Annotated in this window: 48 protein-coding genes and 1 pseudogene (2 of these 49 running past the window's edge); 22 read left to right on the top strand and 27 right to left on the bottom strand. The window is 72.3% G+C overall.

The window, feature by feature from the left end:
- The 3 genes from ACWEN6_RS10835 to ACWEN6_RS10825 all read left to right on the top strand — a co-directional run.
- On the top strand, positions 1-144 hold the 3' portion of the coding sequence (locus ACWEN6_RS10835) for a TetR/AcrR family transcriptional regulator (protein ID WP_452570006.1). 465 nt of this gene lie to the left of the window's left edge; 144 of the gene's 609 nt are visible here — the last part of the coding sequence; its start codon lies off the left edge, out of view; it ends in the stop codon at positions 142-144.
- 312 nt (positions 145-456) lie between these two features.
- Positions 457-906, top strand: coding sequence for an RlpA-like double-psi beta-barrel domain-containing protein (locus tag ACWEN6_RS10830; RefSeq protein ID WP_354835714.1), 450 nt, complete (start codon positions 457-459; stop codon positions 904-906).
- Between the two features lie 10 nt (positions 907-916).
- Positions 917-1,513: a cell wall protein gene (locus ACWEN6_RS10825; RefSeq protein ID WP_354835717.1), complete on the top strand. Its 597-nt coding sequence runs from the start codon at positions 917-919 to the stop codon at positions 1,511-1,513.
- A gap of 18 nt (positions 1,514-1,531) precedes the next feature.
- Here ACWEN6_RS10825 and ACWEN6_RS10820 read toward each other — a convergent pair.
- A pseudogene (locus ACWEN6_RS10820) lies at positions 1,532-1,630 on the bottom strand (helix-turn-helix domain-containing protein); the annotation flags it as partial.
- A gap of 149 nt (positions 1,631-1,779) precedes the next feature.
- Here ACWEN6_RS10820 and ACWEN6_RS10815 point away from each other — a divergent pair.
- Both ACWEN6_RS10815 and ACWEN6_RS10810 read left to right on the top strand, forming a co-directional pair.
- Positions 1,780-2,556, top strand: coding sequence for a MauE/DoxX family redox-associated membrane protein (locus tag ACWEN6_RS10815; RefSeq protein ID WP_452570005.1), 777 nt, complete (start codon positions 1,780-1,782; stop codon positions 2,554-2,556).
- 125 nt (positions 2,557-2,681) lie between these two features.
- On the top strand, positions 2,682-3,116 hold the full coding sequence (locus ACWEN6_RS10810; RefSeq protein WP_452570004.1) for a DnaJ family domain-containing protein: 435 nt from the start codon (positions 2,682-2,684) through the stop codon (positions 3,114-3,116).
- 114 nt (positions 3,117-3,230) lie between these two features.
- On the opposite strand, the gene ACWEN6_RS10805 is transcribed toward ACWEN6_RS10810, so the two are convergent.
- The 13 genes from ACWEN6_RS10805 to ACWEN6_RS10745 all read right to left on the bottom strand — a co-directional run bounded on the left by ACWEN6_RS10805 (position 3,231) and on the right by ACWEN6_RS10745 (position 22,574).
- Positions 3,231-5,387, bottom strand: coding sequence for an alpha-galactosidase (locus tag ACWEN6_RS10805; protein WP_452570003.1), 2,157 nt, complete (start codon positions 5,385-5,387; stop codon positions 3,231-3,233).
- 212 nt (positions 5,388-5,599) lie between these two features.
- Positions 5,600-6,550, bottom strand: coding sequence for a sugar kinase (locus ACWEN6_RS10800; RefSeq protein ID WP_452570002.1), 951 nt, complete (start codon positions 6,548-6,550; stop codon positions 5,600-5,602).
- A complete protein-coding gene (locus ACWEN6_RS10795) occupies positions 6,543-7,181 on the bottom strand; it encodes a bifunctional 4-hydroxy-2-oxoglutarate aldolase/2-dehydro-3-deoxy-phosphogluconate aldolase (RefSeq protein ID WP_452570001.1) in 639 nt (212 codons plus the stop codon). The genes ACWEN6_RS10800 and ACWEN6_RS10795 overlap by 8 nt, the downstream gene beginning before the upstream one ends.
- 379 nt (positions 7,182-7,560) lie before the next feature.
- Positions 7,561-9,606: a beta-galactosidase gene (locus ACWEN6_RS10790; RefSeq protein ID WP_452570000.1), complete on the bottom strand. Its 2,046-nt coding sequence runs from the start codon at positions 9,604-9,606 to the stop codon at positions 7,561-7,563.
- Positions 9,607-9,677: 71 nt separating this feature from the next.
- The gene (locus tag ACWEN6_RS10785) at positions 9,678-10,649 is read right to left on the bottom strand and encodes an acetylxylan esterase (protein WP_452569999.1); all 972 of its coding nucleotides are present in this window, start codon (positions 10,647-10,649) and stop codon (positions 9,678-9,680) included.
- A gap of 43 nt (positions 10,650-10,692) precedes the next feature.
- On the bottom strand, positions 10,693-11,838 hold the full coding sequence (gene dgoD, locus ACWEN6_RS10780; RefSeq protein ID WP_452569998.1) for a galactonate dehydratase: 1,146 nt from the start codon (positions 11,836-11,838) through the stop codon (positions 10,693-10,695).
- A complete protein-coding gene (locus ACWEN6_RS10775) occupies positions 11,835-13,100 on the bottom strand; it encodes an enolase C-terminal domain-like protein (RefSeq protein ID WP_452569997.1) in 1,266 nt (421 codons plus the stop codon). The genes dgoD and ACWEN6_RS10775 overlap by 4 nt, the downstream gene beginning before the upstream one ends.
- 48 nt (positions 13,101-13,148) lie before the next feature.
- Positions 13,149-15,371: an FAD-dependent oxidoreductase gene (locus ACWEN6_RS10770; RefSeq protein ID WP_452569996.1), complete on the bottom strand. Its 2,223-nt coding sequence runs from the start codon at positions 15,369-15,371 to the stop codon at positions 13,149-13,151.
- Between the two features lie 21 nt (positions 15,372-15,392).
- Positions 15,393-16,193 (bottom strand): carbohydrate ABC transporter permease, encoded by an 801-nt coding sequence (locus ACWEN6_RS10765; protein ID WP_452569995.1) that lies wholly within the window; start codon positions 16,191-16,193, stop codon positions 15,393-15,395.
- A gap of 35 nt (positions 16,194-16,228) precedes the next feature.
- Complete coding sequence (locus tag ACWEN6_RS10760) at positions 16,229-17,179, bottom strand: carbohydrate ABC transporter permease (RefSeq protein ID WP_452569994.1); 951 nt, start codon at positions 17,177-17,179, stop codon at positions 16,229-16,231.
- 6 nt (positions 17,180-17,185) lie between these two features.
- Positions 17,186-18,517, bottom strand: coding sequence for an ABC transporter substrate-binding protein (locus tag ACWEN6_RS10755; RefSeq protein WP_452569993.1), 1,332 nt, complete (start codon positions 18,515-18,517; stop codon positions 17,186-17,188).
- Positions 18,514-19,413: an NAD-dependent epimerase/dehydratase family protein gene (locus tag ACWEN6_RS10750; RefSeq protein ID WP_452569992.1), complete on the bottom strand. Its 900-nt coding sequence runs from the start codon at positions 19,411-19,413 to the stop codon at positions 18,514-18,516. Before ACWEN6_RS10750 ends, ACWEN6_RS10755 begins: the two co-directional genes overlap by 4 nt.
- Entirely contained in the window at positions 19,410-22,574 is a 3,165-nt protein-coding gene (locus ACWEN6_RS10745; RefSeq protein ID WP_452569991.1) for a sugar-binding protein, read from the bottom strand. The genes ACWEN6_RS10750 and ACWEN6_RS10745 overlap by 4 nt, the downstream gene beginning before the upstream one ends.
- Positions 22,575-22,953: 379 nt before the next feature.
- Between ACWEN6_RS10745 and ACWEN6_RS10740 the strand changes: the two genes are divergently transcribed.
- Positions 22,954-23,655, top strand: a complete 702-nt coding sequence (locus ACWEN6_RS10740) for an IclR family transcriptional regulator (protein WP_452569990.1) — start codon at positions 22,954-22,956, stop codon at positions 23,653-23,655.
- Between the two features lie 438 nt (positions 23,656-24,093).
- Here the strand turns inward: ACWEN6_RS10740 and ACWEN6_RS10735 are convergent, their stop codons facing one another.
- The 6 genes from ACWEN6_RS10735 to ACWEN6_RS10710 form a co-directional block, all read right to left on the bottom strand.
- On the bottom strand, positions 24,094-24,687 hold the full coding sequence (locus ACWEN6_RS10735; RefSeq protein WP_354835724.1) for a flavin reductase family protein: 594 nt from the start codon (positions 24,685-24,687) through the stop codon (positions 24,094-24,096).
- Positions 24,684-25,205, bottom strand: a complete 522-nt coding sequence (locus tag ACWEN6_RS10730) for an NADPH-dependent FMN reductase (protein WP_452569989.1) — start codon at positions 25,203-25,205, stop codon at positions 24,684-24,686. Before ACWEN6_RS10730 ends, ACWEN6_RS10735 begins: the two co-directional genes overlap by 4 nt.
- Complete coding sequence (locus ACWEN6_RS10725) at positions 25,202-26,551, bottom strand: LLM class flavin-dependent oxidoreductase (protein WP_452569988.1); 1,350 nt, start codon at positions 26,549-26,551, stop codon at positions 25,202-25,204. Before ACWEN6_RS10725 ends, ACWEN6_RS10730 begins: the two co-directional genes overlap by 4 nt.
- On the bottom strand, positions 26,548-27,297 hold the full coding sequence (locus ACWEN6_RS10720) for an ABC transporter permease (protein ID WP_452569987.1): 750 nt from the start codon (positions 27,295-27,297) through the stop codon (positions 26,548-26,550). Before ACWEN6_RS10720 ends, ACWEN6_RS10725 begins: the two co-directional genes overlap by 4 nt.
- 133 nt (positions 27,298-27,430) lie before the next feature.
- Positions 27,431-28,294, bottom strand: a complete 864-nt coding sequence (locus ACWEN6_RS10715) for an ABC transporter ATP-binding protein (RefSeq protein ID WP_452569986.1) — start codon at positions 28,292-28,294, stop codon at positions 27,431-27,433.
- Positions 28,291-29,310 carry an ABC transporter substrate-binding protein gene (locus ACWEN6_RS10710; protein ID WP_452569985.1) on the bottom strand — a complete coding sequence of 340 codons (1,020 nt, stop codon included), beginning with the start codon at positions 29,308-29,310 and terminating at the stop codon, positions 28,291-28,293. Before ACWEN6_RS10710 ends, ACWEN6_RS10715 begins: the two co-directional genes overlap by 4 nt.
- A 430-nt stretch (positions 29,311-29,740) precedes the next feature.
- Here ACWEN6_RS10710 and ACWEN6_RS10705 point away from each other — a divergent pair, with 430 nt between their 5' ends.
- The 5 genes from ACWEN6_RS10705 to ACWEN6_RS10685 all read left to right on the top strand — a co-directional run bounded on the left by ACWEN6_RS10705 (position 29,741) and on the right by ACWEN6_RS10685 (position 35,570).
- Entirely contained in the window at positions 29,741-31,132 is a 1,392-nt protein-coding gene (locus ACWEN6_RS10705; RefSeq protein WP_452569984.1) for a selenium-binding family protein, read from the top strand.
- Positions 31,129-31,809: a hypothetical protein gene (locus tag ACWEN6_RS10700; RefSeq protein ID WP_452569983.1), complete on the top strand. Its 681-nt coding sequence runs from the start codon at positions 31,129-31,131 to the stop codon at positions 31,807-31,809. The genes ACWEN6_RS10705 and ACWEN6_RS10700 overlap by 4 nt, the downstream gene beginning before the upstream one ends.
- A 135-nt stretch (positions 31,810-31,944) precedes the next feature.
- Entirely contained in the window at positions 31,945-32,901 is a 957-nt protein-coding gene (locus ACWEN6_RS10695; RefSeq protein WP_452569982.1) for a TauD/TfdA dioxygenase family protein, read from the top strand.
- A gap of 159 nt (positions 32,902-33,060) precedes the next feature.
- A complete protein-coding gene (locus ACWEN6_RS10690; RefSeq protein ID WP_354835743.1) occupies positions 33,061-34,392 on the top strand; it encodes an NtaA/DmoA family FMN-dependent monooxygenase in 1,332 nt (443 codons plus the stop codon).
- Entirely contained in the window at positions 34,389-35,570 is a 1,182-nt protein-coding gene (locus tag ACWEN6_RS10685; protein ID WP_452569981.1) for an LLM class flavin-dependent oxidoreductase, read from the top strand. The genes ACWEN6_RS10690 and ACWEN6_RS10685 overlap by 4 nt, the downstream gene beginning before the upstream one ends.
- A 178-nt stretch (positions 35,571-35,748) precedes the next feature.
- On the opposite strand, the gene ACWEN6_RS10680 is transcribed toward ACWEN6_RS10685, so the two are convergent.
- Together ACWEN6_RS10680 and ACWEN6_RS10675 are read right to left on the bottom strand one after the other, a co-directional pair.
- Positions 35,749-36,471, bottom strand: a complete 723-nt coding sequence (locus ACWEN6_RS10680) for an NUDIX hydrolase (RefSeq protein ID WP_452570100.1) — start codon at positions 36,469-36,471, stop codon at positions 35,749-35,751.
- Between the two features lie 62 nt (positions 36,472-36,533).
- Complete coding sequence (locus ACWEN6_RS10675; protein ID WP_452569980.1) at positions 36,534-37,247, bottom strand: UdgX family uracil-DNA binding protein; 714 nt, start codon at positions 37,245-37,247, stop codon at positions 36,534-36,536.
- Positions 37,248-37,376: 129 nt separating this feature from the next.
- Between ACWEN6_RS10675 and ACWEN6_RS10670 the strand changes: the two genes are divergently transcribed.
- Both ACWEN6_RS10670 and ACWEN6_RS10665 read left to right on the top strand, forming a co-directional pair.
- On the top strand, positions 37,377-38,354 hold the full coding sequence (locus ACWEN6_RS10670) for a lytic murein transglycosylase (protein ID WP_452569979.1): 978 nt from the start codon (positions 37,377-37,379) through the stop codon (positions 38,352-38,354).
- Positions 38,355-38,753: 399 nt separating this feature from the next.
- Positions 38,754-40,166, top strand: coding sequence for a dihydrolipoyl dehydrogenase family protein (locus tag ACWEN6_RS10665; protein ID WP_452569978.1), 1,413 nt, complete (start codon positions 38,754-38,756; stop codon positions 40,164-40,166).
- Between the two features lie 98 nt (positions 40,167-40,264).
- Here the strand turns inward: ACWEN6_RS10665 and ACWEN6_RS10660 are convergent, their stop codons facing one another.
- Positions 40,265-41,815, bottom strand: a complete 1,551-nt coding sequence (locus tag ACWEN6_RS10660) for a M28 family metallopeptidase (RefSeq protein WP_452569977.1) — start codon at positions 41,813-41,815, stop codon at positions 40,265-40,267.
- A gap of 274 nt (positions 41,816-42,089) precedes the next feature.
- Between ACWEN6_RS10660 and ACWEN6_RS10655 the strand changes: the two genes are divergently transcribed.
- From ACWEN6_RS10655 to ACWEN6_RS10625, 7 genes are all read left to right on the top strand, one after another.
- Positions 42,090-42,767 carry a radical SAM protein gene (locus ACWEN6_RS10655; protein ID WP_452569976.1) on the top strand — a complete coding sequence of 226 codons (678 nt, stop codon included), beginning with the start codon at positions 42,090-42,092 and terminating at the stop codon, positions 42,765-42,767.
- A 71-nt stretch (positions 42,768-42,838) separates the two neighbouring features.
- Entirely contained in the window at positions 42,839-44,296 is a 1,458-nt protein-coding gene (locus ACWEN6_RS10650; RefSeq protein ID WP_452569975.1) for a sensor histidine kinase, read from the top strand.
- A gap of 113 nt (positions 44,297-44,409) precedes the next feature.
- On the top strand, positions 44,410-44,829 hold the full coding sequence (locus ACWEN6_RS10645; protein WP_452569974.1) for an ester cyclase: 420 nt from the start codon (positions 44,410-44,412) through the stop codon (positions 44,827-44,829).
- Positions 44,830-44,980: 151 nt separating this feature from the next.
- Positions 44,981-46,921, top strand: a complete 1,941-nt coding sequence (locus tag ACWEN6_RS10640) for a protein kinase domain-containing protein (RefSeq protein ID WP_452569973.1) — start codon at positions 44,981-44,983, stop codon at positions 46,919-46,921.
- A gap of 383 nt (positions 46,922-47,304) precedes the next feature.
- Positions 47,305-48,060, top strand: a complete 756-nt coding sequence (locus tag ACWEN6_RS10635; protein WP_452569972.1) for an SDR family NAD(P)-dependent oxidoreductase — start codon at positions 47,305-47,307, stop codon at positions 48,058-48,060.
- Positions 48,061-48,200: 140 nt separating this feature from the next.
- Positions 48,201-48,410, top strand: a complete 210-nt coding sequence (locus ACWEN6_RS10630) for a hypothetical protein (RefSeq protein ID WP_452569971.1) — start codon at positions 48,201-48,203, stop codon at positions 48,408-48,410.
- 30 nt (positions 48,411-48,440) lie between these two features.
- Positions 48,441-49,076: an ABC transporter substrate-binding protein gene (locus tag ACWEN6_RS10625; protein ID WP_452570099.1), complete on the top strand. Its 636-nt coding sequence runs from the start codon at positions 48,441-48,443 to the stop codon at positions 49,074-49,076.
- Positions 49,077-49,296: 220 nt separating this feature from the next.
- Here ACWEN6_RS10625 and ACWEN6_RS10620 read toward each other — a convergent pair whose 3' ends face one another.
- The 4 genes from ACWEN6_RS10620 to ACWEN6_RS10605 all read right to left on the bottom strand — a co-directional run bounded on the left by ACWEN6_RS10620 (position 49,297) and on the right by ACWEN6_RS10605 (position 53,036).
- Positions 49,297-49,734: a hypothetical protein gene (locus ACWEN6_RS10620; RefSeq protein WP_452569970.1), complete on the bottom strand. Its 438-nt coding sequence runs from the start codon at positions 49,732-49,734 to the stop codon at positions 49,297-49,299.
- A gap of 246 nt (positions 49,735-49,980) precedes the next feature.
- Positions 49,981-50,640 (bottom strand): DUF2461 domain-containing protein, encoded by a 660-nt coding sequence (locus ACWEN6_RS10615; protein ID WP_452569969.1) that lies wholly within the window; start codon positions 50,638-50,640, stop codon positions 49,981-49,983.
- A 79-nt stretch (positions 50,641-50,719) separates the two neighbouring features.
- Positions 50,720-51,895 (bottom strand): lactate 2-monooxygenase, encoded by a 1,176-nt coding sequence (locus ACWEN6_RS10610; RefSeq protein WP_452569968.1) that lies wholly within the window; start codon positions 51,893-51,895, stop codon positions 50,720-50,722.
- Positions 51,896-52,067: 172 nt separating this feature from the next.
- On the bottom strand, positions 52,068-53,036 hold the full coding sequence (locus tag ACWEN6_RS10605) for a helix-turn-helix transcriptional regulator (RefSeq protein WP_452569967.1): 969 nt from the start codon (positions 53,034-53,036) through the stop codon (positions 52,068-52,070).
- A 176-nt stretch (positions 53,037-53,212) separates the two neighbouring features.
- Between ACWEN6_RS10605 and ACWEN6_RS10600 the strand changes: the two genes are divergently transcribed.
- The gene (locus ACWEN6_RS10600; protein ID WP_452569966.1) at positions 53,213-56,662 is read left to right on the top strand and encodes a S8 family serine peptidase; all 3,450 of its coding nucleotides are present in this window, start codon (positions 53,213-53,215) and stop codon (positions 56,660-56,662) included.
- Between the two features lie 577 nt (positions 56,663-57,239).
- Positions 57,240-57,671, top strand: the 5' end (the start) of a protein-coding gene (locus tag ACWEN6_RS10595; protein ID WP_452569965.1) for an NAD-dependent epimerase/dehydratase family protein. 588 nt of this gene lie beyond the right edge of the window; 432 of the gene's 1,020 nt are visible here — the first part of the coding sequence; it begins with the start codon at positions 57,240-57,242; its stop codon lies beyond the right edge, outside the window.

Here is a 57,671-nt window from a genome sequence, read left to right as displayed (position 1 = left end):
GCCCAGCTGATGTTCGGCGCGCTGTGCGAGGCCGGCATGCTCCTCGCCCGCACGGGCGACCCGGAACGTGCCCTGCCCGTCGTCGCCGGCGAGGCCGCCCGCCTCCTCACCTCCCTGGCCCGCGACCCCGCCCCCGGCGGCTGACCACCTCCGCCCCTCCACCGTCCCGCTCGACACCCCGACCCGGTCACACCCGCCCCGGTCGCCGTCCACCCTGCCCGCCGGCCGCCGCGCGCCCCGGCCGTTCGCCCTGGTCGCCGCCCGTTCCGGCCACCGGGCCGCCCCATCCGCGCCCGAGCCGGGACGCCGCGCGCGGTTCCATAGCTTTCGAGTGATCGAAAGTTGGTCGTTGACGGAGATTTATTACCTGTTATTCATGGGATTTGTCAGGAAGTTTCCACCCAGCCGTACCGCCTGACACGGGGGATCCGCATCCCAACCCCTAGGAGGACGCGCATGGCGCGCAGCCAGTCCGCCGACCCACCCCGTGACCTGCTCGGCCCCGTCCAGGGCGAGGTGTCCTGGTTCTGCTGCGGCTCGGCCTGGGGGCCGTGCAGCAGCGCCGGGCACGGCGCCTGTGGCACCTGCAACTCCGGCAGCATGCAACACGCCTGGCCCAACACCTCAGACGCCTGCCTGTCGATCACCCGGCCGGACAGCTGCGGCGTCAGCCTGTCCCGCCGGACCTGCGGTTTCACGCACCGGACGACGGCGCTGTGCACCGGCACCAGCGTCGTCACCTCGATCGCCGACTGCGGCCCGCAGACGGACCTGTTCTGCGGCGAGCGCAGTTGCTGCGGCGCGACCTGCGCCAGCAACCGGCTGCTCGACCTCACCCCGGCCGCCTTCAGCAAGATCGCCAGCCTCTCGGCGGGCCTGCGGCCGGCCGAGATCTCGGTTCCCTAGGAGTCCGCCGATGACCAGCAGAAGGCAACTGCTCAAGTCCGCCGTGCTCGGCGGCGGCGCCGGAGTGCTCGCCGCGACCGCGATGGGCTCGCTCGGCCCGGAGGCCGCCTTCGGCGCCGCCGCGCCCGACATCGTGCCCGGCGCGCCCGACCCGAACTTCGCCGAGGGCCGCATCCGCTCGGTCAAGGACAACACCCTGTTCGTGCTGGGCTCGAACATGGTGTTCCACCGCATCCGCGTCGTCGACGGGACCAGCCTATGGAAGCTCGGGCCGGTCGCCTTCGACCAGGCCCGTCCCGGCGACGGCCTGTACGCGCGGGGCGTGCGCATGCCCGACGGCGTGCTCGCCGCGGAGTCGGTGTGGCTGAACATCGTCAACATCAAGGGCCACGTCCGCAACATCACCAGCGAGCGGCTGCACCTGGACCACAACGGGCAGGAGATCGTCTGCCACCAGGTGCCGGGCAAGTCGGTCGCCGTCTACTCCGACGCCCCGCCGTCGGCCGATCTCTCGCTGCTGCGTGTCGGCCAGCACGTCCAGGTGCTGGGCGCCTGGCGTCCCGACACCAACCAGGTCGACATCGCCACCGTCTTCTCCCCCCACTAGGAGCGCCTGTTCGACCAAGACCAGGCGCACGCACCCGAACGTCCGTGCGAGCTGTTCGGCCTGCTCGGGGGTCGGGTAGAAGCGGTACTTGTAGGCCCGCTTCACGATCTGCACCACGCCGCACACCCTACCGCGCGACCAGCTAATAATCGTGCGTTTGTTCGATACGGCAGTTCACCTGACGGCGAACCGCCTACCCCTGCCCTGCTCCGCAGGGGTCCGATTCCTCCCCCGCCTGAACGCGGGGGTCTCCTCGGAGGTCTTCGATGAACGGGATCGCCGCGCTGCAGCCGTACGTGATCGGCCCGCTCCTCGCCTGGGCGGCCGTGCTGAAGCTCTTCGGCCGCCGGACGCGGGCGCAGGCCGGGCGCACCGCCCTGGCACGCCTGGTCGGCGCGGCGCGTGCGGTCCCGGCACTGCGCCTGGTCGGGGTGCTGGAGCTGGCGACGGCGGCGGCGCTGCTGCTGCCGCCGGCCATGCCCGCGGAGGGCGCGGCCGCCGCGGCGATGTCGGCCGGGTTCCTCGCCTATCTCGCCTACGCGCGCCGCGCCGCCCCGACGTCGTCCTGCGGGTGTCTCGGCGCGCACTCCGCGCCGGTCGACCTGCGCGGATTCGCCCGCGCGGGCCTGCTGCTGGCCGCGAGCGTCGCGGCGGTCTGGGCCGGCCCGCACCCGGTCGACGCGCCTCTGGCCGCCCTCGGCGTCGCCGAGGCCGCCGCGCTGCTGGCGCTGTCGCCGGAGCTGGACCACGCCTGGCTGATGCCGCTGCGCCGGCTCTTGGTGCGGCTGCGCAGGCCGCTCGCCGTCCCCTCACCTGCGGAGGTGCCGCTGGAGGTCACCCTGCGCCTGCTCTACCGCAGTCCCGCGTACTGCTCGGCCTCGGCGCGGCTGAGCTCGGACGTGCGGGAGACCTGGGACGAGGAGGGCCTGCGCTTCGTGGTGTACGCCGCCCGCGGGCGCACAGCGGTCTTCGCGGTCCCCCTGGGCGGGCAGGACCCGGCCGCCGTCCGCGTCGCCCTCATCGACGAGCCCGCGGTCGCCTGAGGTGCGCCGCGCTCGGACACGCCTCCACGTCGCCTCCCCCGCGCACCCACCGCGGCGCCCGGCCCCGGCGCTGATTATCGTGACAGGGAAGCGCAAGCCGGCCGGAGGACGTGGGGGGCGAGCCTGTGACGGAGCGCACGCCGCGGGGAGTTCCGTTCGAGACGTGGGTCGACCGCCAGATCCGTGAGGCCTCCGAACGCGGCCTGTTCGACGACCTGCCGGGCGCGGGCAAGCCCCTGCCCGGCCAGGGCGAGCCGCAGGACGAGATGTGGTGGATCAAGCGCAAGCTGGAGGAGGAGAACCTCAGGTTCCCGCTGCCCGGTTCGCTCGCCTTGCGCCGGGAGGCCGAGGACGCCCTGGCCGCCGCCGCGCGGGCCCGCTCGGAGGCCGAGGTGCGCGAGATCATCGCCGGCATCAACGCGAAGATCCTCGACGGCACGAGAAAGGCACTGTCCGGCCCGCTCGTCGATGGGAGTGGTCGACTACGCGCGGGTGACCGTCCAGGTCTGCGACGAACTGCCGGCACATCTGCGAGCACCGGTCCAGTGACGCGGCGGTGATCACGACCATGCCGTCGCGCACCGGGACACCCAGGACGCGGATCTTGCGGGGGACGCCTGTCTCGATCTGCTCGGCGGTGAATCGTCCGAGGCCGTGCGCGATCGCGTTACGGACTAGACGGAGCTGAGGTGCAGCACAAGCGCCTGCACCGGCCACAGGGTCGGCAGCTGCAGCCCCACCTCGGTCAGCACCCGGCCCGATACGACGACCGGCGGCTTGCTCATCCACGCCGGGGTGACCCAGCCCCATTCGGCCGGGCCGATCTCGTCCCGCAGGCGCAGCGTGTATCGACGCTCGGGGTCCAGGCCGTCCAGACGCAGCCGCTCGGTCAGGGCCTCCTCGATCGAGGCGACGGTGACGATGGTGAACACAGCCTCCTCGCGGTTCGCGGCGATCACCCCACGCACGCGCAGCGCCGCGTCGAGCACGTCCGGGTGCACCACGGTGCCGGTGTGCAGCAGGTGGCGCAACTCCTTGTAGAGGCCGGCGAACGCGGTGACGGCGTCGAGCTCCTCCTCGGTGCAGCGCGTGATGTCCCACTCGAAGCCGGCCGAGCCCTGAAGCGCGGTGGCCATACGGTAGGACAACGCCGTGCGGCGACCGGACGAATGTGACGGTGAGGGACCGACATGGGCGCCTACGAGTTCGGGTGGCAGGACGAGCTCCGTCCAGCGCTGAATGTCCTGCCGCTCGACCGGGTCGTTGGAGTCCGACGCCCACACCCGGTCGGCGAACTCCAGGATGCCGAGGTCGGTGCGGGCCCCGCCGGAGGAGCACGACTCGACTTCCAGGCCTGGATGGTCGGTCTTGAGGCGCTCGATCAGCCGATACACCGCGAGGGTCTGCGCGTGCGTGCCCGGCAGGTGTTCGTGCACCGGTTCGACGAGATCCCGATTGTGGTCCCATTTGATGAAGTCGATGCCCAACGTCCGGACGAGCGTGGACATTCGGGCGCGCACATGTTCCCAGGCTTCGGGGAGGGCGAGGTTGAGAACGTACTGGGAACGGAAGGACACGTCGGCGGGCGACGGGACCGATCGGGGATCGGCCAGCAGCCAGTGCGGGGCGGTGCGGGCCAGGTCGGAGTCCAGGTTGACCATCTCCGGTTCGAACCACAACCCGAACTGCATACCGAGCGAGTGGACAAGGTTCGCGAGCGGTTCGAGGCCATCGGGCCACACGTCCGGGTCGGCCACCCAGTCGCCGAGCCCCGCGGTGTCGTCCCGGCGGCCGCGGAACCAGCCGTCGTCGAGGACGAACCGTTCCACGCCCACGGTGGCGGCGTGCCGGGCGAGCTGCTCCAGGCGCAGCGGTTCGTGTTGGAAGTAGACCGCCTCCCACGTGTTGAGCACGAGTGGCCGGACCGTGCGGGGATGGTGGGGCCGGGCGCGCATCCAGGTGTGGAAGCGGTCGGCGATCCCGTCGAGCCCGGCCGGCGACCACGCGAAGTACGCCGTCGGGCTGCGGTAGGACTGCCCGGGCTCCAGGCGCACCTCGCACGGGCGCAGCAGCTCACCGGCGCCGAGCAGGGTGACATGTTCGGTGACCCGGTCGAGACGATGGCGGACGTCGGCGCTCCACCCGAGGTGGACCGCCCAGACCTCGCCGTCCCGGTTGCGTGGTTGCCCGTCCGACGCGAGCGTCACCCAGGGGCCGTCGTGCCCGCCGCGGCCGCGGCGGGACTCGCGTGTGGTCGTTCCCCGCGGCATCGGCATGGTCAGCGGCGACTTCTCCCGTGTCCAGCGGCCCGCGAAGGTGGTGACGTGGCCGGCGGTCTTCGGCACCGGCAGGGTGGCTTCCAGCCAGGCCAGATCGACGGGGGTGGCGCCCTGGTTGGTCAGCTCGTGGTGCAGCAGCACCAGCCCGCCCGCGCCGATCTCCAGGCAGGATCGCAGGTGGAGGCCGGTCTCAGCGTCGCTCGCCACGGTGTACATCGACCGCGGGCCCTGTTGCTGCACCCGCGAGGTCCACCGTGGGAACAGCAGCCGGCCGTCACGGCTGGCGAGCAGGCCCGGGCGGCCGGACCAGCCGTCACCCTCGAGAGGCACGAGCGGCAGGCGCCAGGCGGCGTCCAGCGTCCCGGGCGGCGTCTGCCGGCTGGTGGCCAGGTCCACGGCCTTGAGGTCCGCGGCGTCCAGGACGCCGAGGTCGGCGCCCCAGTGCAGGACCGCGGGCAGGCCGGTCACGGGGTGGGCGACCACGACGGCGACGCCGTCGTGGCGCAGGACGGTCCAGCCGGCGTACTGCGGCGAGGGTTGGTCGGGCGGCATGTCTCTCCAGCTCGTGTGGTCGTGTCGGAGGTGGCGGGTCGTGTTGCCCGGGTCCGGACGTGGATTCGGCCAGGGACCGGGGCGACCCGGCGCGGGACAGGGAGCGCACCGCCCATGACGGCGGCGTCGTCGGCAGCGGCGACGGCGCACAGCCGAAGATGCCGAACGTCCTCGAGGTCGGTCTGCGGTTGCGGGACCAGTTCGCACCAGCATCACCGCACCACATCCGCGCCGGTGAGCAGGCCGAGCTCCGCGCGCGTCGGCAGACCCTCCCAGTCACCCGTGGTGGACACCGCGAACGCCCCGCAGATAGCGCCGCGGGCCAACCTGCCCGCCGGGGGCAGCTCGTCCAGCAGGCCCGACAGGTAGCCCGCGACGAATGCGTCGCCCGCCCCGACGACGTCCACGGCCGTCACCGCTAGGGCCGGCACCCGCGCGATGTCGCCGCCGGCCAGCACGAGGGCGCCCGCCGCCCCGAGCTTCAGCACGACCTCCTCAGGGCCGAGCTCCGCCAGGCCGCGGGCCAGCTGGACCGCGTCCACCGGCCCCGGCCGATCGAGCACGAGAGCGGCCTCCTCGGCCCCGGCGAACACGGTCGCGGACCCCGCGACCAGTCGACGCAGCACCGGCCGGGCCTCGACCTCGGACCACAGGCGACCCCGGTAGTTGACGTCGAAGGTGATCCGGGTGCGGGCCTGGCCGGCCGCCGCCACCATGGCCTCGACCGCGGCGCGTGGTTGTTCCCCGAGCGCCGGGGTGATTCCGGTCAGGTGCAGCACGCGCGCCGCCGGCAGCGCGTCGGCGGGAACGTCGTGCGGCCCCACCGCCGCCCCGGCACCGCCCGTGCGGTAATAGGCCACAGTCGCCCGGTCCGCGGTACGCCGATGACGGACCAGCAGACCGGTGGGCCGGTCCGCGTCGCGACCGACCGCGTCGACACCAACGCCTTCGGCGCGCAGCGCGGCCAGGATCATGTCACCGAAGGCGTCCGAGCCCAGACGCCCGATCCACCGCGCCGAGTGGCCGAGCCGCCGGACCCCGATCGCGACCGTCGACTCCGCCCCGGCGAACGACAACTGCGCCGCGGCGCCGGGCCGCGGCGGGCCGACGGCCGTGGCGCGCACGACCGCCATGGTCTCGCCCAGCGTGACCAGATCAGGCATCGGCCGGCTCCGGGCGCAGCGTCCGGACCAGAGTCTCGACTCGGCCGGCGAGCGCGGCGAGGTCACCACCGTCGACCGCGTCGCCGACGAGCGGCCCGCCCATACCGACCGCCCGGGCCCCCGCCCGCAGATAGCCGACGCCCTCGGCGACGGAAATGCCCCCGGTCGGCACGAGCGGGATGTCCGGCAGCGGCGCACGCACCGCCCGCAGATAGCCGACGCCGCCGACCGTCCCGATCGGAAAGACCTTCACCAGCGCCGCGCCGGCCCGGGCGGCGGCGAGGATCTCCGTCGGGCTCAGTGCGCCGCACACGACCGGAACACCGGCGTCGACGCCGGCCGCGATCACATCGGGCACCACAGCCGGCGTGACCAGGTACCGGGCGCCGGCATCCACGGCCGCTCGGGCCTGCGCGGCATGCAGCACGGTGCCGGCCCCGACGACGAGCCCCGGCGTCGTGGCGGCACCCTCGATGGCGCGCAGCCCGCCCGGCGTCGTCAGGGCCACCTCGACCGCCGTGACCCCGGCCCCGGCCAGGACATCGAGCACCGCCGGGACGTAGCGGACCGACCGCGCGCGGACGATCGCGATCGCCGGACACCGGGCCAGCGCATCGGCGAGCGCGCTCACGACGCCACCGTGCGCGGTACCGACACGAACGCGACCGACCGCATCTGAAGCGGCCCGCCCTCTGGATGCTCCACCGGGCAAGCCTGCGGCCAGAGGTACTGGGGCGCGTCCTTGGCCGGCTGCAGCAGGTGCGGGCGCAGCGACTGGGCCGTCGCGGAGACGAGCGTGGCGCGGCCGACCGGTTGGCTTAGCGGCCGGCGGAAGCAGGCGCCGGACGGCACGGTGACCGGCGCCGCCGGAACGACGAACTCCCGGTCGGTAGCCGTCCACAGCGGAGCCGACCCGTACCGCGATATCCGGAGCCTCGGATCGTCGCTGCGAATTCGGGCGGCACGGTTCGGTCCAGGCAGCGCCGTAGCGGGCGCCGAGGGCCAAGTGATCATGACTTACCGGCCGAGTCCAGGACCGCGGCGCGACGCAGGACCGCTACGGCGCGCGGTGCCAGGATGGCGGTCCCGGTCCCGGCGCCGAGCCGTTCTCCGCCGACGGCGGAGATGTCGAGGGGCTGCCCAGTACGGTTGATCAGGAACCAGTACGGTCCGCGTACGGCCAGTTCGACGCGACCGCGCAGGCCCGGCGGGAGTTCGCTGTGGATGCCGGCTCGTTCCGCCAGGTCGGCCAGGACGACGGTGAGCCCGGCGGGCCGCAGGCGGGTGGAGACGTAGGCGGCGGATCCGGACCCGACGGCCCGGCGGGTGATGGCCGGGCGGCCGGTCTGGCCGCCATTGCTGTACCGGGCCAGGACCTCGGTCGCGGAATCCGTGAGGTCGATGCGGTCGGTCCACAGGGTGCCCACCGTGCCGTTGTCGAGCTCGACGCTCTGCTCGTCGGGCAGAGGGGCGAACTCTTCGATCCGGATGCCGAGCAGATCGCGCAGGGCTCCCGGGTAGCCGTCGAGCCAGACATGGTCGTGCTCGTCGACGATGCCGGAGAAGTAGGTGGTGACGAGGTGGCCGCCGCCGGCGACGTGGCCGCGTAGCCGGTCGGCGAGCGCGCCGGGCACGACATGCAGGATCGGGGCGACGAGCAGACCGTAGCGATGCAGCGGCGCGTCGACGGGGACCACGTCGGCGCGGATACCGAGTTCGAGAAAGGCGGTGTACCAGTCGAGGGCCTCCTGCCGGTAGCGGAGCCGGTCGCTGGGGTGTGCGTCGTGTTCGGCCGTCCACCAGGACTCCCAGTCGAAGACGATGGCCGCGCCGGCCGGCCGGCGCGTCGTGCCGGCCACCTCGGCGAGATCGCGCAGCGTGGCGCCGAGATCGGTGACGGCGCGGAAGATGGCGCTGTCGACGCCCGCGTGGGGCAGCATCGCCGAGTGGTACTTCTCGGCGCCCGCCGCGGACTGGCGCCACTGAAAGAAGCAGACCGCGTCGGCGCCGTGCGCGACGTGCGTGAGCGAGTCGCGGGCCATCTCGCCAGGCGCTTTGGCGACGTTGATCGGCTGCCAGTTGAGCGCGCTGGTGGAGTGCTCCATGAGATACCACGGCCGCCCGCCGGCCAGATTCGCGGTGAGGTTGGCGGAGAACGACAGTTCGTCGTGCGCCTGCGGGCCCGGCGTCGTGTAGTGGTCGTTGGCGATGAAGTCGACCTCGGCGGCCCAGTCGGCGTAGTTGATGGCCTTGGACCAGCCCATGACCATGAAGTTGGTGGTGACGGGAATGTCCGGGGTCACTTCGTACAGCACTGATCGTTCCGCGCGCAGGTGGTCCTTGAGCGCATCGGAGGAGAACCGCTTGAAGTCCAGTTGCTGCGTCGGGTTGGGGTGCGTGGTCGCCAGCCGTGGTGGCAGGATCTGCGCCCAGTCGCTGTACTGCTGTGACCAGAACGTGGTCGCCCAGGCCCGGTTGAGAGCCTCCAGGGTGCCGTATCGGTGGCGCAGCCAGTGCCGGAACGCGGTCGCGGCGTCGTCGGAGTAGTCGTAGGCGTTGTCGCCGCCCAGTTCGTTGTTGACATGCCAGGCGGTCAGCGCCGGGTGGTCGCGGTACCTTTCGGCGAGTGCGCGGGTCAGGCGGAGCGCATGCGATCGGAAGATCGGCGAAGTCGGCCGCCAGTGCTGCCGGGCACCGGGCCAGATGGTGCGGCCGTCCCGGTCGACCGGCAGGATCTCCGGGTGCATCGTGGTCAGCCAGGGCGGCGGGGATGCCGTCGCCGTGGCCAGGTCGACGGCGATGCCGTGCGCGTGCAGCAGGTCCATGACCTCGTCGAGCCACGCGAAGTCCCACACGTCCGCCTGCGGCTGGATCCGGGCCCAGGAGAAGATCGCCAAGGAGACGATGTTCACGCCGGCCACCTGCATGGCCCGAACGTCCGCGTCCCAGATGTGGCGTGGCCACTGCTCGGGGTTGTAGTCGCAGCCGAACGCGAGACGGCTCCGGGACGGATCCGACGGCCAGCGCAGCCATCGGTGAATGTGGTGCGGCTGCATGCCGGCTCCTCCTTCGCGGTGCTGGTGATGGTGACGTGAGCCCGGCCGCCACCGGGTCGGCTGCGCCCCGCTCATCCGCTGAGCGGCTTGGCGGCGAACCTCAGCTTTTCGGCCTCATGGAAAGCCTGGCCCCCTTCGTGGCCGTTGAACGGGTAGACACGGATCTGCTTCGGTCCGGCGTAGTGGTTGTACGAGGCGTACACGGTTGAGGGCGGGCAGGTCTGGTCCATCAGCCCGACGGAGTAGAGAGCTGAGGCGTCGGCCCGTTTGGCGTGATTGACCGTGTCGAAGTACGAGAGGGTTCGCAGCACCTGATCCTTTTTGTCGCGGTGGACCTTGAGATAGCCGGTGATCTCGGCGTACGGCGAGGCGTCGGTGATGGTCAGGGCACGGGGAAAGTCGGCCAGGAACGGAACGTCGGGCATGGCGGCCACGAGACCTGATGCGAGGCCGGCCGCGGCGGTGGCGATCCCGCCGCCTTGGCTGGTCCCGGTGACGGCCACCCTGCTCGGGTCCGCCGCGGGCAGTTGCCGTACGGCGTCGATGGCACGGACCGCGTCGGTGAAGACCCGGCGGTAGTAGTAGGTTTCCGGGCTGGCGATACCTCGGGTGGTGAAGCCCGCGGACGCGGGGTCGCCGGCGGGGTCAGGATCGGGTGTGTCCCCCTTGGGGCCCTTGGCGCCCTGGCCTCGAGTGTCCATGATGAAGTGGGCGTAGCCGGCCATGGCCCACAGAGGTCTCTCGTGCGGCAGGCCGCGGCCTCCGCCGTATCCGAGGTACTCCACCACGGCGGGCAGTGGACCGGTGCGGGTGACGGGCAGGTGCAGCCATGCCTTGACCGGATTGCCGGCGTAGCCGGCGAAGGTGACGTCGAAGGTGTCGATCAGCGCGAGCCCGTTGTCGGCCGGTGTGACGGTGAGGTTCAGCTGATGGGCGCGCGCCTCCTGGAGCGTCGCGGTCCAGAAGCCGTCGAAGTCCTCCGGCTCCGCGACGGCGGGCCGGTAGCTGCGCAGAAGGTCTTCGGGCAGGTCGAACAGTGCCATGTCATCTCCACGGTGGCTGGTTGGTCGGGAGCGGGATGGGTCGTCACCACTCGGTGAACGCGCCGTCCGGGCCGCGCCAGATGGGGGATCGGAACCGGTGGCCTCGTGCCGCCGCTTCGCGCACCGCCTTCTCGTCGACGTCGATGCCGAGGCCGGGTGCGTCGAGTCGCTCGACGTGCCCGTCGCGCAACCGTAGGACGTCGGTGTCGACGAGATAGTTCAGGCCGTCCTGGCCGTGGTGGTGGTGGAGGCCAAGAGCCTGTTCCTGGATGAGAAAGTTGGGTGTGGCCAGGTCGATCTGCAGGCATGCGGCCAGTGCGATGGGGCCGAGCGGGCAATGCGGGGCCAGGACCGCGTCGTACATCTCGGCGACCGCGGCGATGCGCCGGACCTCGGAGATGCCTCCGGCGTGCGAGAGGTCAGGTTGAACGACGGCCACACCGGCGTCCAGGACGTCCCGGAACTCGCGCCGGGTGTAGAGCCGCTCGCCGGTGGCGATCGGCAATGAGGTCGCCGTGACGATCCGGGCGATGTCGCTGGAGTACTCCGGTCGCAGCGGTTCCTCGACGAACAGGGGCACGTACGGTTCCAGCAGTGGCAGGAGGCGACGGCTGGCGGGGATCGAGGCCCGGCCGTGCAGGTCGATCGCCACGTCGTTGTCCGGGCCGATCGCATCGCGGACCTTGGCCAGCAGATCGACGACGGAGCTCAGGCCCGCAGGGGTGTCCAGGAACGCCATCGGGCCCGGCGGTGCGATCTTGACGGCTGTGTATCCGGCTGCGATCGCCGTCGCGGCGGCTTCGGCGACTTGTTCGGCCGTCTCGCCGTACGCCCATCCGTACATCCGGACGCGGTCGCGTACCGGCCCGCCGAGCAGTTCGTGGACCGGCGCCCCGCGGACCTTCCCGGCGATGTCCCACAGTGCCTGGTCGATGCCGGCGACGGCGCTGGACAGTACGGGGCCCCCGCGGTAGAAGCCACCGCGGGTGAGGACCTGCCAGTGGTCCTCGATGCGCATCGGGTCGGTCCCGATGAGCAGGTCGGACAGCTCACCGATCGCGGCCTGGACGGTCTCGGCGCGGCCTTCCACGACCGGTTCGCCCCAGCCGACGACACCGTCGTCGGTGGTGATCTTCAGAAAGAGCCAGCGGGGCGCTACGAGGAAGGTTTCGACGCGGTCGATCTTCACGGGGCCACGATCCCGCCGTCGAGTTGCCGCACCTGGGCCGACCACCGTTCGTGGAGGTGCTCCACCGGCGGGTACTTGGCCGCCTCCCGCTCGTCGAGGTCGATGCCCCACCCCGGCGCGTCCGATGGGAAGAGGTAACCGTTGTGGGGGGTGAGCGTGCCCGGGAAGACCTCCTGGGCGGCCGATGAGTACTCGTGACCCTCCTGGATGACGAACGCCGCGCTGGTCACGTCGAGCGCGACGTTCGCCGCCGCGCCGACCGGGGACACGTCGGCCGGTGAGTGCCAGGCGGTGCCCACACCGTGCAGTTCGCACAGGGCGACGAGCTTGCGCGCCGGGCTCAGGCCACCGACCGAGGAGATGTGCAGACGCAGCAGATCGACGCCGCCACCGGTCACCAGCCGGGCCGCGTCGGCCACCGACGCCACCTGTTCACCGGCGGCGATGGGCATGGGGGCGGCCGCGCGGACCTCGCTCAGCCGGTCGTAGAACTCGGGGGCGATCGGATCCTCCAGGAAGAACAACCGGTACTCCTCGAGCCGGCGGACCAGTCCGACGGCCTGCTTGACGGTCAGCCGGGAATGGACGTCGTGCATCAGGTGCGGCTCGGGCCCGAGGACCGCGCGGGCCTGCGCGAACAGCTCCGGAGTATCGCGCAGGTAGCGAAGCACGTCCCACCCGCCGGGATGCGGGCTTCCGGGGTACTCGCCGGGCGTGGCCGGAGCACCGTAGGTTCCGGCTCCGGGGCTGCCGACCTGCAGCCGGACGTGCCGGTATCCCCGGGCGAGCAGGACCTCGGCCTCGCGCAGGGTGGCCTCGACGGTGGCCCCGCCGGCGTGCAGGTAGGTGTCGGCCGCCGCGCGGACCCGCCCGCCGAGCAACTCGTAGACGGGCATGCCGGCCCGTTTGCCGGCGATGTCCCACAGCGCCTGGTCGACGCCGGACAGGGCGTTGTTGGTGACCGGGCCGCTGCGCCAGTACGACGAGAAATGGATCATACGGAAGATGTCCTCGATGTCGGCCGGGTGACGGCCGACGAGCAGCGGCGCGACATGACGGTCGACGGTGGCCGCGACCGCGTGGAACCGCTGGGTGAACGTCGCGCATCCGAGCCCGTACAGGCCGGGGTCATTGGTGTCGACCCGGACGACGACGAGCGGTACGCCCTCCGGGGCGGTGACGATCGACCGGACGCCGGTGATGCGCAGCCGGTCACGGCCGGGCCAGGGCGCCTGCGTCTCCGGCATGGGATTGAGGGGCAAGGACGGGATCTCCTGTTCGAGGATCGTTGCTCGGTGGACGTCAGAGGGTCAGGCGTACGCGCGCACGGCGATCAGCTGGGCCGAACCGGTGCCGTTGGTGGCGGTGACGACGACCCTGATCCGGTCGGTCACGATCGGGGCCGCGAGACTGTGCGTGCGGCGCCGCTGCCGGTTGCCGGCCACCGATACGAGCGGTTGCCAGCCGGCTCCGGCGGCGTGGGCCTCGATCCGGTAGTCGCGCACGAGCGTCGGCATGAGCGTGAACGGCATCCGGTGATGGGGCAGATTGATCAGGTCCTCGTTGACGTCGTCGTTCGCGATGATCTCGATCCGGCTCACCGTCACCGGCTCCGCCCAGGCCAGCTGCAACCACGGCTCGCCGTCGGTGGCGAGGGGCCGCGACACCCACAGGTGCGGTCCGGCGAAGGCGCGCAGGTACCCGTCGACCACCTTGTCGGCCGAGTAGGCCGCGGTCGGACCGGTGCGCAGGCAGAAGGTCCGGCGGCGCAGGGCGGCGCTCTTCCACTCGAGCACCGGTTGCCGCTCCGTCAGGCCCGTCGCCGGCGGCACGTGGGACAGGGAGAGCACGCCGGGGACGGCCGTGTCCGCGACGTGCAGGGTCAAGGCGCGGTTGGCCCGCACCCGCAGGAAGGCGTTGCGCGCGGTGGGCGGCGTCCACTCCAGCGGAAGGCGGACCCATTGCCGGGCGCCCGCCGCGACCGGAACCTCCGCGGTGTCGATCAGCGTGCCCGGGACGTAGTTCTGTCCGAGGCCGGGATCGTGGAGTTCCACCACGAGCGTCGTGGTCTCGGCCGCGTCGGCGAGGAGTTCCAGCCCCGTCAAGGCAGGATCGACCGGCAGCACGATGCCGGCGTCGGCGGTCAGCGGCCACGGTTCACCCGGTTCGGTCACATCGATCCCGTCCAGCGTCGAGGACGCCGTCACCAGCGCCGCGCGGGCCTGATCGTCGGGGTCGGCGGCGGCCATGCCGATGAGGGACGCGTCGGAGCGCAGCAGGGTCTGCTGCAGGTGACCCACGTCGAGTTCGCGAGGGGCCACCTTCCGGTCCAGGCACAGGACGGCGGCGGTTCCCGCCACCTGGCCCAGCGTCGCGCAGGTGGCCATCACCCGGGTCGACCCGAACGCGATGTGGCTCGCCGAGATGTTACGTCCGGCGAACAGCAGGTTCGTGGTGTTCACCGAGTACAGGCAGCGGTAGGGGATGTGGTACACGCCGTCCGGGTGCAGATGCTTGGAGGCGGCCTCGGTCGCGTACATGCCCTGCGGGGGATGCATGTCGATGGACCACCCGCCGAAGGCGATCCGGTCGGGGAACTCCGTCTGGCCCATGATGTCGTTCTGGGTCAGCACGTAGTCGCCGATGAATCTCCGGTACTCCCGCTTGCCGGGGACGGCGCCGACCCATTCCAGGGTCATCGTGTCCGCGTCGAACCGGCCCGAGTTCTTGATGTGGTCCCAGATGCCGTAGATGACCGACCACAGTTCGTCCCGGATGACGTCGTTGTCGTGGACGGTGTCCAACTCCCCGCCGTACTCGATCCACCAGTACGCGGTGCCGTTGTCGCCGGCCCGGATGAGGCGCTGCTGCGGGATGCTCGTCCGCGTGATGTCCTTGGCGAACGACGGTGCCACATAGGTGACCGGCTCGCCGGCGTCCTTGGTGTAGAAGAGCAGGGTGCTGCCGAGGGTGATGTCGTCGGCCTCGGCGGGCGCCCAGGGCTCGCCGTACTCGCTGCGGGACTCACGGCCGATGCGGTACTCGGACCCGGCCAGGTGTCCGATCAGGCCGTCGCCGGTGCAGTCGAGAAAGATCGGCGACGAGAAGTGGATGAGCCGTTCCGAGCCCATCATCCACCCGGTGACGGTGTGGATCCGCCGCGCCTCGGGCGGCCCTTCCGCGTCGACGTCACGGACGTCGGTGTTGAGGTACAGGGAGATGTTCGGTTCCGCCCGGACGGCGTCGAGCACGACGGTGTCCCACAGGTACGGGTTGCCCTGCGGGTTGCGGTACTGGTTCTCCACGAACAGCTCACCCATGATCCCGCCTTCGCGGGCGTAGTGGTTGTCGCCGTGGCTCGTGGCACCGACCACCCAGACCCGGACCTCGCTGCTGGAGTTGCCGCCCAGCACCGGCCGGTTGTTGATCAGCGCGACCGTCCGGCCGAGGCGGGCCGCGGCGATGGCGGCGCACACACCGGCCAGACCACCGCCGACCACCGTGATGTCGTGCCCGGCGTGTTCAACACGCATTGCTGTGAGCCTCCGTCGGTGTCACTTGAGCCCGGTGCGGCTGAGCGCGGACAGGAACTGGCGCTGGAACACCAGGAACACGATGATCATCGGCACGACCGACGAGGTGGCGGCGGCCATGGACAGGCCACCGGCGAGGCCGCCGTCGCCGTCGACGAACCGGGTCAGGCCGACGGGAAGCGTGTAGTTGTCGTCGGTGGACAGCATGATCAGAGGTGTCTCGTAGCTGTTCCACGACCACACGAAGCCGAGAATCGCCAGTGCCGCGAGGACGGGCCGCGCCATCGGCAGGTAGATACGCCAGTAGATCGACCACTCGCCGGCGCCGTCGATGCGGGCGGCCTCGGCGAGCTCCCCGGGGACGGTGGAGAAGTGCTGGCGCATCAGGAAGGTGCCGAAGACGGTGAACATGCTCGGCAGGATCAGCGCCCACAAGGTGTCGTACAGGCCGACGGCCTGGAAGAACATGAACCGGGGCACGAGCAGCAACTGGGTCGGCACGATCGAGGTCGCGATGTAGAGCAGGAAGAGGCGGTCGCGGCCTTTGAACCGCATGCGGGCGAAGGCGTACCCGGCGAGTGAGGACGTGAACAGCTCGCCGGTGACGGCGACGGTCGCCACGATCACCGAGTTCCCGAAATAGCGCAGCAGGGGCGGGTCGCCGGCCCAGACGTCGACGTAGTTGAGCCACTGCACCGGGTCGGGAATCCACTTCACCGGAAGCGTGAACACGTCGATGTTGCGTTTGAGCGAGGCCGAGATCATCCACAGCAGCGGGAGGGCGAAAAGCGCCGCGGCCACCCACATGACACCGCTCAGCATCCAGGTGCGCGGGCTCCGGGAACTTTGACCGTGGGTCATGTGTAGAGCCCCCGTCCCTTCTGGAACCGCCACAGCAGCAGCGTCAGCAGCAGCACCGCGGCGAACGTGACGACGCCGATCGCCGCGGCGTAGCCGAACTTGTAGGCCTGAAATCCGGACTGGTACATGTAGTAGGCCAGCACGGTGGTGGACTCTCCCGGGCCGCCGCCGGTCAGGAAGGCGATCAACCCGAACCCCTGCGACGTGCTGATGAACGAAGTGATCGCCAGGAAGGTGGTGGTCGGCATGAGGCTCGGCCACGTGATGGCGCGGAACCGGCGCCACGTGCCGGCGCCGTCGATCATCGCCGCCTCGTGCAGGTCCTGGGGCAGTTCCTGCAGGGCGGCCAGGTAGATCACCCCTTGGTAGCCCATGCCGGCCCACACCTGGATGAGCACGAGCGCCGGCAGAGCCCAGCCCTCGGACACCAGCCAGGTCGGCGGCTCGGACAGCCCCAGGAACCGCAGGGCCTGGTTGAGCAGCCCGGCGCTGGGGTTGAGCACGAGCAACCAGACCATGCCGATGGCGACCGTGTTGACCATGCTGGGGACGAAGAACACGACCCGCAGCGCGGCCCGGCCGGCCAGCGGCCGGTTGAGGGCCAGGCCGAGCAGCAGGCCGAAGGCGATCGACAACGGAACGCCGAGGCCGGCGAAGAACACCGTCCGGCCCAGGGCGTTCCAGAACTTGGAGTCGGCGAACAGTTCGGCGAAGTTGTCCAGGCCCACCCACTCGATCCCGCCCAGGCCGGACAGCACGTTCCAGCGGGTGAACGCGATGCCCAGCCCGGCCAGCATCGGCCCCAGGGTGAAGGCGATCAGCCCGAGAAGATTGGGGGTGATGAACAGCCACGGCAACCAGGAACGGACCCCGGCGGGCAGGCGCCTCTTCTCCCGTGCGGCGGGCGGTACTACCGGTGACCGGGCCGGGCCGGCCAGAGTCTGCATGTGTCTCTAACCCGCCTTTTTGATCGCTGCGTCGCACTGTTCCTTGGCGGTCCGGGCCCACTGGTCCAGGCTGATGCTTCCGAGCAGGACCCGCTGGTTGAGCCCGTTCATGATCGTGGAGATCTCCGCGTGCGCCGTTTGGATGGTGTCCACGGGGATCCGCGCGTTCGTGGTCAGCAGGTTGGTCACCAGCGACTGCTGGTCGAACAGCTTCGCCGCGTCAGGTCCGCCCAGATCGGCGGCCAGTACGGCGGTGTCGCCGCCGGGCAGCGACGGGAGCCTGCCGCCGGGCACCATGCGTTCCGCGCCTTCGCCCAGCCAGAACTGCAGGAGCGTGAAGGCGGCGTCCTGGTGGGTGGACTTCTTGGTGATGGCCAGGTTGTCGCCGTAACCACCGGTGTTCCAGAACGGCACGCCCTTCTGCGGCGCCGGCAACGGCAGCAGGATGGTCTGGAAATCGTGCGGATACTCCTTGGTGTCCTTGATGTAGCGCAGGACGAACGGCTGGGAGATCCACATGCCCACCCTCCCCGTGAGGAACGGGGTCTGGGCGAACGCGTCCCACTTCTGCGCGACGATCTCGGTCATCGGCACGGCGGACTTCTCGGCCATCATGTCCAGCCGGAGCTGGAAGTTCTCGCGGAACGCCGGGTGGTCGAAGTTGGACTCACGGCCGCCGGCCTTGTAGGTGAAGTCCGGGCCGATCGTCTGGCGGGCTAGGTCCGGCGGGGTGAGACACCCGTACACGTCTTTGCTTGACAGCTCTTTCGCGATCGCGCGGAAGTCGGCGGCCGTCCAGTCCGCCGGGACGGTGATGCCGGCCTTGTCGAGCATGCTCTTGTTCGCCAGCACCGTCTCCACGCTGCGGCTGGCCGGGACGGAGTACGCCTTACCGTCGAAGAAGTTGTTGCTGGCCGGTTCCGCGCCGGGGGCGAAGACCTTCAGCGTCGGGTCACCGGCGATCCGGTCGGTGAGGTCGGTGAGCAGACCCGCCTCGACGCGTTTGGCCAGGGCCGAGCGCGCGTACGACACGACCACGTCGATCTCGAGACCGCCTTGCAGCGCGGTGTCGAGCTTGAGGTTGCCCTGATCGTCGTTGACGTAACGGGTGTAGTTGACCTTGATGTTCGGGTACTTCGCGGTGAACGCGGCGAACAGGGCGTCGGGTCCGCTCTCCGGTGGGACTCCGCCCCACACGTTGAGGGTCACCGGGCCCGTACCCGTGCCTGTGCCGGTGCCGGCGGGCTTGTCGTCTTTACCGCAGGCCGCGAGCAGGGCGGCGGAACCCAGTCCGGCCGCGCCCGCGAGCAGGCGCCGACGGCTGATCGTATGTGTCATGGCGTCACTTCCTGATGTGGGGGTGGTGGTGCCTGTCCGGGGAGGGACAGCGGGAAGAGGTGCTCAGGGGTGAAGCCGAGCAGCCGCATGGCCCGGCTGGTGTCGATGGCGACGCTCCGGCCGGTCCAGCGCGTCCGCCGGGGCACCCCTGGCAGGTGTTCGTCCAGCAGCGTCTCCGTGTCGGTGGCGCTGAGGGTGTCCGGGGCGGCGACGAACACCGGGTGGAATCCCGTCACGGGGGCGGTGAGGGCCAGCAGGCCGGCGCGGGCGGCGTCGCGGGTGTCCAAATACGCCCACAGCTCCTTGGCTCCCCACTCCGGGTGTTCGGCGTAGTAGCGGGCGTAGGTGTCGAACTGATCGCCGGGACCACCGAGCAGCGGCAGGCGCAGTGCGACGACGGTCATCCCGTGCCGGCGGGCCATCATGGCGCCGATCGCCTCGTCGGTCTGCTTCGACAACGCGTACGGGTCGGCCACCTGCAGCGGCATGTCCTCGTCGATGGGCAGGTAGGCCGGTGCCTGCGGGTAGGGCGACCAGGGCAGGCCGGTCACCGACAGGCTGCTGGCGATCACGGCCCGCGTGACACCCTGCTGGGCCGCCTCCTCCAGCACGGTGAACGTCGCCCGGGTGTTGGTGGTGAACACCTCGTGCGGTGTGCCGAGAGTGGGCGCGGGGATCGCCGCGCAGTGGAAGACGGCGTCGACCCCCGCGAGGGCGTCACGTACCACGGTCGGGTCCCCGGCGGATCCGGTCACCATCCGGCCCGCCCGGGTGTCGCCCGGGTCGTGCAGGTCGAGGCCGGTGGTGGGGATGAGCCGGTCGGCGCACAGGGTCAGGGCCGCCCGTCCCAGCCGGCCGGCCGCACCGGTGACCAGGATCCGCCGGGGCCCGCTCACGGTGCCATCACCTGCACCGGCCGCATCTCCGCGGTGTTCTTGGCCAGGACGATGCCGCCGCCCCACTGGATCCAGCCGGCCCGGCCGATGCCGTCGTCGTCATCGTTGACCACGAAGGACAGGGCGACCGGTGCGGTGGGCGGACCGGTGAGCCCGAGCGCGGACCAGGGCACCGACACGCGGTAGGAGGTGGTGGTCCCGTTCCGGACGATCGCCGCCGTCGCGCCGGGCGTTGCCCCGGCCGCTCCACCCGCCGGTGGCGTGAAGGTGTACACGGCCGGACCGGTGCCCAGCAGCGCCGCGCCGATCTCGACGCGGGAGGTCGACCGCCCCGGAAGGTCGGGGCTTATCGCCAGCTGGATGGAGTCGCCGTCCCACATGCTGCCGGCCGTCTTCGTCTGGGCGTGGGCGTTGTCGGTCACGTCGGCCGTCAGCCACAACGCGTCATCGGTGCGGGTGAGCTTGACGGTGCCCGACAGGTCAGACACGCCGCCGTAGGGAAGCCGCCGGTAGTCGACCGCGCCGTCGGCCGCCAGATTCACGGGTACGACGGCGTTCTGCCCGTCGGCCTCGATCGGGTTGAAGCCGACCGGCCCACTGGCTCGGAACGCGCCCAACTGTGCCGTGTCGACGCGCACCGACATGTCGTAGGACTTCCACGGGACGATCCCCGTGACCGGGATGTCGACCGAGGCGACGGAGTTCGGCGGGACCGGGGCGACGCCGGTCGCCGTGCCGCTCCGCGTCCCCACCGCCCAAGCGATCTGGGAGACGTTCAGGGGCGTCGCCGATTTGTTGTTGGTGATCTTCACCCGCAGCGAACCACCGACCGGCCCGACCGACGTCACGATCGGATCGACGGTCGCCACCACCGGATCGGTGATCATCGCGTCGTCGCGCAGCAGGATCGACGCCGATCCCCCGGAACCGGCCCGCACAAGCACCGTTCGCGGGCCCTTCACCGTGCTGCCGGGGACGGTGATGGTCTTCGTTCCCGTCTGCCCGGCCGCCGCGTTCACCGCGTAGGTCTTGTCCTGGATCTGGAAGTTGGTCCACGTGCCTCCCCCACCGTGGGTCCGGTCCACCTTCAGCGTCACCGGGATGTCGTCGCCGACCGCGACCGTGTCCGGAACCGAGACGGAGTACACCACCGGGTCGGTCACCGCGACGGCCGTCGGCTTGCCCCGGGTGAAGACCGGGTGCTCGGTCAGGTCCAGCGTCACCTTGCCCTGCAGGGGTTCCAGGGTGTTGGACCGGCCGTAGGCGTTGGTGACCGTGAGGGGGGTGGTGGTGCTCAGCTCGACCTGGGTCGGCTTGGTCGCCCACATCACCCGGACCGGCACCTTGCCGGTTCCCCCGGTGAATTCGTACGAGTAGACGCCCGACCCCAGGTTGTCGGCGGCATGGAAGTCCAGGCCGGCCAACTGGCGGATCATCACCGACTGCGCGACCAATGCCGGTTTCGGGGTGTAGGCGGTCATTCCCAGGTACCCGGGCCGGCGCATCACGCCGAAGTTGTACTCCTGGTTCGACGCGGTCGTGCCGTCGTTGAGGAAGTCGTACCAGTAGTAGCGGCTCGCCCCGTTGGCCACGGCCAGGCCGGCCGCCCGGACGAGGTAGTCGCCCTGCTGCAGTTCGGTGACGCCGCCGCCGGTGTGGGTCGGAAATCCGTTCTCGGTGATGTCGATCGGCATGTCGCGACCGTTGTTGTAGCGGCGGATCAGATCCCTGAACGTCGGGATCAGGGTCACGCCGCGGATCTCCGGCGGGGACGGGAAACCGTAGAGGTGCGCGCTGAAGCGATCCATGTACTTCAGGCCGCCGATCTGGAACAGCTCTTCCCACCACGCGGGTCCGCCGCCGGCCGGCGCGACGACCTCGGCCTGCGGGTGGTCGGCCTTCACCTTGGCGTAGGTCGCCTTCAACAGGGGCAGGTAGCACTGCGGGGTACGACCGCACAGGCCGTTGTTGAAACCGCCGTCGAACTCGTTGTACACCTCGACCTTGTTGGTACCGGAGAGGTTGAGTATCGCTGAGGCGTAGGCGGCGAAGGCGGCGTGGCCCTCGGGTGTGCTCGGCGTCTTCCCGCCGTCGTAGAGCGGATTGGCGAACGCCGCGACCAGAAGAGGCTCCATGCCGTTGGCGGCCAACCCGTTGAGGAACGGGGCGCCGTAGCTGGGCATGGTGTAGGTGCCGGCGGTCTTCTCCACATGCTGCCAGGACAGGGCGTCGCGGACGTGGGTGTAGCCGACCTTCGCCATCGTGGGGATGAGACCGGGCGGGTCGCTCTGGGAGAAGTGGGTTCCGACTCCCCATGGCGCCCCGGGCCGCCGGGCGTCGGCGGGAAGCGCGTCCAGCAGTGCCACCGGCGTGTACCGGGTGACCGGGAGTCCACCCACCTCGGCCGTGACGCCGAGGGTGTAGTAGCCCGGCTTGACCGCGGCGAGGTCGACCGTCGCCGTGCCGCCGGACACCGCGGCCGTGCCGCTGGCCGCCGGCACGCCCTGTTCGTCGGCGGCCGTCCAGCTCACGCTGGCCGCGCTGGAGGTCACCGGGATCGTCCGCGGCTCGGAGCCGCTGAAGACCAGGTTGCTCGCGGTCACCCGGACCGCCTCCGCGCTGGCGAAACTCACCGACACGTCGGCCACGCACAGATCGGTGGCGGACCGTCCGAGCTTGCTGTCCCAGGAGGCGATGCGGAAGTCCGCGCCGGACGGCATGTCACCCTTGAACTCGGCGTCGGCCAGCTGGAAGACATAGGACCGCCAGACGTTCCCGCCCGTCAGCGGCACGGCATCGCCGGCTTTGAACCCACTCGTGGCGTCGTACTGGATCGTGAAGTGCCCGGGGCCGGCGTCGAAGTAGCCGACCTTGACGAAGGCGTACCCGGTGGTGGCCGGCTGCCGAGCGGCGTCGACCCGGAAGTAGAGGAAGTCATTGGTGATCGGCGTCTGCGTGGTGGTCCAGCAGGAGCGGCCGCCCCGCTCGGTGGCCGCCGTGGAGATCTGGCCGGAGGCGTCGCCGGGATTACCGGCCATGCCGTCCCACTGCGGGGTCGCCGAGAGCACCGCGGAGGCCGCGGGCGTGTCGGCTAACGCTGGACGCGCGACGGCGATCAGGGGCAGGCCGATGAGAACGGCCAGTCCCATCGCGACGCGCATCCACCGCCTAGGGGAGTGCGCGTTCGAGAGTCGTATCAAGGTCATCACCTCTCGGATCAGCCACGGTCCGCTCGTCGGCGCAACGTCGTCCTGTGACTCGGATGCGTGGCGAGCCCGATCGGCTCGCCACGGTTCGCAGCGTGTGGCGCCCTTCCGTCCATGGCGGCAGCCCGCCGGACCCACCCCGTGGTGAGGGAAACCGACCCGGGCAGCAGTCATCGTGCCTGCTGGAGCAGGGTCAACTGCGGCTTCAGGCGGCATCGTTGGTCAAGTGCGGCGAGCGTAATGGTGCAGTAATAGCACCGTCAAGATGCTTCGCCGAAACCCCCGCGAAACGATCTCGTAGCAAACTCGGCCGTAGTGATGCTATAAATGCAACATGCTGCCGTCTCAGCCGAACAAGTCACTCCTGGATGGACTCGACTGCCTGCAGTTACTGGCCAGTTCCACCGAGGCCCTCGGCTCACGCGAAGTCGCAAGACGGCTCGGGCTGGAACCTTCCCGCGCGAACCGGCTGCTCAAGACCCTCGCGCACGTCCGCCTGATCGAACAGGACGAGCGGCGCCGCTATCGTCCCGGCCCGGGAATCCATGCCCTGGCCGCCCAGAGCCTCTTCGGGTCCGGTCTGATCCGCCGCGCGATCGGGCCGCTCGGCGCTCTGCACGTCCACGGTCACACCGTGGCCATGGGCGTGCTCTGGCGCGACCATATGTCGTACCTGTACCACGCCGACCCGGGCATGGACACCAGCACGGCCCTCGGCCGGATCGGCCTGTTCCCGGTCACCCGATCCGGGCTCGGGATGGCCCTGCTGGCCTGCCAGGACGACGAGCACGTCCGCGCCATGTGGGCCACCAGCGCGAACGAGACCCCGGTCGAACAGGTCCTCGCCGATCTCGCGGAGATCCGTGAAGCCGGTTTCGCCCTGCGCGCCGGCAAAACCGAACGCACCGTCGCCGTCACCGTCGGCTCGGCACCGTACGCCGCGGTCGGCATGTCCGGCCGCTTCCCCGACGCGCACATACCTGAACTCGTCAGCGCACTCCGGCACGCGGCAGAAATGATAGAGAAGAACGGCTGAGGCGGACCGGGCCGGACCGTCGCGTGGCCCCGTACGCCGATCGGCGGTCTCCGGAGTCACCACCGCGCGAACAGGAGGAGATGTCGGCCGCCGAGGCCATCAGGAGGGCGTTGCCGCGCGGGCATCCGCGGGGTCGGCGATGGTGGTGTGGAACAGAGGTCCCCACGCTCTCCGGTGACCGACGCCCCGCCGGACGGCTCAGAATACGGCGCCGACTCGCATGAGAACCCACACGCCGCTGACAAGATTTCCCTGACCTACGGCGTGTCGTCGACGCCTGCGCCGGGCGTCCTGCCACTGCAGGGCCACGCGGACTGATCGTCCGCCGGGCCGGCCGCCTCGCCTGTGACGGGCGGCGGGGCGGCCGGCGGCGAGCCGCCCGCCGGCCCGGGGGCGTGAGCCGGGCCGGCGGGGGCCGGTCTGCGGGAAGGCGGGCGGTCAGGGGTGGGTGGTGAAGCGGCCGAAGCGGCCCTGGTGGTAGAGCAGCGGGTGGCCGGGATGGTAGACCCCGGCCTCGGCGACCAGCCCGACGACCAGCACGTGGTCGCCCACGGTGAAGGTGTCGTAGGGCAGGCACACCAGGTGCGCCGAGACGTCCTGCAGCAACGGCGCGCCCAGCGGCCCGGGCCGCCAGCGCGTCGGCTCGGCGAAGCGGTCGACGCCCTTGCGGGCGAACCGCGCCGCCAGCTCCGCCTGGTCGCCGGTCAGGATGTTGACGGCGAAGTGGTCGGCCGAGCGCAGCCACGGCCAGGTGGTGGACTCCTGAGCGACGTAGAACGACACCAGCGGCGGGTCCAGGCTCACCGAGGAGAAGGAGGTGGCGGTCAGCCCGACCGGCACGCCCTCGCTCTGCGCGGTGATCACCACGACCCCCGCGGCGTGCACGGCGAGCGCCTGCCGGAACGTCTCCTCGTCCACCGACCCCGGCGCCGTGCCATCGGGGCGCGCGGACGCCGGGCCGGTGGGCGGCGTGCCGTCGTCCCGCCTGGGGAGGCGGAACGGCGGGCGCTGAGCGGGCACCGTCTCCGTCATATCTCCGCCCTCTCCCGCGACGTCGCGGCCACCTGGGGCGCGACCCGGTCGGCCCACCCGGCGAGCGCCGCCTCCAGGTCGGGGATCTGCGACTCCAGCAGGGCCAGACCGGGGGTCGGCACCTGCGCGCCGAGCTCGGCCAGCACCGGGCGCAGGTGCAGCTCGACGGCCAGCGCGTGCCGGGGGTCGCCCATGACGAGCAGGGGCAGCGCCACCGTCCGGGACAGGGCGCCCGGGGGGAGGCGGTCGAGGAACACCTTCAGCAGGCCGGTGTAGGTGGCCTTGTAGGTGGGGCTGGCCACCACCAGCACCCCGGCTCCGGCCACCGCCTCCAGCGCCGCCTCCACCTGGGGCGAGGGGCCGGTGAGCAGCAGCGGCGCGAGCTCGGACAGGTCCACGACGCGCGGGGGGCCGTCGTGCCCGGTCCGCCGTCCGACCGCCTCGGCCGCCGCGACCGCCGCCGTCAGCGTCCTGGACCCGGGGCGGGGGTTGCCGACCAGCGCGACCGGGGCGCTCATGACGCCACCGCCACGCCGAGGCGCTCGCCGGCGTCGCCGGCCGCGTGGCGGGAGGCGGGCCGTGCCAGGCCGTAGTTGCCGCGCAGGGTGCGGCCGTCGTAGGCGGTGCGGAACAGCCCTCTGGCCTGCAATTCCGGCACGACGTGGTCGACGAAGCGCTCCAGGCCGTCCGGCAGGATCGGCGGCATGATGTTGAACCCGTCGGCAGCGCCGTTCTCGAACCACGTCTGGATCTGGTCGGCGATCTGCTCCGGGGTGCCGGTCACCACGCGGTGCCCGCGCCCGCCCGCGAGGCGGCCGAGGAGCTGCCGCACGGTCAGCTCGTCGCGCCGGGCGATGTCGATGACGAGCTTGCGACGGCTCTGCGCCCCCTCGGTCTCGAGCGGGACCTCCGGCAGCGGCCGGTCCAGCGCCTCCTCGGGCAGGTCGATGCCGACCAGGTGCGCGAGCTGCGCCAGCCCGTAGGCGGGGATGATCAGCTCCTCCAGCTCGCGCTCCAGCCGCCGCGCCTCCTGCTCGGTGGAGCCGATGATCGGCGAGATGCCGGGAAGGACGAGCACGTCCTCGGGGCGCCTGCCGTGCCCGGTGACGCGCGCCTTGAGGTCGGCGTAGAACTCCTGGCCGTCGGCGAGGGTCTGCTGGGCGGTGAAGACCGCCTCGGCGAAGCGGGCGGCGAACTCCTTGCCGTCCTCGGAGGACCCGGCCTGGACCAGCAGGGGGTGGCCCTGCGGCGAGCGGGAGGTGTTCAGCGGGCCGCCGACCCGGAAGTGGACGCCCTGGTGGTCCAGCGCGTGGATCTTCCCGGTGTCGGCGTAGGTGCCGCTGTGCCGGTCGCCCACGACCGCGTCGTCCTCCCAGCTGTCCCACAGCTTGGTGACGACCTCCAGGAACTCGGTGGCCCTGGCGTAGCGGTCGGCGTGCGCGGGCCGTTCGATGCCGAAGTTGCGGGCCTCGGCCTCGCTCGCGGAGGTGACGATGTTCCATCCGGCCCGGCCGCCGCTGATGTGGTCCAGCGAGGCGAACTTGCGCGCGACGTGGAACGGCTCGTTGTAGGTGGTGGACACCGTCGCGATCAGCCCGATGTGGTCGGTCACCGCCGCCAGGGCCGCCAGCAGGGTGAGCGGCTCCAGGCCGCCGAGCGCGTTGTGCCGGACGTTCCCCTGGAGGGCCAGGCCGTCGGCGAGGAACACCGAGTCGAGCAGGCCGCGCTCGGCGATGCGGGCGAGCCGCTGGTAGTGGCGGACGTCGGTGAGGCGGGCGGGCTCGGTACGCGGGTGGCGCCAGGCCGCTTCGTGGTGGCCCACGCCCATGAGGAAGGCGTTGAGGTGGAGCGTGCGGGCGGTCATGCGGAGGTCCTCCAGGTCGAGAAGCGGCGCTCCACGGTCAGCAGGAGCAAATTGAACAGCACGCCGAGCACCGAGATCGTGATGATTCCCGCGTACATGTCGGGGATGCGGAAGCTGAACTGGGCGTCCTGGACGAGGTAGCCGAGCCCGGCCTTGGCGCCGACCATCTCGGCGAACAGCAGCACGAGGATGGAGTAGGCCCCGGCCAGGCGGACGCCGGTGAAGACGGCCGGCACGGCGGCCGGCAGGATGACCTTGCGGAACAGGCGCAGCGGGCCGAGCCCCATGGATCGGGCCGACTTGATCAGCAGCGGTTCCACGGTGCGGACGCCGCCGATGGTGTTGAGCAGGATCGGCCAGGCGCAGGCGTACAGGATGAAGGTGATCTTGGAGGTCTCGCCCAGGCCCAGGATCAGGATGAACACCGGCAGCAGGGCCACCGGCGAGGTGTTGCGGAACAGCTCCAGCACCGGGGTGAGGAAGTCGGCGACCGGGCGGTACCAGCCGATGGCCAGCCCCAGCGGGATGGCCAGCACGATGGCCAGGCCGAACCCCGACACCGAGCGGATCAGCGACGCCTGGAAGTGCTCCAGCAGCTGCCCGCCGGCCAGCAGGTCGTACCAGGCGGCCAGGACCTCCGACAGCGGGGGCACGAAGACCCGGTCCACCACGCCCGTGCGGGGCAGCAGCTCCCAGGTCGCGGCGAGCAGCACCAGGGCCAGCGACCGCCGCGCCAGCAACGCCACCCGCCCGCCGCCGGCCCGCCGCTTCCGAGCAGGCGCGGCGGGGGCCGTTTTTTGGGGTGTCACTCGCGGGGTGGCGCCAGCGGCCGGGTTCTGGGACGCCGCCCGCGGGGTGGCGCCGGGGGCGGCGAGGGTGTCAGCCAATGGTCCGCTCCTGCTCCTGAGCCGCCGCGACCTCGTCGCGCAGCAGGGTCCAGATCTCGTGGCGGTACTCGCCGAACCGCGGGTCGGCGCGCAGGTCGCCCTCGCGCGAGCCGAACGCCACGTCGATGATCTTCTTGATCCGGCCGGGCCGGGAGGTCATCACCGCGACCCGCCGCCCCAGGTACACCGCCTCGTCGATGCCGTGGGTGATGAAGACGATGGTCTTCCCGGTCTTCTCCCAGATGTGCAGCAGCTCCTCCTGCAGCGACTCGCGGGTCTGGGCGTCCAGGGCGGCGAACGGCTCGTCCATCAGCAGCACGTCGGGGTCGAAGGCCAGGCTGCGCGCGATGGCGACGCGCTGGCGCATGCCGCCCGACAGCTCGTGCGGGTAGCGCTGCGCGAACCCGGCGAGCCCGACGAGGTCGAGGTAGTGGCGGGCCCGTTCGCGCCGTTCCCTGCGCGGCACGTCCTTGGCCTCCAGCCCGAACTCGACGTTGGCGAGGGCGGTGCGCCAGGGGAACAGGGCGTACTGCTGGAAGACGATGCCGCGGTCCAGGCCTGGCCCGGTCACCGCGCGGCCGTCGATGACGACCTGTCCGGTGGTGGGCGCGGTGAGACCGGCGATCAGGTCGAGCAGCGTCGACTTGCCGCAGCCGCTCGGCCCGACCAGGGTGAGGAACTCACCCTCGCGCACGTCCAGGTCGATGGCCTCGATCGCGGTGAACGGCTGGTCCGATCCTCTGATCTCGAAGGTCTTGCCGACACCCCGAATCTCGATCTTCGTCCGGGTGCTGTCCTCCGTGGCGGGGGCGGTCACGGCGTCCGTCACGGCGACGGAACGGCCGGCCGCGCTCATGAGGCGCTCCCGCTCGCGAAGGGGTTGTACTGGTTGGTGTAGAGGTCGGCCGCCTTGACCTGGCCCGGTTTGATCTCGCCCTCGCGTTGCAGCCAGTCGATCCAGGTCTGGAACTCCTTGGCGTCGATGACGCCGCCCTTGTTGGCGACGCCGCTGCTCTTCCAGAACGCGACGCCGCCGGCGTCCTCGTTCCTGCCCCGGGCCGCGATGATCTTCTTGTACTCGGCGATCACCTCCTCGCGGGAGTGGGTCTGGGTCCACTCCACGGCCTTGGCGAAGGCGGCGACGAACTTGCGGGTGGTGTTCGGGTTGCGCTGGATGAACCGCTCGGTGAGCACGACGCTGCCCGCGGTGAACGGGCCGAACAGGTCGATGTCCTTGAACAGCGGGCGGATGCCGCCGCGTTCCAGGGCCTTGTCACGCAGGATGCCCGACAGCGCGGCCACGTCGATCTGCCCCTGGCGCAGCGCCTGCTCGGTGTTGACCGGCGGGACGACCACCAGTTCGACCTTGGCGATCTCCTGCGGGGTGAGGCCGCCTCGCTTGAGGTACTCCTTGACCACGGCCTCCAGATGGGCGCCGAGGGTGTTGACGCCGATCTTCTTGCCGATCAGGTCGCGGGGGCCCTTGATGGGCGAGCCGCCGGCGACGTAGTAGCCGACGTAGCTGTCCTTGTCGCTGCCGTAGTAGCCGACGACCGCCTTGATCGGGGCCTTGGCGGCGGCGAGCTTGACGATGGCGCCGTCGAACGCGCCGCCGAAGTCGGTCTGGCCGGTGGCCGCGGCCTGGATGTCCTGCGGGCCGGAGATGGTGTTGCCGATCCACTTGAGCTTGATGGGGGCGAGGTAGCCGAGCTCCTCGGCCAGCTCGGGGAAGCTGACGGCCCCGACGCCGCCCTGGTAGCGCAGCTCGGTGAGCTCCAGGCCGCCCGGCGTGGAGGCGCCGGAGGCCGAGCCGCACGCGGCCAGGGTCGTGGCGAGGAGAACGGGGAGAAGGGCGTGTCTGCGTCTGATCACGGAAGGCCTCATGGAGGAAGGGCATGCTCGCGCGAGGCCGCGCCGCGGGCGGGGCATGCCGGAAGGGACGGTCGTTCGGAGGTGACACGGGTGGTGGAAGGCGTGGACACCGTCGGCCACGCGGAGGCGCGAGGTGGGATCGCGGCGGCACCTTGGCCGCACGCCCCCCTCGCCGGTGTGGGCGGGTGTGAAGGATGCCCGCGATGCGCGATCAGCGACACTGCGCGCTGGCGAGGTGGCCGAAGTCGACGTGCGAGCGCCGTGTGAGGTAAAGCCCTTGGCCCATAGATCGAACCTACGACGGCGGGGCCGACCAAGTCAATATTTCCTACCGGATATACATAGAAATGCCCTGTCACCAGCGCTGACGACACGCCGTAACCGGTAGATTACCTATTGACTCCATAGGCAATGCCGGAATCATGGGGGCATGGCACTCTGGACTCCTGACCCGACCTTCTACCCGTCGCCGAGAGACGCCGCGACCGCGCCGGCGGAACGGCTCGCCTACGTGGCCGCGTTCGACCGGCGGGCCGAAAGGCCCGACGCCATGGCCGTCGTGGACACCGACCCCGCCTCGCCCGGCTACGGCAAGGTCGTCGGCTGGACCGACCTGCCCAACACCGGCGACGAGCTGCACCACTTCGGGTGGAACGCCTGCAGCAGCGCGCTGTGCCCGTACGCGCCGCACCCGCACGTCGAGCGCCGCTACCTGGTCGTGCCGGGCCTGCGCTCCTCGCGCATCTACATCCTGGACACCAAGGACCGGATCAGCCCCGAGATCGTCAAGGTGATCGAGCCCGAGGAGCTGGCCAGGCGCGCCGGGTACTCCCGCCCGCACACCGTCCACTGCGGGCCCGAGGGACTGTACGTCTCCGCGCTCGGCGGGGCGGACGGCCAGGAGGGCCCGGGCGGCATCGCGGTCCTGGACCACCTGTCGTTCGAGGTGCTCGGCCGGTGGGAGCGCGACCGCGGGCCGCAGTACCTGGCCTACGACTTCTGGTGGCACATCAACCACGACGTGCTGGTCACCTCCGAGTGGGGCACCCCGTCGATGATCGAGAACGGCGTCGTGGGCGAGCTGCTCCTCGGCCGCCAGTACGGCCACAAGCTGCACTTCTGGGACCTGCGCAAGCGCCGCCACGTGCAGGAGGTGGACCTCGGCGACCAGTACCAGATGGCGCTCGAACTGCGCCCCGCGCACGACCCGACGCGGACCTACGGGTTCGCCGGCGTCGTGATCAGCGTCGAGGACCTGTCGGCGTCGGTGTGGACGTGGTTCAAGGAGGACGGCCGCTGGCAGGCGCGCAAGGTGATCGACATCCCGGCCGAGCCCGCCGACCCCGAGGACCTGCCCGACCTGCTCAAGCCGTTCGGCGCCGTGCCGCCGCTGATCACCGACATCGACCTGTCGGTGGACGACCGGCGCCTGTACGTCTCCTGCTGGGGCACCGGGGAGATCAAGCAGTACGACGTGAGCGACCCCTTCAAGCCGGTCGAGATCGGCTCCCTGCGCATCGGCGGCATCGCCCGAACCCAGGCGCACCCGGCCGCGCCGGACGTCCCTCTGCGGGGCGGCCCGCAGATGGTCGAGGTGAGCCGGGACGGCCGGCGCGTCTACCTCACCAACTCCCTGTACGGCGCGTGGGACGACCAGTTCTACCCTGAAGGGGTGGGCGCCTGGATGGCCAAGATCGACGCGGGGACGTTCGCCTTCGACGAGCGCTTCTTCCCGCACGGCGGCGACTTCCGCGGCCTCCGTCCCCACCAGGTGCGGCTCCAGGGCGGCGACGCCTCCTCCGACTCCTACTGCTACCCGTGACCATCACCGCGGCGCTCCTGCTCGGCGCCTTCCACGGCCTGAACCCGGCGATGGGATGGCTGTTCGCGGTGGCCCGCGGCCTGCAGGAGCACAGCAGGGGCAGGCTCGCGTGGTCGCTGCCGGCGATCGCGGCCGGCCACCTCGCCTCGGTGGCGCTGGTCGCGCTGGCCGTCGCCGTCACCGGCTCGCTGGTGACGGCGACGGCGCTGTCGATCGCCGGGGGCGCCGCCCTGGTCGTCTTCGGCCTGTGGCGGCTGCTGTCCAACCGGCACTTCCGCTGGGTGGGCATGCGGCTGTCGCTGCCGCAGCTCGCCGCGTGGTCGTTCCTGATGTCCTCCGCGCACGGCGCGGGGCTGATGCTCGTCCCGCTGTTCACCCGCGTCCAGACCGGCCAGGACGCCCACAGCGGCATGCCCGGCATGTCCGGCATGAACGGCGTCAACGGCATGGACGGCATGACGGGCGGGTACGCCGGGCATCTCGCGCACGCGCTGGCCGGCGACCTCGGCGTGGCGGCGCTGCACACGCTTGCCATGTTCACGGTCGCCGGCGTGGTGGCGCTGGTGGTGTACGAGGTGGCCGGGCTGACGGTGCTGCGCCGCGCCTGGTTCAACGTCGACCGCATGTGGGCGGCGGCGCTCGTCGGCGCGGGGCTGCTGACGCTGGCCCAGGCCTGAGGGGCCATATTCCATGTATTCCCTATTGACTTATAGGGGAAAATGACACAAGGTCGATGTACCCGGCCCCGCACCTCACCGCGCCGGTCCGCGACCCCGGGCCCGCGCCACCAGAGCTCATGGAGGCCCAAGCTCATGCCATCGACCACCACCCTGGACGTCCGCCGCGTCGCCGGGCACATCGGCGCCGAGATCCGGGGCATCGACATCTCCCGGCCGCTCGACCCCTCGACGGTGGCGGAGATCCGCCAGGCCCTCCTCGCGCACAAGGTCGTGTTCTTCCGCGGGCAGACCCTCGACCACGCGGCGCAGATCTCCTTCGCCCGGCAGTTCGGCGACCTCACCCACGCCCACCCGCACGAGGACGCGCCGCCGGAGGAGTTCCCGCAGATCCTCACCATCGACCCGCGCCGGTACGAGGAGCGGTACGGCAAGCAGTACCGCGAGCTGTACCGCACGCGGCAGTACTCCTACTACTCCGGCTGGCACACCGACGTCACCGCCGCCGTCAACCCGCCGGCCGCCTCGATCCTGCGGGGCGAGACCGTCCCGGCCTTCGGCGGCGACACCCAGTGGACCAACCTGGTCGCCGCCTACGAGGGCCTGTCGGAGCCGCTGCGCCGGCTCGCCGACGGGCTGCGCGCCGAGCACCGCTTCCTGGCCGGTCAGCAGGCCGCCGCGGAGGACGGCAGGCTCCTCAAGCGGATCAACGACAACCTGCTGGTCTCCGTGCACCCCGTGGTCCGCGTTCACCCCGAGACCGGGGAACGGGCCCTGTTCGTCAACCCCGGCTTCACCGACCGCATCGTCGGCCTGTCCTCCCACGAGAGCCGCCGCGTGCTGGAACTGCTGTACGAGCAGATCACCCGCCCGGAGTACACCGTCCGCTTCCGGTGGGAGCACGGCAGCGTCGCCTTCTGGGACAACCGCGCCACCGCCCACCTCGCCCCCGCAGACCTGGACCACCTCGACGTCGAGCGCACCCTGCACCGCGTCACCCTGATCGGCGACCGGCCGGTCGGGCCGGACGGGTTCGTCTCCGAGATCGTCGCCGGCCGCGAGTTCACCGCCGAGGCGCTCGTCGTCGCCTGACCGCCCTCCCCCACCCGGCGAAGGCGGACCGCGCTGTCGCCCCGGCGGGGGCGGACCGTCCCGTCCGCCCCGGCGGGGCGGACGGGGCCCCCGCCGTCACATGCGTGCGGCCCCCGCCTGGGCGCCGTCCCCGCCCCGGACTCCTCGTCAGGAAGGCCCATGACCAAGCAGATCCACCTCGCCGCCCACTTCCCCGGTGTCAACAACACCACCGTGTGGTCCGACCCCCGCTCCGGCAGCCAGATCGACTTCGACTCCTTCCGCCACCTCGCCCGGACGGCCGAGCGCGGCAAGTTCGACTTCTTCTTCCTCGCCGAAGGGCTGCGGCTGCGGGAGATGAAGGGCCGCATCCACGACCTGGACGTGGTGGGGCGGCCCGAGTCGCTGACCGTCCTCGCGGCGCTGTCGGCGGTCACGACGCACCTCGGGCTGGCCGCCACGGTCAACTCCACCTTCAACGAGCCGTACGAGGTGGCGCGGCGGCTGGCGTCGCTGGACCACCTGAGCGGCGGCCGGGCCGCGTGGAACGTCGTGACGAGCTGGGACGCCTTCACCGGCGAGAACTTCCGGCGCGGCGGCTTCCTGGCCGAGGGCGACCGGTACACCCGGGCCGCCGAGTTCCTGCGGACGGCGCGCGAGCTGTGGGACTCCTGGGCGCCGGACGCGGTGGTCGCCGACCCGGCCTCCGGACGGTTCCTGCGGCCGGGCGGCGTCACCCCGTTCCGGCACCGGGACCGCCACTTCGACATCACGGGCCTGTTCAACGTGCCCCGCCCCCCGCAGGGCCACCCGGTGATCATCCAGGCCGGCGACTCGGAGGAAGGTCGCGAGTTCGCCGCCTCCGACGCCGACGTGATCTTCAGCAGGCACTCCCGGCTGGAGGAGGGCCGCGCCTTCTACGCCGACGTCAAGCGCCGCCTCCCGGCGTACGGGCGGCGGCCGGAGGATCTGAAGATCCTCCCCGCGGTGACGTGCGTCCTCGGCGACACCGACCAGGAGGCGCGCGAGTACGCCGCCGAGATCCGGCGGGCGCAGGTCAGCCCGCAGACCGCGATCGCCTTCGTCGAGGCCGTCTGGGGCCGGGACCTGTCGGCGTACGACCCCGACGGCCCGCTGCCCGACCTCGAACCCGACCTCGGAGAGGAGGTGTCCAAGGGCCGCGCCCAGTTCCGCCGCGACCGGGGCGAGCTGGCCGCCAAGTGGCGGGCTCTCGCGCAGGAGAAGAACCTGTCGATCCGCGAGCTGGTCATCGAGGTGTCCGCGCGGCAGACCTTCATCGGCACGCCGCGGACCGTGGCCGACGCCATCGACACCTTCGTCCAGACCGACGCCGCCGACGGCTTCATCTTCGTGCCCCACCTGACCCCGGGCGGCCTGGACGACCTGGTGGACAAGGTCGTCCCGCTGCTGCAGGAGAAGGGCGTCTTCCGCGCCGACTACACCGGCCCCACCCTGCGCGACCACCTCGGCCTGACGAAGGAGACCCGATGACGCTGCATCTCGCCGTGGCCCTGGACGGCGCCGGCTGGCATCCGGCCGCCTGGCGGGCCGAGGGCGTCCGCCCCGACCGGCTGTTCACCGCCGGCTACTGGGCCGAGCTGGTGCTGGAGGCCGAAAGCGGCCTGCTCGACTGGGTGACCTTCGAGGACTCCCTGGCGCTGCAGTCCTCCCGCTTCGACGGGCAGGACGAGCGCCTGGACCAGGTGCGCGGCCGGCTCGACGCGGTGCTGCTGGCCTCCAGCCTGGCGCCGCTGACCTCCCGCGTCGGGCTGGTGCCGACGACGAGCACCACCCACACCGAGCCGTTCCACGTCGCGATCGGCATCGCCTCGCTGGACCACGTCAGCCGCGGGCGGGCCGGCTGGCGCCCGCGGGTGTCGGCCCGCCCGGACGAGGCCGCCCACTTCGGCCGCCGCGTCTTCCCTCCGCTGGACCTCGCCGACCCGGCGGTCACCGCGCACGTCGGGCGGCTGCTGGACGAGGCCTCGGACGCGGTGGAGGTCGTCCGCCGCCTGTGGGACAGCTGGGAGGACGGCGCCGAGATCAGGGACGTGCCGACCGCCCGGTTCATCGACCGCGACCGGCTGCACTACATCGACTTCCAGGGCGAGTGGTTCAGCGTCCGCGGCCCGTCGATCACCCCGCGCTCGCCGCAGGGCCAGCCCCTGGTCACCGTGCTCGCCCACGACACGCTGCCCTACGAGTTCGCGGCCCGCGGCGCCGACGTCGTGTACGTCACTCCGCGCGACCGCGAGGACGCCGAGGCCATCGTCGGCCGCGTGCGGACCGCCGAGGCGGCCGTGGGCCGCACCGGGCCGGCGCTGCGCATCCTCGCCGACATCGTGGTCTTCCTCGAGGGCCCCGGCGCCGGTCCGGGGCGCAAGGAGCGGCTGGACGACCTCGACGGCGCCGAGCTGGAGTCCGACGCCTTCGTCTTCAGCGGCACCCCCGAGGCGCTGGCCGACCTGCTGCTGGCCTGGCGGGAGGCCGGCCTGGACGGCTACCGCCTGCGGCCGGGGGTGCTGCCCCACGACCTGACGGCGATCACGCGCGGCCTGGTGCCCGAGTTGCGGGCCCGCGGCGCGTTCCGCGGCGCCTACGAGACGGCCGACCTGCGCGGACGTCTCGGCCTGACCCGCCCGGCCGGCCGCTACGAGCGGGCGTCATAGCCCCGCGGCGCCCCTGTGCTCCCGGAGCCGTCGCGACACCCGTGTCCAGATCCGACGAAGATCGGTGGATCCGGGTGGTTTCCAAGGAAGCCGCGAATCCGGGCGGCTCCGGGGTGGCGAGGGATCCGCGGATCCGGGCGGTGCGGCGGAAGCCGGGCCGGCCGGTACGGGAGCGGACCTAGTGCCCGGGGTCGCCGGCCCTGGGCATCGGGGGGAACAGCAGCCCCGCCGGGCCGCGGCGGTACAGCGCGGCGGGCCGGCCGATCTCCAGCGGGCGCGACTCGCCGGTCGCCTCGACGAAGCCCTCCGCCTTCAGCACCTTGCGCCGGAAGTTGCTCGGGTCGAGCGGAATGCCCCAGACCACCTCGTAGACGTGGCGCAGCTCGGCGAGGGTGAAGGGTTCGCGACAGAAGGCCGCGGCCACGGTGGTGTACTCCAGCTTGGCCCTGGCCCGGTCCAGGCCCTGCCCGAGGATCTCGGCGTGGTCGAAGGCGAGCCGCACCGACGGGGAGAGCGCCGTCCCGACGGGCACCCAGCGCGCCGCCCTGGCGTCGGTGCCGGCGACCGGCGCCGGCAGGTCGGGGCCCAGGGCGAGGTAGGCGACGGTGAAGGTCCTGTTGCGCGGGTCGCGGCCGGGCTCGCCGAACGTGCGGAGCTGCTCCAGGTGCAGGACGCTCCCGTCGACGCCGGTCTCCTCCTCCAGCTCGCGCAGGGCGGCGGCGTCCAGGCCCTCACCTGCGCGCACGAACCCTCCGGGCAGCGCCATCTCGCCCTCGAACGGCTCCTTGCCGCGTTCGATGAGCAGAACCTGCAGATCATGCCGCCCGAGCGTGAAGATCACCAGGTCGACGGTCACCGCGACCGGCGTGCCGCCGTCGTACTTCGACGCCCGATCATGGATCACGTTCCCACCCTATAAGGTCGCCATGACCGGAAAAGGCGCGCCGCTGGAGCCCCCGGTGATCACCGCAGGGCGCCGGCGGCGACCCGCAGGTCCGTGACCAGCCCGGCGTACATCGCCTCGCGGTCCTGCGCGCGCAGGACGGCCGATGGGTGGATGGTCGCCAGCAGCAGCGCCTCCTCCGGCGCGAACGCCCCCTCCCACGCCCCGGCGCCGTCACCGGCCGGCGGGAAGGGCAGCAGCACACCGCGCTCCTTGGTCACCCGGAAGGAGGGGCCGAGCAGCGCCTTGCCGGCGGTCGCGCCGAGGGCGACGACGACGTCGGGCCGCAACACCCGCAGCTCGGCGGCCAGCCACGGCCGGCAGGCCGCCATCTCGCGCAGGGTCGGCGGCTTGTGGATGCGCTTCTTGCCGCGATCTTGCGCCGTGAACTTGAAGTGCTTGACCGCGTTGGTGACGTAGGCGCGGGTCCTGTCGATGCCGGCCTCCTCAAGGGCCCGCGTCAGGACGCCGCCGGCCGGCCCCACGAAGGGGTGCCCGCGCCGGTCCTCCTGGTCGCCCGGCTGCTCCCCCACCAGGACCACGCGCGCGCCGGGGTCCCCCTCGCCGAAGACGGTCCGGGTGGCGTCCCGGTACAACGGGCAGCCCCGGCAGCCGGCGGCGGCCTCGCTCAGGGCGCGCAGGTCGTCCTCGCCGGGCAGGTACGGCGAGGCGTCGTAGCCCTCTCCGTCCAGGGCGACGCCCTCTGCGTTCCTGGCGTCGACACGGCCCGTCACGATCTTCCCCTTCCCGCGCCCGGAGAGCCCCCCGCCCTCTCACTCCCTTCGCCTACCCGCCGCGGGCCGTGCCATTCAGGACGGCGTGCCGCACCGCCCGCCGCGGCGCCGGTTGTAGGTTGGATCACTATGGGGAAGGGCACGGGTGACGCGCGAGGTCCCGGCCGCGCCGGCCGGGTGGTGACGCTGGCCGCGGCCGCCGCCGTGGCGCTGGCCGCGACGACGGGATGCGGGCGGGCATCGACCGCTCCGGACGCCGCCTCCCCGCCTCCGTCCGCCGCCGGCGCCGCGACGCCGTCCCCGGGCGCGACCACGGCGTCGAGCACGCCGTCCGGGCCGCCCCGCCCGGACGCCGCGATCCCGCAGGACCCGCGCAAGCTGGCGCGCGCCCTGGACCGCACCACCCGGGCGATGCGCGCGGCCATCGGCTCCTGGACCAAGGACGGCGACCCCGGGCACGGCCGGCCGCCGGAGGACGTCGTCCTGCTCACCCTGTACCACCAGCGCCTGTGCCGGTACGCCGCCCGCCATCCCGACACCGCCGAGCGCGCCTTCGCCGAGCTGACCCCCTCGGTCGCCGCCCAGGCCCGCGACGACGCCACGGCCGTGCGCGAGTTGCTGTCGCTGGCCCACCCGGTCACCGGCAAGGTGAGCTTCAAGCTGCGCGACCCCCTGCCGGCGGACGTCCTGCTCGGCCACTTCAAGAAGGCCGGGCGACGCTTCGGCGTGGAGTGGGAGGTGCTGGCGGCGGTCATGCTCGTGGAGACCAAGTTCGGCCGGGTGCGCTCGGCGAGCTCCGCGGGCGCGCAGGGCCCCATGCAGTTCATGCCGGCCACCTGGCGGGCGTACGGCATGGGCGGCGACATCCACGACACCGGCGACGCCGTCGCGGCCGCCGCGAACTACCTGCGGGCCTCCGGCGCGCCGGGCGACTACCGCAAGGCGCTGCACGCCTACAACCACTCCCAGGCGTACGTGGACGCCGTCCTGCTGCACGCCCGCGCGATGAAGCGCGACGTCCGCGCCTACTACGCCTACTACAACTGGCAGGTGTTCGTGCTGGTCCCCGGCGGCGAGCGCCGCCTCACCGGCCCCGGGCTCGCCTAGGCCGGGTCCTGAGGTCGGATATATCGGGCGCGGTGGAAATCGTCGTCTCCTGCATCTGGCCTTCGAAGGGCTCGGTGCCCGCGAGGCCGAGAACGAGGCCTTCATCGACGACCACGCCTCGAACCGCGTTTCGGCGGCAGTGGGCTACCGACCCAACGGAAGCGGCCGGGCCACCCGGCGCGGGGAGCCCGCCGAACTGAACAGGTGGCTGCTGACGCGCGAGCGATGGCTCCCCGGCAGGCGCGATGACGTCGAACTCGTGGGCGTGGCCGCGTGTCTCCCCGTCCTCGGAATCAGGCGCGGTGATCGATCGGCGGGAGGCGGCACCCTGCCGATCTCGCCGGCTTCCTGAACGGGCATGATGGTCTTCTCCCTCGCGACCAGGAAAGGGGAGGACCCGTGCCGGACGAGTTCGATGTGATCGTGATCGGCGCAGGGCCCGCCGGTGAGAACGCCGCCGGGCGGGCCGGGCGCGGCGGCCTGAGCGTGGCCATCGTCGAGGGCGACCTCGCCGGGGGCGAGTGCGCCTACTGGGCCTGCGTGCCCAGCAAGGCGCTGCTGCGCCCGGTGGAGCTGGCCGCCGAGGTGCGCCGCATGCCCGGGCTGGAGGTGGGCCCGATCGACGCCGGCGCCGTCCTGGCCCGCCGCGACGAGGCCGTCTCGCACTACGACGACGCCGGGCAGGTGCGCTGGATCGAGGGGGTGCCCGCGACGTTCGTGCGGGGGTGGGGCGGCCTGGACGGGCCCCTGCGCGTCCGGGTGGCCGAGCCCGGGGGCGGGTCGCGCCTCCTGACGGCCCGGCACGCGGTCGTGCTGGCCACCGGCAGCTATGCGGCCGTCCCGCCCGTCCCGGGCCTGGCCGAGGCCGAGCCGTGGACCAGCCATGAGGTCACCGCCGCCAAGGCCATCCCCGAACGGCTGGCCGTCATCGGCGGCGGCGTGGTCGCCTGCGAGATGGCCCAGGCCATGCACGGACTCGGCGCTGCCCGCACGACCATTCTGGTGCGCGGCGACCGCTTGCTGCCGCGCATGGAGCCGTTCGCCTCCGACCTGGTCGCCGAGTCCTTCGCCGCCTCGGGCATCGAGGTGCGCACCGGCACCGGCGTCGTCCGGGTCGAGCGGCCGGCCCTCGGCGGGCCGGTCACCGTGCACCTGACCTCGGGCCCGCCGGTGGAGGCCGATGAGCTGCTGGTGGCCACCGGCCGCCGCCCCGCCACGGACGGCCTCGGCCTGGCGTCGGTCGGCCTGCCCGCCGACCGCGTGGTGGAGGTGGACGACAGCATGCGCGCCACCGGCGTCGACGGCGGCTGGCTGTACGCCGTGGGCGACATCAACGGGCGCGCCCTGCTGACCCACATGGGCAAGTACCAGGCCCGCGTCTGCGGCGACGTCATCGCGGCCCGCGCCAGGGGCGAGCGCGACGACCTGCCCTCACTGCGCGACACCGCCGACGCCTACGGGGCGCCGCAGGTGGTCTTCACCGACCCGCAGGTGTGCGCGGTGGGCCGCACCGAGGCCCAGGCACGCGCCGAGGGCTTCCCCGTGCGCGCCGTCGAGTACGACCTGGGCGCGGTGACCGGCGCCTACCTGCTCGGCGACGGCTACCGCGGCCGGGCCGGCGCCGTGGTGGACACCGAGCGCCGCGTGCTGCTCGGGGTGACCTTCGTCGGGCCCGGCGCCGCCGATCTGCTGCACGCCGCGACCATCGCCGTCACCGCCGAGGTGCCGCTGGACCGGCTGTGGCACGCGGTCCCGACCTTCCCGACCGTCAGCGAGATCTGGCTGCGCCTGCTGGAGACCTACGGCCTGTGATCCGCTCGCGGCGGTGAGGCGCCCGCGACCGGGACGGTCGCAGGCACCTCACCGCGCGGATCATGACCAGGTGGTCGGCCGCGGGCGCGCTCGGCGCGTCAGCGGGCCGTGGGCAGGTGATCGGCGGTGGCCGGGCCCGCGAGGGTCCTGCGGGCGGCGGGGGCCGGACGGGTGTCCGGACCGGGCAGGTCGCCGCTGAAGGCGTAGACGACCGCGGCCGTGGCGATGGCGCCGGTGTTCAGGGCGAGGGCCTTGTCGTTGATGTTGGCGACGGTGTCGCAGGCCTGGTGGTAGCAGGAGTCGTAGGGCTGTCCCGCGGTGCCGCCGAACTTGGCCTGCTCGTCGGCCGTCTTCACGCCCTCGGCGCCGGTGAACAGCCCGCCGGCCGGGACGCCCGCCTCGATGAACGGGCCATAGTCGGAGCGGCCGTCGAAGTCGGTGCCGACGTGCCCCTGACGCAGGGTGTCGAAGTACTTCTCGAAGAGCTTCTCGATCTCCGCGGACCCCGCCGGGCCGGCGGGCGCGCCCGTGGCGTCGGAGTCGTCACCGTCGTAGATCTTCAGCGCGTAGTTCGGCGAGGCCACCATGTCGAAGTTGAGGTACAGTTTGATCTTGGCCAGCTCCGCCGGGGCCAGCGAGGCGACGTAGTGCTCGGAGCCGAGCAGCCCGAGCTCCTCGGCGCTCCAGAACGAGAACCGCAGCTTGTTGCGCGTCGGGATCTTGCCGAGCACCGAGGCCACCTCGAGGATCGCGGCGCTGCCCGAGCCGTTGTCGTTGATGCCGGGCCCGGCCACGACGCTGTCGAGGTGGGCGCCGAACTGCACGACCTTGTTCGCGTCGCCGTACTTGGAGTCGGCGATGACGTTGTGCGTGGTGCGGTACTCGCTGGTGGTGTCGGTCTTCAGCCGGACGACCGTCCCGGCGGGCGAGGAGAGCTCCTGGCCCACCGCGAAGCTCACGCCGACCACCGGGATGGTGAGCGGGGTGCCGAGGGTGCCCTGCAGGGTGGCGGTGCGGCCCGGCTGGCCCTCGTTGAAGATGATCGCGGCGGTCGCGCCGGCGGCCTGGGCGTTCTGGGCCTTCACCCGGAAGTCGCAGGTGCCGCGCTGGAGCAGGGCGATGTTGCCGGGGGTGAACCCGGCGAAGTCGCTCGCCTCGCAGCCGGAGGTGGAACTCGGCGACGGCGCGGGCGGCAGGGTCAGGTCGACGTTCTGCAGGGTTCCGGTGACCGCGCCGGAGCCGGAGTAGGTCATCGTGGCGAACTCGCCGACCCCGCTGCCGTTGGGCGGGGTGGGGGCGTAGACCTTCGGCTCCGGGGAGATCTGCTCCAGCAGGGCCGTGGAGTTCTCCTTGAAGAACGGGAACTCGAACGGCTGGATCGTCACCTTGTAGCCGGCCTTCTTCAGCACGCCCGCCACGTAGTCGCGCGAGGCGGCGTGGCCGGGGGTGCCCGCGGCCCGGGTGCCGCCGTTGGCGTCGGCGATCTGCTGCAACTTCTGCAGGTGCCGCTTGACCGCCGGCCCGTTCGCGGTCTGGGCCAGCCGCGCGGGATCGGGATCGGCGGCGGCGGGCCCGGCCGCCGCCATGGGCAGGACGAGCGCGACGATCGCCATGGCGACGCCTGTTCCCCCGCGGAGGGTGATGCGCATTCAGCTTCTCCCTTGTACCGTGACAGGACTTCCCGAGATGGTGCTCCCCGGCAAGCTAGCCGCAGTTCTCCCTTCCGTGAAGGGCCCCCGCCGGGAACAGGGTGACGACGTCTGCTCTGTCCCATATCGTGGGCCGCGGTCGGCCGCCGGGAAAACGCGCCGGCCGAAATCCCCGCGCACAGGCGCACGAAATCGCGTGCTCCCCATTACGGCTCCGGCACGGTGAAATTGCCAAACAATCGAGCCCACCGAAGCGGCGCGGGGTGTTTCCAGAGTGAATCCCTATGGAGGAGACCCTTCCAACGAGTGGCCGGCGGAACCGGACGTCGCCGGACTGCTGGAGAACCGATGGCACGGCCACCCGTTCCGGCAGTTCCCGCTCAAGGTGCACAGCCGCCGCGATCTCGCCTGTGACTACTGCTATGTCTACATGACGGCCGACCAGAGCCGGCGTTCCCGGCCGATGGTCATGGCCCCGGAGCTCGTGGAGATCGCCGCGCGGCGGATATCCGAACACGCGCGCAGCCATTCACTCCCCTCGGTGCGGGTGATATTGCACGGCGGGGAACCGCTGCTCGCGGGCCGGGAATACCTGACGAAAATCGTCGAGTCGATTCGCGGGGAGGCCGGCCCCAACCTGCGCGTGGACGCCGCCGTGCAGACCAACGGCGTGCTGCCGGACGAGGAGATTATGCACGCCTTCGACCGGCTCGGGGTGCGCGTCGGCGTCAGCCTCGACGGCGGCCCGCGCGGCAACGACCGCAGCCGCCGCTACGCCGACGGCCGCGGCAGCTACGAGGCGCCGGCCGGCTTCGACCCGCCGGTGGCCCGGCACGGGCTTTCGCTGCGCCTGGCTCCGCTTCCCTGGACGGCCGCGCCGGGAAAGCCCGGTTCTGGTGGTGGTAATGGGCAGGCCTGTATTTGGTGTGGATATGGGGCCTTCATTGCTTGATCACCAGTTCGACGGATACCGTCGAAGTTGACCTGACCTGGGCTTTTACATTACGTGAGGGAGGCCACCTCTTGGAAGCCAGGCGGCTGTCGCTTCTCCCGGCGTCGATGCGGGCGCGGTCCACGCTCATCATCGGCAGCGCGTGCCTGATCTTCCTCGCCATCATCGGCGCCGGCATCGACTTCCTGGTCACCGACCGGATAGAGGCCGGCGTCTTCCGGGACGCGCAACGCACCGCGACCAACTGGGTCGGCGCCATGGCGCCCGGCCAGATCCCCAGGCCGGCGCCCGAGGGGCGGATCGACCTGCTGCAGCTCGTCGACGACCACGGGCGCGTGGTCATGGCCAGCCCCGCCGCGGCCGGTCGTCCTCCCCTCGGCACCATCCGCCCGCCGAAGGACAACCGCATCCAGGACGGGACCGTGTGCCGGCCGGGGGGCGGCTGCGTGATGTTCACCGTCATCCGCCTCCCCCCGCTCGACACCAGCGAGATCTTCGGCGGCGAGTCCCACTTCGTCTACAGCGGGACGACCCAGCCGAGCATCCTGGCCGGTCACCGCCTGGAGCTGGTCACCACCACCGGTGTGCTGCTGGCCAGCGCCCTGGTCGCCTGGGGCAACTGGTGGGTCGGCGGCCGCGCCCTGCGCCCGGTCGCGGCGATCCGCGCGACCATGGCCGACATCACGGTGAGCGACCTGAGCATGCGGGTGCCCGAACCGCCCGGCCGCACCGAGTACGCGCTGCTCGCCCGCACCGCCAACCAGACCCTGGCCCGGCTGGAGGAGGCGGTGAGGCAGCAGCGCCGGTTCGCCTCCACCACCTCCCACGAGCTCAGGACCCCTCTCACCGGGCTTCGCGCCCGGCTGGAGGAGGCGGTGCTCTACCCCGGCGACGTCGACCCCCGCCAGACCATCCGCGACGCCCTCACGCTCACCCAGCGGCTGGAGACGATCGTCGAGGACCTGCTGGTGCTGGCCAGGCTCCGCTCGGGCACCCCGGCCCAGCACGAGCCGGTCGACCTGGCGATGCTCGTGCGGGAGGCCATCGCGACCCTTCCGGCCGACGGCGTGCCCATCCGCGTCCGCGCCCAGGGCGACATCACCGTCCACGGCAACCGCATCCAGCTCGTCCGCGTGCTGGACAACCTGCTGGCCAACGCCCGGCGCCACGCCCACGGCAAGGTCGAGGTCACCGTCGGCCGCCAGGGTGACCGGGCCGTGGTCGCCGTGACCGACGACGGCGACGGCATCGCGCACCAGGATCGCGAGCGGGTGTTCGAGCGCTTCGTGCGCCTGGAGGACGGGCGGCGCCGCGAACCCGGCGGCAGCGGGCTCGGCCTGGCCATCTCGCGCGACATCGCCCACGGCCACGACGGCACGCTGCGCGTCGAGGACTCCCCGCGCGGCGCCCGTTTCGTCCTGGACCTGCCCCTGATGGACATGGGCGACTCCTCGCCGCCCACCAGCGGGGACCCGCCCGGCGTGGCCGGGTTCGGCGCCCTGCCCCAGACCCCCGCCTGGCGCGCCTGAGCGTCGCGACGCCCCCGCGGCGGCTCGCACCACCGGCCGCACGGCCACGTGCCGCATCCCCACGACCGGCGCCCCCTGACGCCGGCGCATCACCCCACGCAAGGAGCCCGACGGTGTCCGACGATCGTGAACCCACCGACGAGCTGGTGACCGCGTTCAACGCCGGCGATTTCGCCTCGGCGACGCGGCTGTTCGACCGGCGCGCCACCTACGTCTGCCCCGGTGGCGTCGCCGAGGGCCACGAGGAGATCGCCTCCTACTTCGCCCTCTACCACGAGGCGTTCCCCGACATCAGGGTGACGCTCCACGACAAGGGTGCGTGCGGCGACATGGTGGTCGCCGAGTGGACGCTCACCAGCACCCACACCGGCCCTCTTCTCCTGCCCACCGGCCACGTCGCCGAGCCGACCGGCCGGCGCGTCGCCGTCCGCGGCTGCGACGTCCGCACCATGGAGGACGGCCTGATCGCCAGTCAGCGGGTCTACTACGACCAGCTCGAGATGCTGACCCAGCTCGGCCTCCCCTGCCTCTGAACGCCTGCCGCCCGGGCGCTCGCGAGCGCCCGGGACCGGCGTCGCCGCGGCCGTGCCGGACCGGATGGGCGACGGCACTTCACCGACCGGCCGGCAGGCCCTATCGTGAGCCCTCGCACCCCGAATGCCGAGACGACCGAAGAGGTGGGCCGTGCGCGGGCGTGGCCTTGAACCGGGAGATCCCGAGCGCGCCGGCCGCTATCTGCTGAGCGCGGTGCTCGGAGAGGGCGGCCAGGGCACCGTCTACCTTGGACGGGCCGAGGAGGCCGGGCCCGTCCACGCCGCCGGGGCCGAGGTGGCGGTCAAGGTGCTGCACACCAGGGCCGCGGGCGACGCCGAGAGCAGACGGCGGTTCGTGCGGGAGGTCGAGACGGCGCGGCGGGTCGCGGCGTTCTGCACCGCGCGGGTGCTGGACGTCGGCACGGTCAACGGCCGCCCCTTCGTGGTCAGCGAGTACATCCCCGGGGTGTCCCTGGCGGAGGCGGTGGCGCGCGACGGGCCGCGCTCCGGCAGCGGGCTGCAGCGGCTGGCGGTCGCCACGCTCACCGCGCTGGCCGCGATCCACCGGGCCGGGGTGGTGCACCGCGACTTCAAGCCGGCCAACGTGATCCTCGGCCCCGAGGGACCGGTGGTGATCGACTTCGGCATCGCCCGCGCGCTGGACCACGCCACCACCGCCTCCGGGCTGATCGGCACGCCCGCCTACATCGCCCCGGAGCAGCTCGCCGGGCACCCGCCCGGCACCGCGTCCGACCTGTTCGGCTGGGCCTGCACGATGGTGTACGCCGCCACGGGGCACCTGCCCTTCTCGGCGGCGACGGTGCCCGCGCTGCTGGTCGCGGTCTCCACCCACGAGCCCGATATGTCGGGCGTGCCGGACGAGCTGCGCCCGGCGCTGCTGGCCTGCCTGGCCAAGGACCCCGCCGCCCGGCCCGCCGCCGAGGAGGTACTGCGCGCCCTCACCGGCCACGACATGGACGACACCCGGCCCAGGGCAGCCGGCTCCGCCCTCCCTGGTTCACCCGCGTCGCCGGCCCCGCCCACGTCGCCGGCCCGGTCCCCCTCGCCCGCCGGAACCCGCCCGCTCGACGGCCCCCGGACGACCCGCGAGGCCGGCCTCCTCGATGACCCGGAGACGACCCGTCCCGCTGACGGCTCGCAGCGGCCCCGTCCCGCCGGCTCCCCGGCGGGGATCCGGGCGTTCACCGGGCCGGACGCCGGCCCGGGACGGCAGCTGGGCGCGGCGCCGTCCGATGCCCCCGGCCCGGGCAGCGCGGGTGACCCGGGCGGCGCGGGTGACCCGGGCGGCGGCTCCGACGGTCCGGGCGGCTCCGGTGGGCGCCGGTCGCGGCGGTTGCTCGTGCGGGTGGCCGCCGCCGGGCTGGTGGTGCTGGTCCCGATAGCGGTCGTGCTGGTGCGCTCGCTGGTCTCCGGCTCCGGTGGCCGGGCGCCCGCGGAGGGCACGCTGCTCTACCAGGACGACTTCGATACGCGCGGCAACTGGGACGGCTACGACTTCCAGCCCGGCGCGCGGGGGGCCGACCGGCTGACCCACGGGTACGAAGTCGCCCGCGGGGTCTACACCATCCTCGCCGACGCGGCCGACCCGCGCGGCCTGGCCCTGTCGCCGGTCCCGCCCAAGGAGCGGGCCCAGACGACCGCCGACCCCGGCGTGATGGCCGGCGTGACGGCGCGGGTGCGGGAGGCGACGGGCGGACGAGGCGGGTTCGGCCTGGTGTGCCGATGGGACGAGGACGTGCCCAACGGGTACACCTTCCTGCTCGGCCTCGACGGCGCCGCGCGGGTCGTGCGCACCGTCTCTGGCACGCGCCTGGAGGTGGCGCCCCCCGTGCGGGCGGCGGCGCCGCGGGTGGGACGTGATGTGCACGTTCAGGCGTCGTGCCGGCGGGAGGGCGCCGCCACGCGGGTCTGCATGTGGATCGACGGCGCCCGGCTGTTCGACATCCTCGACGCGCAGGCGCCGCCGGAGGGGCCGCACAGCCAGGTCGGCCTGACGGCCGAGGTGCCCGAGGCCGGCGGCGGGTCCCTCATGGTGTCCTTCGACGACTTCACCCTCCACCGCCCCGGCTGACCCGAGCCACCGCGCCGTGACCGGCACCCCCCGGCCACCCTTCCATGAACATCTGCGGTTTTGCCCGGCCCTCGCGCGCCGGGCCCGGGGAACGGTTCGCCCTGCGCCTGGACTTCCTCCTGGACGGGCCGGATCTTCCACGATCCCTGGCGGGTTGCCGCGTACTCAGACGGGCACAGCAATAGGTGTCCGTTGTGTGCGGCCGTGAGAGGTTCGACGATGGCCGTGGCAGGCGCGCGGGGCTCGGCACGGAGCGGAGTGATACCGGCCGGCGCAGGGAACGCCGTGTGGACGCAGTGGTCCACCTGCGACTCGGCGGGTTGTCCCGAGGCGGGCACCGGCGGGGACCGCCGGCGCCGCCTTTGACGAGCAGGAGGTGGCCCGTGACCAGGGCAACCGGCAGGGTGGCATTGGTGACAGGGGCGAGCAGCGGCATCGGTGCCGCCACCGCGCACCTTCTGGCCGCGCGAGGAATGCGCGTCGTGGTCGACTACCTCCGCAGCGTCACGGCGGCCGGCGAGGTCGTGGCCGGCATCGAGGCCGCGGGCGGCGAGGCCATGGCTGTACGGGCCGACGTGCGCGAGACGGCGGCGGTCGAGAGCATGATCGTGCGGGTCCAGGAGGCATGGGGCGGCATCGACGTGCTTGTGCACAACGCGCTCACCCCGTATGCGATCAAGCCGTTCCGGGACATGACGTGGGACGAACTGGGCGGCAAGCTCGACGACGAGATGCGTGCGGCGTTCGTGGTGACCAAGGCCGTTCTTCCCGCCATGATCGAACAGAGCTGGGGACGCATCGTCTATCTCGGCACCGGCCTCAGCCGCCGCCCCCGTGAGGGCATGATCGCACTGGGCACGGCCAAGGCCGCACTGGCGCAGTTCGCCCGGTACCTCGCCCAGGAGCTGGGCCCGCGGGGCATCACGGTCAACGTCGTCGAGCCCGGCCCGGTGGAGGACACCCGCATGGCGAACGTGATGGGCGAGGAGCAGAAGCGGCGGCAGGTGGCCGCCACGCCACTGGGCCGCCTGGCACACCCGGCCGACGTCGCCCAGGCGGTCGCTTTCTACGCCGGCGAGGAGAACGCCTTCATGACCGGCACCACGGCCGCGGTCAACGGCGGGATGTCCATGTACTGACGCGGCGCCGGCCCGCGCACACGGAGCCATCCCCGCCCCGGCCCGGCTCACGGCAGGACGGCATCCCGCACACCGTCACCTCGAGCACCGTGATCCGCCGCGCGGGGCGCATGGCGTGGCACGATCAAGGGACGACGTTCATGTACACGATCGATCTGGCCTACGTCGGGCGGGGCCTGCACGAGGAGCTGGTCGCCTACATCGCCGACCAGCAGGGCTACTACGCCGACGAGGGCGTCCATGTCGCGCTGCGCGACGGCTGCTCCTGGCAGGAGGAACGGCTGCGCCGCGGCGCCACCATCGGGCTCGGCAGGGCACTGCTGTCCCGGCTGTCCGACGGCACCCCCTAGGTCGCACTCAATGTCAACACCCACCGCCCGCTGTTCTGGTTCCTCGCGCGCATCGGCCTGACCTCCCTGGCCGACCTGGCCGGCCGGACGCTGGCGGTACACGGCCCCCGGACCGCGCCCGGGTGCTTCGCCCGGATCGTGCTGCGCCGGGCCGGCCTCGACCCGGACCGCGACGTCCACACCGTCGTCCGCTCACCCGGCGACTACGGCATGGACCTGCGCCGGCTGCACGACGGCACGATCGACGCCGCCCTGGTCGGCAGCACCATGGCACCGGTGGCGATGGCCGCCGAGCACGGCTGGCGGGTGCTGGCCTGGGTCGGCGACCTCTTCCAGATCCCCACCGTGGGCGTGGCCGTCGACCCCGGCTTCATCCGGCCGGACGATCCTGCGGTCCAGGCCGTCGTACGAGCCCACCGGCGCGCCCTGCGGGTGGTTCACGAAGATCCCGACACCACGGTGCGGCACATCCGGGCATTCCTCGGCCGGCACACCGCGGAGGAGGCCCGAGCCCACTACGAGGCGTTCATCGCGCCGTACTTCACCACCGACGGCCAGGCCGACCTCGCCGTCGGCGCCACCGCGATCACCGCGGTGGCCGCCGAACTCGGCGTCCCCGCCGCCTTCACCGCGGCCGAGTTCTTCCGCACCGCGCCGGATCGATGACCGGGAAAAGCGGATGGGGCGGGGTGAGAGCGTAGAGAATCCGCGCCGCGCGACGCGGCGTGGTGGAGGGAAGGGCGCCGGTGGCGGGCGCGGGGCCGTGGGGGTCTCCCCGGCCGCCGGCACCGCACCGTGCGCCTCTTCCCGCTCACCGGCCCGCTATCGGGTCGTTGCCACCGCGGACGGCGGCGCCTCCGATCGCGGTCCGGTCACCTCGCGGTGATCAGCGGCCGTCGTGGCCGGAGTGCCCGTGGTGGTGGCCGGAGTGCCCGTGGTGGTGGCCGGAGTGCCCGTGGTGGTGCCGGTCACGGGGGAAGTCCCCGCGGTCGAACCCGTGGTGCTTGGCGTAGTCGGACGACAGCGACTTCCACTTGCCGTCGCTCCACTTGTAGAAGCGGTGCCCGTCGAAGCGGTAGTGCCTGCCGTGGTCCGTGCTGTACCAGTCACCGTGGCCGGTGTACCGGTACCACCACCGGTGGCCGTCCCAGAGGTGACGGGCGCCGTGCCCGTGCTCACCGTGGCCGCGGTCGGCGACGGTATCGCTCTGGGTCACACCGGTCTGTACCGCCGCCGAGGCCGCGCCGCCGGAGGCGAGCAGGGCACCGCCCGTGATGGTGAGGGCGGTCATCGCGGTGGCAATGCGCCGAGCGATCGTGTTCATGATCTTCTCCTCGACACGCACGTCCGTCCGGTGTCTCCGGACCTGGACGTTTCCTGCGTGTTACGCCCGACTCAACCCGCCCCTCCGAGCGAATAATCCCAATCATCCCATGATGTGTAGTTTGTCACTAAAAGGAAGGTTTCTAGTGTGAGATCACCTCGGACCCCGCCGCCACCGGCGAAGCGCCGCGGCGACGTCCCGCCATGACCGCCGCGGCCCGCCGCCGAGCCGGCGCCATCCCCGCTCTCACCTGCGGCGCAGCGGCTGTTCCGACGGCCGGACGTGCGTGGCCAGCCAGTCGACCAGTGGACCGAGCGACCGCCAGGTCGTGCGCACACGGTCGAGCGCCTCAGGGGTGTGCAGCCAATCCTCCGGCGGCCGGCGTCGGCCGACGTGGAGCGAGCGGTGCCGCAACAGGTGCAGGCGGGGATGGCCGGGGTCGACCCCGCGCGGGCGGGTCTTGAGCCGGTCGCCCTCGATCGCCATGCCCGCGGCGCCGAGCCCCTGGAGGATCTCCTCCAGCAACGCGCCCGCCTTGTCGTCGTCCACGGCCGCGCGGAACCGCTCCACCTGGTCCGGCGCGGGGGAGAACCATCCCGCGGCGGTGTACAGGCCGTCGGCGTCGAGCTGCACGTAGTACCCGATGCCTTCCCCTCCGGCCCGCACGTAGGCGCCCTGATGGGTCTTGTACGGCGACTTGTCCTTGGCGAACCGCACGTCGCGGTACGGCCGGAACAGGTTCCCCGGCCCGAACTCCCCCGCCAGCTCCTCCATCAGCGCCTGCATCGGCTCCTTCACCGCCGCCTCGTACACCCCCTTGCGCTCCATCCAGTACGCCTTGGAGTTGTCCGCCTCCAAGCCCTCGTAGAACATCAACCCCTCGTCGGGGAAGCCCTCGAAACCCATCCGTCCACAATGCCAGGTCGCACCGACGACGAACCGCGCGAGCGGCGCCCGCGTCAGAAGACGGCGTTCTCCCCGGCGGTCACGGGGACTCCCTCACCAGGTCGCCGGGGGCCAGCGAACCCGGGCCGGTGTGCCCGGACAGCGCCAGGGCCAGGTCCAGTTCGGCCAGCACGCAGCGGATGACGTGGTCGACGCCCGCCTGCCCCTCCAGGGCGAGCCCGTAGGCGTAGGGCCGGCCGAGCAGCACCGTGCTCGCGCCCAGCGCGAGGGCCTTGTAGACGTCGGCCCCGCCGCGCACCCCGCTGTCGAACAGGACGGTGAGCCGGTCGCCTGCCGCCTGGACGACGCGGGGCAGGGCGTCGGCGGCGCCGACGGACCCGGCCACCTGGCGCCCGCCGTGGTTGGAGACGACCACGCCGTCCACGCCCGCGTCGGCGGCGCGGCGGGCGTCGTCGGGGTGCAGGACGCCCTTGAGCACGATCGGCCCGTCCCAGTGCTCGCGCAGGAACGCGAGGTCGGGCCAGGTCTTGGCGGGGTCGCCGAACAGGCCCAGGAAATGCCGGACGGCTCCTTCGGGATCCTCGTGCACCGGTTTGGCGAGGCCCTGCCGGAAGGCGGGGTCGGTGAAGTAGTTGGCGGTGCCCACGCCGTGCAGGAAGGGGAGGTAGGCCTGGTCGAGGTCGCGGGGGCGCCATCCCAGCATGGGAGTGTCCAGCGTCACGAACAGCACGGTGTACCCGGCCGCCCGGGCCCTGGCGAGGAAGCTGCCGGCCACCTCGGGGTCCTTCGGCCAGTAGAGCTGGAACCACCGCTCGGCGTCGCCCATCGCCTCGGCGACCTGTTCCATCGGGGTGCTGGAGGCCGAGGACAGGATGAAGGGCACCTCCCGGGCGGCGGCGGCGCGCGCGGCCGCCGTCTCGGCGTCGGCGTGCATGACCGACATCACGCCGACCGGGGCGAGGGCGAGCGGCGCGGGGATGCGCCGTCCCAGCACCTCCACCGACAGGTCGCGCTCGTGGACGTCCCGGAGCACGCGCGGCACGATGCGCCACCGGTCCAGCGCGGCCCGGTTGGCGCGGGCGGTGCTGCCGTCGCCCGCGCTTCCGGCCACGTAGCCGTACGGGCCCGGGCCGAGCGCGCCTTCGGCGAGCTCCTCCAGCCGCGTGAGGTCGGCCGGCAGCCGGGGCCGCGTCCCGGCCATGCCGTTGAGGTAGATCTCGTACTGGTAGTCCGCCCAGTTCGGCCTCGTCGTCATGGCAGGTCGCACCTCTCGCCTCGCCCACTCGAGCCCGGCCGGCTCCTCGCCCGGGGCGCCGCGCCGCCTTCCGACGATCATCCCGGGCGCCGCCGGTCCCCGTCCATAGCGGCCGCGTTCCCCGGACGGCCGGTCGATATGCTCGGCCGCGCCCTCGGTGACCTGGCGCGGGTCAGATCCAGCCGCGGCGGGTGGCCTCCATGGCGATCTGGAAGCGGGTCCGGGCCCCGACGCGCCGCATCAGCTTGGTCACATGGCGCTGGACGGTGCGCTCGCTCCAGCCGAGGACCCGGCCGGCGGCCTGGTCGGTGGCGCCGGCGGCGAGCAGGGTCAGCAGCCGCGCCTCCTCCTCCGACAGCTCCTGCGTCGCCGGCCCGGTGTGCTGGACGGGAACGCTGCGCGCCCAGGTGGCCTCGAAGAGCGCGACGAGCGCGTCCAGCAGCGGCGAGGGGTGGATGAGGTAGGAGGCGGTGAGCGCCTCGTCGCCGGGCCGCATCAACGGGAGCATGGCCAGCCGGTCGTCGGAGATCGCCAGCTTCATGGGCAGGTCGGCGGCGATCCTGGCCTGCTCGCCGTGGCGCATGCCGGTCGTGACGTCCTCCAGCCAGCCGGGGAGCTCCAGCGCGCTCTTGTCGTAGATGACGCGGTACTTCACCCCGCGCTTGAGCAGGGCGAGCTCGACGTGGTTGGACTCGGTGTGACCCTGCGGGGCGGCGTAGGGCGGGCGGTCGAAGCCGCGCATCTGGGTGCTGGTGTTCTGCTGCATCTGCACCCAGCGGTGGTTGACCTCGTCGCGCCCGGAGACCACCTCGATCAGCTCGCCGGGGTGGGCGAAGCGGGCGCCCGCCCGGTACATCTTCATCAGCGTGCGGATGTGCAGGCGCACGTCGTGCAATCCGGCCTCGCGCTCGCGCAGGACGGCCTCCAGCCCGCTGTCGGGCGAGACGGCGACGTAGCGTACGGGGCGCCCGGCCGAGCGGGTGGCCAGGCCCAGGTCGACGAGCGTGCGCAGGGCGCGGCGGGCGCCCGCGACCGGCAGGTGGCAGTCGTGGACCAGCTCGGTCAGCGTCGCCCGCGTCCGGCGGACGAGCGCGTCGTACACCATCTCGTCCTGCCGGCTCAGTCCGATCGCCTCGAGCACGCCCGCCCTCCTCGCGAAACCTCCCCGTCACCTCGGGGAAACGGCGCCGCCTGCGCCTTGTCGTCTTCCCGCCACCTGACGGGAACTCGCCGTTCGCTCAGCTTGTCAGCGGATGACGACTGATGCCAGCGTTCATGCTCGTCAGATTTGTCCTAGATTCTTGCAAGGAGCCCCCCATGTCGTCGTCCGCCCTGCGAAATCGCGGGCACCGCCTCATCCTCGCCGTGCTGGTGCTGCTGGGAGCGGTCGCCGCCGCCCTGCCGGCGCGCCCGGCGATGGCGGCCGACCCGCCGGGCGCGCCGGCCCACCGGGGGAAGATCGCCCCTGAGCTGGCCGAACAGATGAAGAACGCGCGGCTGCGCTCCGACGGCCGCATCGAGGCGGTCGTCGTGCTGGGCGCCCGCCCGGACCTGCCGCCGGACGCCTCCGGCCCGGCGGAGGTGCGTGAGGGCCTGGCCGGCACGGCCGCGTCCGTCCAGGCCCCGGTCGTGCGACTGGTCAGGTCGCAGGGCGATCAGGTCGTCAACACCTTCTGGCTGAAGAACATGATCCTCGTCCGGGCCAAGCCGGCGACGCTGGACGCGGTGGCGGCGCTGGCCCTGGTCGAGCGCGTCATCCCCAACTTCGAGCTGAAGGCCCCCGAGACCGAGCCCGCCAAGCCCGCCGCCGCGCGCCGGGCCGCCAAGGCGGGCGAGCCCACGTGGGGCATCGCCAAGATCGGCGCCGACCGGGTGCGGAGCGAGCGCGGGCTGACGGGCAAGGGCGTGCGCGTCGCGATCCTGGACACCGGCATCGACGTCTCCCATCCCGACCTCACCGGCAGGCTCGCCACCGACGACGCCGCCAACCCCGCCTACCCCGGCGGCTGGATCGAGTTCGGCCCGGACGGCACCCCGGTGGCCTCCACGCCGCACGACAGCTCCTACCACGGCACCCACGTCGCCGGCACGATCGCGGGAGGTGACGCCTCCGGCACGCGGATCGGGGTGGCGCCCGGCGTCGACCTGATGGCCGGCCTGGTCATCCCGGGCGGCAGCGGCACGCTCGCCCAGGTCATCGCCGGCATGCAGTGGGCGATCGCCCCCTACGACGCCCACGGCCGCCCGGCCGGCAAGCCCGCCGACGTCGTCAGCATGTCGCTGGGCGGCGAGGGCTACTCCGACGAGATGATCGAGCCGGCCAGGAACATCTACCGGGCCGGAGCCTTCCCGTCCTTCGCCATCGGCAACGAATGCCTGCCCGGCGGGTCGAGCAGCCCCGGCAACGTGTACGAGTCGGTGTCGGTCGGCGCGACCGACGCCGACGACAGCGTGCCGGACTTCTCCTGCGGTGGCACGGTCAGGCGCGACGACTGGGTCGACGCGCCCGGCGACTGGCCCGACTCCTACATCGTCCCCGACGTCTCGGCGCCCGGCGTCGACGTGCTCTCGGCCCTCCCCGGCGGCGAGTACGGCACGCTCAGCGGCACCTCGATGGCGACCCCGCACGTCTCCGGCACGGTCGCGCTCATGCTGCAGGCCCGTCCCGAACTCACCGTGGACCAGGCCCTGGACATCCTGGCCGGCACCTCGCTCGACGACGAGCGCTACGGCGAGCGCCCCAACGCCCGCTACGGCGCCGGGCGGATCGACGCCTACGCCGCCGTCGCCGAGGCCGCCCTGACCAGCGGCGTGCGCGGTACGGTCACCGACGGCAAGACCCGCAAGCCGCTCGCCGGCGTCACCGTCACCCGGGCGGGCGACGGCCGGACCGCCACCACCGACGCGCAGGGCCGCTTCGAGATGCGGCTCACCCCCGGTTCCTACGACCTCACGCTCACCCGGTTCGGCTACCGGCCGGCCGCGGCCCGCGTCCGCGTCCAGGCGGACCGCCTGACCGACCTGCGCACGGCCCTCGAGCAGACCCCCCGGGGCAAGATCACCGGCCGGGTGGTGTACGGCCCGACCGGCTCGACCGTTCCGGGCGCGACGGTCACCGTGCTCGGCGTGCCCGACACCCTGGCGGCCACGACCGGCATCAACGGCGCCTACACGATCACTGAGGTGCCGGAGGGCGACTACCGGATCGCCGCGGTGGCCCCGGGCGTGTCCCGGTCCGACCCGCAGCGGGTCACCGTGCGCGGCAAGGGCCAGGCGCGGGCCGACATCTCCCTGCCCCGCTCGCCCGACACCCAGCGCGTCTCCCTGAGCGTCGACGGCCACCAGGGCGACAACGAGAGCTGGTGGCCGCAGCTCAGCGACGACGGCAGCGCCGTGACCTTCGCCAGCGTCGCCGGAAACCTCGTCCCGGGCGACACCAACGACGACCTGGACGTCTTCGTCACCGACCTGCGCACCGGAGCCATCGAGCGGGTGTCGGTGGCCTCCGACGGCACCCAGGCCGACGCCTTCTCCCTGACCCCGACCCTCAGCGGTGACGCGAGGTACGTCGGGTTCAGCAGCGGGGCCACCAACCTGGTGCCCGGCGACACCAACGGGCAGACCGACGCCTTCGCGCACGACCGGCAGACCGGCAGGACCGAGCTGATCTCGGTCGGGCCGGGCGGCGCCCAGAGCGACGGGCTGTCCTCGCAGCCGGCCTTCGACTCCGACGGCCGCTTCGCCGTCTTCAACAGCGACGCGACCACCCTGGTCGCCGGGGACACCAACGGGCAGACCGACGTCTTCGTCCGCGACCGGCAGGCGGGCACGACCGAGCGCGTCTCGGTGGGCCCGGGCGGCGTCCAGGGCGACGGCAACTCGCGCGAGCAGACGATGAGCGCGGACGGCCGGTTCGTCGCGTTCCAGAGCAACGCCACGAACCTGGTGCCGGGCCAGGACGACGGGAGCGTCAACCTGTTCGTCCGCGACCGGCAGGCCGGCACGACCGAGGCGCTCACCACTCCCGAGGGCGTCGAGCCGAGCAGCCCGAAGATCAGCGCGGACGGCCGCATGGTGGTCTACATCGGTGCCGGGCCGAAGGGGTGGCAGATCTACCGCTACGACCGGCAGGCCCGCGCGACCACGCTGGTGTCGGCGGCCTCCGACGGGAGCCCGGGCGACGACTGGTCCTTCGCCCCCTCCCCCAGCGCCGACGGGCAGACGGTGGTGTTCTACAGCTACGCGACCAACCTCGCCGGCGCGGACACCAACGGGCGCACCGACGTGTTCGTCCGCGACCTGAAGTCCGGCACGACCCAGCGCGTCTCGACGGGCCCGAAGGGCGTGGAGGGCGACGGCTCCAGCGAGGTGCCGTCGATCAGCGGGAACGGGCGTTACGTCGCCTTCCAGAGCTCCTCGGCGAACCTGGTCGAGGACGACACCAACCGGCACGCCGACGTGTTCGTCCGCGACCGCACCCCCGGCCCCGAGCCGCGCTTCGCGCTCGGCGAGCTGGAGGTGAGCCCGGACGCCGTGCGGCCCGGGCGCCCGGTGCGGGTCAGCGCGTGGGTGAAGAACGTCGGCGAGAAGACGGGCGGCTACGACGCCGTCCTGCGGGTCGGTGACCAGGTGGAACGGCGCCAGACCGTCCAGGTGCGGGCCGGCGCGGCCGTGCGCCTGTCCTTCGAGGTGCGCCGCAGCGCCCCGGGCGCCTACACGGTCGTCCTGGGCCCGCTCACCGGCCGTTTCACGGTGACCGGACACTGATCCGCCGGTTCCACGCCGGCCGCGGCGCCCTCTCGGGGCCGCGGCCGGCGCGGAACGCCTGAGCCGTGCTCCCACGACGCGCCGGGCCCGATTCGGGCCCGGCGCTTCGCTTGTGCGCCGTCACGCGGGTGCTTCCGCAGAGGCGTACGGGCCTCATCGGCGGACGACGCGACCGGCCTCCGATCGAAAGTTCTTCGAAACTGCCGGCGCGGCGTAACGTCACGCGTGGCCGGGCCGACCGCCGAGAGCGCCGTCCTCCTGGCGTTTCGCCGAGGTCACCGCCCTTGACGTTCGCCGACCGGGCGTTCTACGTTGGGGCATCGTGCCGTCGATGTTTCGGGCAGTTTCCGAAAGTTCTCCAACCACATCGGCCGTTGTCTCTCTGACCGCTCTGCTCGAAGGAGCCACCGGTGCCATTCGGTACACACCGATCCAGAGCGTTCCCTCGCCGTGCCGCTGGAGGAGATCGGTGTCCGCGACGACGTCCGGCTGACCGGCGTCGCGGGGAACGGGTTCGAGGCCTGGGACGCGGGGAGGCCGCGGGGCCGACCGCGATCCCGCAGAGCGGGAGCCCGGCATGAAGGTCCTCTATATCGGGGGCACCGGCACGATCAGCTCGGCCTGCGTGGCCGAGTCGGTGCGCCGGGGCCAGGACGTGAGCGTCCTCAACCGGGGACGCACGGCCGGGCGCCGGCCCCTGCCCGAGGGCGTCACCTCCATCATCGCCGACGTGGGCGACGCCGGCTCCCTGCGCGGCGCCCTCGACGGTGAGACCTTCGACTGCGTGGTCGACTTCCTCGGCTTCGACGCCAGGGACGCCTCCGCGGCGGTCGAGCTGTTCCAGGACCGCACCGGCCAGTACGTCCACATCAGCTCGGCCTCCATCTACCACAAGCCGGTGCGCCGTGTGCCGACCGTGGAGTCCACCGCCCGGCGCAACCCTTACCTGGCCTACGCGCGCGACAAGATCGCCGCGGAGGACGTCCTGCGCCGCGCCTACGACGAGCGC

The organism is Sphaerisporangium sp. NPDC004334 (assembly GCF_053602655.1).
The sequence above is the reverse complement of the archived record's forward strand: the minus strand, read 5'-3'. Positions and strand labels throughout refer to the sequence as shown.

Coding starts and splice junctions, on each gene's coding strand:
- ACWEN6_RS10830 (WP_354835714.1), top strand. CDS start 457: ATGGCGCGCAGCCAGTCCGCCGACCCACCCCGTGACCTGCTCGGCCCC.
- ACWEN6_RS10825 (WP_354835717.1), top strand. CDS start 917: ATGACCAGCAGAAGGCAACTGCTCAAGTCCGCCGTGCTCGGCGGCGGC.
- ACWEN6_RS10815 (WP_452570005.1), top strand. CDS start 1,780: ATGAACGGGATCGCCGCGCTGCAGCCGTACGTGATCGGCCCGCTCCTC.
- ACWEN6_RS10805 (WP_452570003.1), bottom strand. CDS start 5,387: ATGCCGCCCGACCAACCCTCGCCGCAGTACGCCGGCTGGACCGTCCTG.
- ACWEN6_RS10800 (WP_452570002.1), bottom strand. CDS start 6,550: ATGCCTGATCTGGTCACGCTGGGCGAGACCATGGCGGTCGTGCGCGCC.
- ACWEN6_RS10790 (WP_452570000.1), bottom strand. CDS start 9,606: ATGCAGCCGCACCACATTCACCGATGGCTGCGCTGGCCGTCGGATCCG.
- ACWEN6_RS10785 (WP_452569999.1), bottom strand. CDS start 10,649: ATGGCACTGTTCGACCTGCCCGAAGACCTTCTGCGCAGCTACCGGCCC.
- ACWEN6_RS10770 (WP_452569996.1), bottom strand. CDS start 15,371: ATGCGTGTTGAACACGCCGGGCACGACATCACGGTGGTCGGCGGTGGT.
- ACWEN6_RS10765 (WP_452569995.1), bottom strand. CDS start 16,193: ATGCTGAGCGGTGTCATGTGGGTGGCCGCGGCGCTTTTCGCCCTCCCG.
- ACWEN6_RS10760 (WP_452569994.1), bottom strand. CDS start 17,179: ATGCAGACTCTGGCCGGCCCGGCCCGGTCACCGGTAGTACCGCCCGCC.
- ACWEN6_RS10755 (WP_452569993.1), bottom strand. CDS start 18,517: ATGACACATACGATCAGCCGTCGGCGCCTGCTCGCGGGCGCGGCCGGA.
- ACWEN6_RS10745 (WP_452569991.1), bottom strand. CDS start 22,574: ATGCGCGTCGCGATGGGACTGGCCGTTCTCATCGGCCTGCCCCTGATC.
- ACWEN6_RS10740 (WP_452569990.1), top strand. CDS start 22,954: ATGCTGCCGTCTCAGCCGAACAAGTCACTCCTGGATGGACTCGACTGC.
- ACWEN6_RS10735 (WP_354835724.1), bottom strand. CDS start 24,687: ATGACGGAGACGGTGCCCGCTCAGCGCCCGCCGTTCCGCCTCCCCAGG.
- ACWEN6_RS10730 (WP_452569989.1), bottom strand. CDS start 25,205: ATGAGCGCCCCGGTCGCGCTGGTCGGCAACCCCCGCCCCGGGTCCAGG.
- ACWEN6_RS10725 (WP_452569988.1), bottom strand. CDS start 26,551: ATGACCGCCCGCACGCTCCACCTCAACGCCTTCCTCATGGGCGTGGGC.
- ACWEN6_RS10715 (WP_452569986.1), bottom strand. CDS start 28,294: ATGAGCGCGGCCGGCCGTTCCGTCGCCGTGACGGACGCCGTGACCGCC.
- ACWEN6_RS10705 (WP_452569984.1), top strand. CDS start 29,741: ATGGCACTCTGGACTCCTGACCCGACCTTCTACCCGTCGCCGAGAGAC.
- ACWEN6_RS10695 (WP_452569982.1), top strand. CDS start 31,945: ATGCCATCGACCACCACCCTGGACGTCCGCCGCGTCGCCGGGCACATC.
- ACWEN6_RS10690 (WP_354835743.1), top strand. CDS start 33,061: ATGACCAAGCAGATCCACCTCGCCGCCCACTTCCCCGGTGTCAACAAC.
- ACWEN6_RS10685 (WP_452569981.1), top strand. CDS start 34,389: ATGACGCTGCATCTCGCCGTGGCCCTGGACGGCGCCGGCTGGCATCCG.
- ACWEN6_RS10670 (WP_452569979.1), top strand. CDS start 37,377: ATGGGGAAGGGCACGGGTGACGCGCGAGGTCCCGGCCGCGCCGGCCGG.
- ACWEN6_RS10660 (WP_452569977.1), bottom strand. CDS start 41,815: ATGCGCATCACCCTCCGCGGGGGAACAGGCGTCGCCATGGCGATCGTC.
- ACWEN6_RS10630 (WP_452569971.1), top strand. CDS start 48,201: ATGTACACGATCGATCTGGCCTACGTCGGGCGGGGCCTGCACGAGGAG.
- ACWEN6_RS10620 (WP_452569970.1), bottom strand. CDS start 49,734: ATGAACACGATCGCTCGGCGCATTGCCACCGCGATGACCGCCCTCACC.
- ACWEN6_RS10615 (WP_452569969.1), bottom strand. CDS start 50,640: ATGGGTTTCGAGGGCTTCCCCGACGAGGGGTTGATGTTCTACGAGGGC.
- ACWEN6_RS10610 (WP_452569968.1), bottom strand. CDS start 51,895: ATGACGACGAGGCCGAACTGGGCGGACTACCAGTACGAGATCTACCTC.
- ACWEN6_RS10600 (WP_452569966.1), top strand. CDS start 53,213: ATGTCGTCGTCCGCCCTGCGAAATCGCGGGCACCGCCTCATCCTCGCC.